This window comes from Comamonas sp. NyZ500, from assembly GCF_016772095.1.
GTDB classification, from domain to species: Bacteria; Pseudomonadota; Gammaproteobacteria; order Burkholderiales; family Burkholderiaceae_C; genus Comamonas; species Comamonas thiooxydans.
Genome location: NZ_JAEIJE010000001.1, coordinates 114,512 through 172,182, shown reverse-complemented (window position 1 = coordinate 172,182; position 57,671 = coordinate 114,512). Strand labels below are relative to the sequence as shown.

General features: G+C 62.6%; 49 protein-coding genes (1 of these 49 cut by a window edge). 14 read left to right on the top strand and 35 right to left on the bottom strand.

What is annotated here, in order from left to right; all coding sequences use genetic code 11:
- Positions 1 to 179 precede the first annotated feature (179 nt).
- Positions 180 to 2,303, top strand: coding sequence for an elongation factor G (gene fusA / locus JAO85_RS00795; RefSeq protein ID WP_202787236.1), 2,124 nt, complete (start codon positions 180 to 182; stop codon positions 2,301 to 2,303).
- Positions 2,304 to 2,367: 64 nt separating this feature from the next.
- Here the strand turns inward: fusA and JAO85_RS00790 are convergent, their stop codons facing one another.
- The 10 genes from JAO85_RS00790 to JAO85_RS00745 form a co-directional block, all read right to left on the bottom strand.
- On the bottom strand, positions 2,368 to 2,733 hold the full coding sequence (locus JAO85_RS00790; protein WP_034351737.1) for an STAS/SEC14 domain-containing protein: 366 nt from the start codon (positions 2,731 to 2,733) through the stop codon (positions 2,368 to 2,370).
- Positions 2,734 to 2,868: 135 nt separating this feature from the next.
- Positions 2,869 to 4,653, bottom strand: a complete 1,785-nt coding sequence (locus JAO85_RS00785) for a hypothetical protein (RefSeq protein ID WP_202787235.1) — start codon at positions 4,651 to 4,653, stop codon at positions 2,869 to 2,871.
- Complete coding sequence (locus JAO85_RS00780) at positions 4,650 to 5,108, bottom strand: hypothetical protein (RefSeq protein ID WP_202787234.1); 459 nt, start codon at positions 5,106 to 5,108, stop codon at positions 4,650 to 4,652. The genes JAO85_RS00785 and JAO85_RS00780 overlap by 4 nt, the downstream gene beginning before the upstream one ends.
- 151 nt (positions 5,109 to 5,259) lie before the next feature.
- Positions 5,260 to 6,309 (bottom strand): LD-carboxypeptidase, encoded by a 1,050-nt coding sequence (locus JAO85_RS00775; RefSeq protein WP_003063276.1) that lies wholly within the window; start codon positions 6,307 to 6,309, stop codon positions 5,260 to 5,262.
- A 290-nt stretch (positions 6,310 to 6,599) separates the two neighbouring features.
- Complete coding sequence (gene tadA / locus JAO85_RS00770; RefSeq protein ID WP_202787233.1) at positions 6,600 to 7,973, bottom strand: tRNA adenosine(34) deaminase TadA; 1,374 nt, start codon at positions 7,971 to 7,973, stop codon at positions 6,600 to 6,602.
- 62 nt (positions 7,974 to 8,035) lie between these two features.
- The gene (locus tag JAO85_RS00765; protein WP_179626010.1) at positions 8,036 to 9,223 is read right to left on the bottom strand and encodes a branched-chain amino acid ABC transporter substrate-binding protein; all 1,188 of its coding nucleotides are present in this window, start codon (positions 9,221 to 9,223) and stop codon (positions 8,036 to 8,038) included.
- 488 nt (positions 9,224 to 9,711) lie between these two features.
- Entirely contained in the window at positions 9,712 to 10,623 is a 912-nt protein-coding gene (locus JAO85_RS00760; protein WP_202787232.1) for an ADP-ribosylglycohydrolase family protein, read from the bottom strand.
- Entirely contained in the window at positions 10,620 to 11,189 is a 570-nt protein-coding gene (locus tag JAO85_RS00755; protein WP_034393045.1) for an NADAR family protein, read from the bottom strand. Before JAO85_RS00755 ends, JAO85_RS00760 begins: the two co-directional genes overlap by 4 nt.
- Positions 11,186 to 11,809, bottom strand: a complete 624-nt coding sequence (locus tag JAO85_RS00750) for an HAD family hydrolase (protein WP_034393041.1) — start codon at positions 11,807 to 11,809, stop codon at positions 11,186 to 11,188. The genes JAO85_RS00755 and JAO85_RS00750 overlap by 4 nt, the downstream gene beginning before the upstream one ends.
- Positions 11,806 to 12,357, bottom strand: a complete 552-nt coding sequence (locus JAO85_RS00745; RefSeq protein WP_202787231.1) for an RNA 2'-phosphotransferase — start codon at positions 12,355 to 12,357, stop codon at positions 11,806 to 11,808. Before JAO85_RS00745 ends, JAO85_RS00750 begins: the two co-directional genes overlap by 4 nt.
- A gap of 237 nt (positions 12,358 to 12,594) precedes the next feature.
- Here JAO85_RS00745 and JAO85_RS00740 point away from each other — a divergent pair, with 237 nt between their 5' ends.
- Together JAO85_RS00740 and JAO85_RS00735 are read left to right on the top strand one after the other, a co-directional pair.
- Positions 12,595 to 13,329, top strand: coding sequence for an NUDIX domain-containing protein (locus tag JAO85_RS00740; RefSeq protein WP_202787230.1), 735 nt, complete (start codon positions 12,595 to 12,597; stop codon positions 13,327 to 13,329).
- A 59-nt stretch (positions 13,330 to 13,388) separates the two neighbouring features.
- Positions 13,389 to 15,395: a U32 family peptidase gene (locus tag JAO85_RS00735; protein ID WP_012837865.1), complete on the top strand. Its 2,007-nt coding sequence runs from the start codon at positions 13,389 to 13,391 to the stop codon at positions 15,393 to 15,395.
- 255 nt (positions 15,396 to 15,650) lie between these two features.
- Here JAO85_RS00735 and JAO85_RS00730 read toward each other — a convergent pair whose 3' ends face one another.
- The 3 genes from JAO85_RS00730 to JAO85_RS00720 form a co-directional block, all read right to left on the bottom strand.
- Positions 15,651 to 16,592 (bottom strand): alpha/beta hydrolase, encoded by a 942-nt coding sequence (locus JAO85_RS00730; protein WP_202787229.1) that lies wholly within the window; start codon positions 16,590 to 16,592, stop codon positions 15,651 to 15,653.
- 66 nt (positions 16,593 to 16,658) lie between these two features.
- Positions 16,659 to 18,122 (bottom strand): NAD(P)/FAD-dependent oxidoreductase, encoded by a 1,464-nt coding sequence (locus JAO85_RS00725; RefSeq protein WP_012837863.1) that lies wholly within the window; start codon positions 18,120 to 18,122, stop codon positions 16,659 to 16,661.
- A gap of 9 nt (positions 18,123 to 18,131) precedes the next feature.
- Positions 18,132 to 18,881, bottom strand: coding sequence for an SDR family NAD(P)-dependent oxidoreductase (locus tag JAO85_RS00720; protein WP_202787228.1), 750 nt, complete (start codon positions 18,879 to 18,881; stop codon positions 18,132 to 18,134).
- A gap of 310 nt (positions 18,882 to 19,191) precedes the next feature.
- Between JAO85_RS00720 and JAO85_RS00715 the strand changes: the two genes are divergently transcribed.
- Positions 19,192 to 19,992, top strand: coding sequence for an SDR family oxidoreductase (locus JAO85_RS00715; protein WP_046460730.1), 801 nt, complete (start codon positions 19,192 to 19,194; stop codon positions 19,990 to 19,992).
- Positions 19,993 to 20,046: 54 nt separating this feature from the next.
- Here the strand turns inward: JAO85_RS00715 and JAO85_RS00710 are convergent, their stop codons facing one another.
- The 12 genes from JAO85_RS00710 to JAO85_RS00655 form a co-directional block, all read right to left on the bottom strand.
- On the bottom strand, positions 20,047 to 21,636 hold the full coding sequence (locus tag JAO85_RS00710; protein WP_012837860.1) for a class I adenylate-forming enzyme family protein: 1,590 nt from the start codon (positions 21,634 to 21,636) through the stop codon (positions 20,047 to 20,049).
- A 63-nt stretch (positions 21,637 to 21,699) separates the two neighbouring features.
- Positions 21,700 to 22,503: an SDR family oxidoreductase gene (locus JAO85_RS00705; protein WP_039048497.1), complete on the bottom strand. Its 804-nt coding sequence runs from the start codon at positions 22,501 to 22,503 to the stop codon at positions 21,700 to 21,702.
- The gene (locus tag JAO85_RS00700) at positions 22,500 to 24,041 is read right to left on the bottom strand and encodes a class I adenylate-forming enzyme family protein (RefSeq protein ID WP_202787227.1); all 1,542 of its coding nucleotides are present in this window, start codon (positions 24,039 to 24,041) and stop codon (positions 22,500 to 22,502) included. The genes JAO85_RS00705 and JAO85_RS00700 overlap by 4 nt, the downstream gene beginning before the upstream one ends.
- Before the next feature lie 18 nt (positions 24,042 to 24,059).
- Positions 24,060 to 24,926 (bottom strand): 3-keto-5-aminohexanoate cleavage protein, encoded by an 867-nt coding sequence (locus JAO85_RS00695; protein ID WP_012837857.1) that lies wholly within the window; start codon positions 24,924 to 24,926, stop codon positions 24,060 to 24,062.
- Between the two features lie 102 nt (positions 24,927 to 25,028).
- Positions 25,029 to 26,171: an acyl-CoA dehydrogenase family protein gene (locus JAO85_RS00690; RefSeq protein WP_039048450.1), complete on the bottom strand. Its 1,143-nt coding sequence runs from the start codon at positions 26,169 to 26,171 to the stop codon at positions 25,029 to 25,031.
- On the bottom strand, positions 26,168 to 28,141 hold the full coding sequence (locus tag JAO85_RS00685) for a biotin carboxylase N-terminal domain-containing protein (protein WP_039048449.1): 1,974 nt from the start codon (positions 28,139 to 28,141) through the stop codon (positions 26,168 to 26,170). Before JAO85_RS00685 ends, JAO85_RS00690 begins: the two co-directional genes overlap by 4 nt.
- Positions 28,138 to 28,971 carry an enoyl-CoA hydratase/isomerase family protein gene (locus JAO85_RS00680; RefSeq protein ID WP_039048448.1) on the bottom strand — a complete coding sequence of 278 codons (834 nt, stop codon included), beginning with the start codon at positions 28,969 to 28,971 and terminating at the stop codon, positions 28,138 to 28,140. The genes JAO85_RS00685 and JAO85_RS00680 overlap by 4 nt, the downstream gene beginning before the upstream one ends.
- Before the next feature lie 10 nt (positions 28,972 to 28,981).
- Positions 28,982 to 30,160, bottom strand: coding sequence for an acyl-CoA dehydrogenase family protein (locus tag JAO85_RS00675; protein WP_039048447.1), 1,179 nt, complete (start codon positions 30,158 to 30,160; stop codon positions 28,982 to 28,984).
- Positions 30,161 to 30,210: 50 nt separating this feature from the next.
- Positions 30,211 to 31,854, bottom strand: a complete 1,644-nt coding sequence (locus JAO85_RS00670; RefSeq protein WP_039048446.1) for an acyl-CoA carboxylase subunit beta — start codon at positions 31,852 to 31,854, stop codon at positions 30,211 to 30,213.
- Positions 31,851 to 32,741: an SDR family oxidoreductase gene (locus JAO85_RS00665; protein WP_003069767.1), complete on the bottom strand. Its 891-nt coding sequence runs from the start codon at positions 32,739 to 32,741 to the stop codon at positions 31,851 to 31,853. Before JAO85_RS00665 ends, JAO85_RS00670 begins: the two co-directional genes overlap by 4 nt.
- Positions 32,741 to 33,388 carry a TetR/AcrR family transcriptional regulator gene (locus JAO85_RS00660; RefSeq protein WP_237734645.1) on the bottom strand — a complete coding sequence of 216 codons (648 nt, stop codon included), beginning with the start codon at positions 33,386 to 33,388 and terminating at the stop codon, positions 32,741 to 32,743. The genes JAO85_RS00665 and JAO85_RS00660 overlap by 1 nt, the downstream gene beginning before the upstream one ends.
- A gap of 88 nt (positions 33,389 to 33,476) precedes the next feature.
- On the bottom strand, positions 33,477 to 34,496 hold the full coding sequence (locus JAO85_RS00655) for an AraC family transcriptional regulator (protein WP_012837849.1): 1,020 nt from the start codon (positions 34,494 to 34,496) through the stop codon (positions 33,477 to 33,479).
- 125 nt (positions 34,497 to 34,621) lie between these two features.
- On the opposite strand from JAO85_RS00655, the gene JAO85_RS00650 reads away from it, so the two are divergent.
- From JAO85_RS00650 to JAO85_RS00615, 8 genes are all read left to right on the top strand, one after another.
- On the top strand, positions 34,622 to 35,806 hold the full coding sequence (locus tag JAO85_RS00650; RefSeq protein WP_039048444.1) for a lipid-transfer protein: 1,185 nt from the start codon (positions 34,622 to 34,624) through the stop codon (positions 35,804 to 35,806).
- Between the two features lie 11 nt (positions 35,807 to 35,817).
- Positions 35,818 to 36,258 carry a MaoC family dehydratase N-terminal domain-containing protein gene (locus JAO85_RS00645; RefSeq protein WP_039048443.1) on the top strand — a complete coding sequence of 147 codons (441 nt, stop codon included), beginning with the start codon at positions 35,818 to 35,820 and terminating at the stop codon, positions 36,256 to 36,258.
- A gap of 12 nt (positions 36,259 to 36,270) precedes the next feature.
- Positions 36,271 to 36,684, top strand: coding sequence for a MaoC family dehydratase (locus JAO85_RS00640; RefSeq protein ID WP_039048442.1), 414 nt, complete (start codon positions 36,271 to 36,273; stop codon positions 36,682 to 36,684).
- Between the two features lie 30 nt (positions 36,685 to 36,714).
- A complete protein-coding gene (locus JAO85_RS00635) occupies positions 36,715 to 37,545 on the top strand; it encodes an SDR family NAD(P)-dependent oxidoreductase (RefSeq protein ID WP_012837845.1) in 831 nt (276 codons plus the stop codon).
- Positions 37,546 to 37,547: 2 nt separating this feature from the next.
- Positions 37,548 to 38,705, top strand: a complete 1,158-nt coding sequence (locus JAO85_RS00630; protein ID WP_202787226.1) for an acyl-CoA dehydrogenase family protein — start codon at positions 37,548 to 37,550, stop codon at positions 38,703 to 38,705.
- A gap of 41 nt (positions 38,706 to 38,746) precedes the next feature.
- Complete coding sequence (locus JAO85_RS00625; RefSeq protein WP_039048441.1) at positions 38,747 to 40,303, top strand: long-chain fatty acid--CoA ligase; 1,557 nt, start codon at positions 38,747 to 38,749, stop codon at positions 40,301 to 40,303.
- Positions 40,303 to 41,085, top strand: a complete 783-nt coding sequence (locus JAO85_RS00620; RefSeq protein WP_039048440.1) for an enoyl-CoA hydratase/isomerase family protein — start codon at positions 40,303 to 40,305, stop codon at positions 41,083 to 41,085. Before JAO85_RS00625 ends, JAO85_RS00620 begins: the two co-directional genes overlap by 1 nt.
- A gap of 134 nt (positions 41,086 to 41,219) precedes the next feature.
- On the top strand, positions 41,220 to 41,864 hold the full coding sequence (locus JAO85_RS00615) for a 3'-5' exonuclease (protein WP_012837841.1): 645 nt from the start codon (positions 41,220 to 41,222) through the stop codon (positions 41,862 to 41,864).
- 72 nt (positions 41,865 to 41,936) lie between these two features.
- On the opposite strand, the gene JAO85_RS00610 is transcribed toward JAO85_RS00615, so the two are convergent.
- Positions 41,937 to 43,133: a diguanylate cyclase gene (locus JAO85_RS00610; protein WP_039048439.1), complete on the bottom strand. Its 1,197-nt coding sequence runs from the start codon at positions 43,131 to 43,133 to the stop codon at positions 41,937 to 41,939.
- A 206-nt stretch (positions 43,134 to 43,339) separates the two neighbouring features.
- Between JAO85_RS00610 and JAO85_RS00605 the strand changes: the two genes are divergently transcribed.
- Complete coding sequence (locus JAO85_RS00605) at positions 43,340 to 44,617, top strand: O-acetylhomoserine aminocarboxypropyltransferase/cysteine synthase family protein (protein WP_039048438.1); 1,278 nt, start codon at positions 43,340 to 43,342, stop codon at positions 44,615 to 44,617.
- 27 nt (positions 44,618 to 44,644) lie between these two features.
- Here the strand turns inward: JAO85_RS00605 and egtB are convergent, their stop codons facing one another.
- The 4 genes from egtB to JAO85_RS00585 form a co-directional block, all read right to left on the bottom strand.
- Positions 44,645 to 45,973 (bottom strand): ergothioneine biosynthesis protein EgtB, encoded by a 1,329-nt coding sequence (egtB, locus tag JAO85_RS00600; protein ID WP_039048437.1) that lies wholly within the window; start codon positions 45,971 to 45,973, stop codon positions 44,645 to 44,647.
- On the bottom strand, positions 45,960 to 47,015 hold the full coding sequence (egtD, locus tag JAO85_RS00595) for an L-histidine N(alpha)-methyltransferase (protein WP_370552182.1): 1,056 nt from the start codon (positions 47,013 to 47,015) through the stop codon (positions 45,960 to 45,962). The genes egtB and egtD overlap by 14 nt, the downstream gene beginning before the upstream one ends.
- Before the next feature lie 358 nt (positions 47,016 to 47,373).
- The gene (locus JAO85_RS00590; protein WP_039048435.1) at positions 47,374 to 47,988 is read right to left on the bottom strand and encodes an OmpW family protein; all 615 of its coding nucleotides are present in this window, start codon (positions 47,986 to 47,988) and stop codon (positions 47,374 to 47,376) included.
- 213 nt (positions 47,989 to 48,201) lie between these two features.
- Entirely contained in the window at positions 48,202 to 49,221 is a 1,020-nt protein-coding gene (locus tag JAO85_RS00585; protein ID WP_003069734.1) for a DUF808 domain-containing protein, read from the bottom strand.
- A 142-nt stretch (positions 49,222 to 49,363) separates the two neighbouring features.
- On the opposite strand from JAO85_RS00585, the gene JAO85_RS00580 reads away from it, so the two are divergent.
- The gene (locus JAO85_RS00580) at positions 49,364 to 49,573 is read left to right on the top strand and encodes a hypothetical protein (protein ID WP_003056494.1); all 210 of its coding nucleotides are present in this window, start codon (positions 49,364 to 49,366) and stop codon (positions 49,571 to 49,573) included.
- Positions 49,574 to 49,606: 33 nt separating this feature from the next.
- Here JAO85_RS00580 and JAO85_RS00575 read toward each other — a convergent pair whose 3' ends face one another.
- From JAO85_RS00575 to JAO85_RS00555, 5 genes are all read right to left on the bottom strand, one after another.
- Entirely contained in the window at positions 49,607 to 50,812 is a 1,206-nt protein-coding gene (locus tag JAO85_RS00575) for a VWA domain-containing protein (protein WP_034351664.1), read from the bottom strand.
- Positions 50,813 to 50,814: 2 nt separating this feature from the next.
- A complete protein-coding gene (locus tag JAO85_RS00570) occupies positions 50,815 to 53,388 on the bottom strand; it encodes a DUF5682 family protein (RefSeq protein WP_039048495.1) in 2,574 nt (857 codons plus the stop codon).
- A gap of 172 nt (positions 53,389 to 53,560) precedes the next feature.
- A complete protein-coding gene (locus JAO85_RS00565; protein WP_012837834.1) occupies positions 53,561 to 54,643 on the bottom strand; it encodes an AAA family ATPase in 1,083 nt (360 codons plus the stop codon).
- Between the two features lie 37 nt (positions 54,644 to 54,680).
- Positions 54,681 to 56,438, bottom strand: a complete 1,758-nt coding sequence (locus tag JAO85_RS00560; protein ID WP_039048433.1) for a DUF5691 domain-containing protein — start codon at positions 56,436 to 56,438, stop codon at positions 54,681 to 54,683.
- Positions 56,435 to 57,671 carry the 3' portion of an SWIM zinc finger family protein gene (locus JAO85_RS00555; protein ID WP_202787494.1) on the bottom strand. Its footprint extends 143 nt past the window's final position, so 1,237 of the gene's 1,380 nt are visible here — the last part of the coding sequence; its start codon lies off the right edge, out of view — the gene reads right to left on this strand; its stop codon occupies positions 56,435 to 56,437. Before JAO85_RS00555 ends, JAO85_RS00560 begins: the two co-directional genes overlap by 4 nt.

Genomic DNA, 57,671 nt, shown 5'->3' with positions numbered 1-57,671 from the left:
CAGGCTCCAGGCCTTGCGCCCTGGCCTGCGGCTTGTGTTTTATGCCGCGGGCCATACCCACTCTGGCAGTGAGTTTGTAGCCATCTCTCTAGTATTTCCGATGCGTTTCCTCTGCTTGCCGGCTCCGCAACCATGGCGCCGGCACTTCAGTTTCAGAACTGTGTTTCAGGGAGGTCATCATGGCTCGCCACACGCCCATAGAACGCTATCGCAATATCGGCATCTCCGCGCATATCGATGCCGGCAAGACCACCACCACCGAGCGCATACTGTTCTATACCGGGGTCAACCACAAGCTGGGCGAAGTCCATGACGGCGCTGCCACCATGGACTGGATGGAGCAGGAGCAGGAACGCGGCATCACCATCACCTCGGCAGCCACCACAGCCTTCTGGTCGGGCATGGAACACAATTTCCCGGCCCATCGCATCAACATCATCGACACCCCTGGCCACGTGGACTTCACCATCGAGGTCGAGCGTTCCATGCGCGTTCTCGACGGCGCAGTCATGGTCTACGACTCCGTGGGCGGCGTGCAACCACAGTCGGAGACCGTCTGGCGCCAGGCCAACAAGTACAAGGTGCCGCGCCTGGCCTTCGTCAACAAGATGGACCGCGTGGGCGCCGATTTCTTTCGTGTGCGCCAGATGATGGTGGACCGCCTCAAGGCCCACCCGGTTCCCATCGTCATCCCCATCGGAGCCGAAGCCGATTTTCATGGTCTGGTCGACCTCATCAAGATGAAAGCCATCTTCTGGGACGACGAGTCGCAGGGGGTGAAGTTCGAGTACCAGGAGATCCCCGCTGCGCTTCTGGCCAGCGCACAGGAATGGCGCCAGAAAATGGTGGAGGCCGCTGCCGAGGCCAATGAAGCCCTGACCGAGAAGTACCTGGACAGCGGCGACCTCGATGCCGAGGACATCATCACCGGCCTGCGCCTGCGCACCATCGCCACCGAAATTCAGCCCATGCTCTGCGGCTCGGCCTTCAAGAACCGGGGCGTGCAGCGCCTGCTCGATGCGATTGTCGAGCTCATGCCCTCACCGCTCGATGTTCCTGCCATCGAAGGGCATAGCGAGGACGACAGCGCCAGCACCACGCTGATACGCCATGCCAGCGATGACGAAAGATTCGCCGCCCTGGCCTTCAAGCTCATGACCGACCCCTTCGTGGGCCAATTGACCTTTGTACGCGTTTACTCGGGCGTATTGACCAAGGGCGATCTGGTCTACAACCCGACCCGCGGTAAAAAGGAGCGCATAGGCCGTATCGTGCAGATGCATGCCAATGCACGCCAGGAGATCGACGAAATCCGCGCCGGCGACATTGCGGCCTGCGTGGGCCTCAAGGACGTGAGCACGGGCGAGACGCTGTGCGATCCGCAAGCGCCCATCGTGCTCGAAAAAATCTCCTTTCCCGAACCCGTGATCGCCCAGGCGGTGGAGCCCAGGAGCAAGGCCGACCAGGAAAAAATGGGCCTGGCACTGGCGCGCCTCGCGGCCGAAGACCCGTCCTTCAGAGTCAGCACCGACGAGGAATCGGGCCAGACCATCATTGCCGGCATGGGCGAGTTGCACCTGGAAATCATCGTCGACCGCATGAAACGGGAATTCAATGTGGCCGCCAATGTAGGCAAGCCCCAGGTGGCCTACCGCGAAACCATTCGCAAAACAGTCAACGATGTGGACGGCAAGTTCGTGCGCCAGTCCGGTGGCAAGGGCCAGTACGGCCATGTGGTGCTGAGCGTGGAGCCGCTGGAATCGGGCAAGGGCTTTGAATTTGTCGATGAAATCAAGGGCGGCGTGATTCCGCGCGAATTCATCCCTGCCGTGGAAAAAGGCCTGCGTGAAGCCATGAACTCGGGCGTTCTGGCCGGCTACCCCGTGGTCGATGTGCGGGTGCGGCTGACCTTCGGCTCCTACCACGATGTGGACTCCTCGGAGCAGGCCTTCCGCATGGCCGCCATCCTGGGCTTCAAGGAAGCCTGCAAGAAAGCCGACCCGGTGATTCTGGAGCCCATCATGGCCGTCGAGGTGGAGACGCCCGAGGAATACGCAGGCGCCGTGATGGGCAATCTGTCCTCGCGCCGCGGCGCCGTGCAGGGCATGGACGATATCGCAGGCGACGGCAAGACCATCAGGGCCGAGGTGCCGCTATCGGAAATGTTCGGCTATGCCACGCATCTGCGCTCCATGACTCAGGGTCGCGCCACCTACACCATGGAGTTCAAGCGCTACGCACAGGCCCCGCAGCAGGCAGCAGCCGCAGCGACCGCGACGACCGGCCACCGGAAACAGGGCTAGGCGGATCCAGGCAACTCTGCCGCGGCTAGGCGGCGGAGTTGCCGGACTGCTTCAGACAGGCGACTCAGGACGCATGCAGCCACTGCATGGCCATGGCATCTTCGGTAAACGGGAAATGCCTGACCTCGGCATGCGTGATATGCCTGCCGACGAACTCGGCCATGCCCGCCAGATGACTGTCGGTCACCAGAGCGATCTGCTCCACCTGATGGCGATGGTCTCTGACAAAGCCCATATGGGCGCTGAAGCCGGCCCAGTTTTCCCAGCCGGGAAAGTCCTTGGACTGAATCATCACCCCATGCAGTTTGGGATGCTCGGCCAGGAATTCGTCCACATCCTGGCTGACGCCGTCGAAATCCTGCTCGGTCAGGGGCCCATGGGGCTCCAGCAGCAAGATGCCTTCGGGTTTCATGAGGGAGTAATTGAGCATATGCAACTCCTGCAGCGAAACCTCACTGTACGCCTGCGCTCGCGGGAATGCAGCCCTAGACAGCACCCGCAGCACAGGTTTTCCTCGGCTCTTGCCGCCGCTCTGTACGGACTTGCTGAAACGCGACTGATTCGCCTACTGGCAGCCCATGGCCCGGCTCAGGCTCTGCATCTGCTCGCCCAGCGCGGCACGCAGATCGGCGCGCATGGCATCGCGTGTCAACAGTTCTTCGGCATAAAGTGCCGCCCAGTCAATCCCCACGCCCAGCACCACACCAGCGACCGCTCCCGCCACCGCCCCCACGGCCGTGCCGACACCGGGAACGACAGAGCCCACGGCCGCACCGGCTACCGCTGCCCCGGCCTTGCCCAGACCCTGCTTGGCAGCGGCCTTGGCCAGCACCTTGCTGGCGGCCTTCATCGAGGTCTTGGCCATGGCTTTGCCCGCGACGGCTGCGGCAAAAGCACCGCCCCCAGTGCCCACCAGGGCACTGGCCGTCAACCGCTGGCGTGCATCGCCCAGCAGCTCCAGCGCAGGCAGGCTGGCAACCTCGGCACGCACCAGACATTGCTCGGGACTCAGGGCCAGATGATGGCGTGCCAGGGTTTCCTCGATGCGCTGCTGGCCCTCGGCCAGAGCAGCGCCGCTGGTCAGTGCCTGCTTCTGCAGAGTCTGCACCCAGCCCTCCAGCCCTGGCGTGGCTCCCAGGGTTTCGCTCAGCTTGTTCTGCAGAAACTGACTCACATCGCCCGTGAGCAGACTGAGGATGCGACCCCACTCCGCCCCCAGACTGAAATACCAGTCCAGATAGCGCTCGACGGCGGCATCCAGCTGCCGGCTCATCTGCGGGATGCTCTGGCACAGGGCCTGCCCGGCCTGGGCCCGCCCCAGCAGCTGCAGGGCCTGCTGGCGTGTGGCGTCCAGCGTGCCGAGGCGATAGAGTTGCTGCCCGATGCGCTCGCACTCGGGCAGACGCTTGAGCGCCAGCGGACTCTCCTGCGCACGGGCCAGGCCGTCAAGGGCGGCCGTGGACTGCACCAGAATGCCCAGCACCAGCACGGCAACCAGGGTCAGCAAAGGCGCGGCATTGCGCACTGCCCCCGAAGGCCTGGCCTGCAGCAGCAGCGCCGAGGAAGCCGATGCCCCCTGCATGGCACGCCCCAGACACAGCAACACGCCTACCGGGCCGAACAGCGCCAGCAGCAACAGGCGCAGCACGGGCAACTGGGGCAGGTCGGCCATGGCGCCACTCGCCAGCTGCACGGCCAGCAGGGCATCCAGCCCCCAGCGCACCAGCCCAGAGGGCGCTGCGTGAATCTGGGCCAGCGCATGATTCAATGCCTCTGGCTCCATGCCTGGGGCCAGCCCCCGCCCCAGATCCTGCTGACTGGCCATGGCACAGAGCCAGCTGCCGCCCCAAAGCACCAGCAGCAGCCAGGTGGCAGCGCGCTGGGCCCAGGCCCAGGCAAAGGCCGGCGATGAAAACTCTCGCTTCAGGCCCGCCTGCATGCCACAGGCCAGCAAGACATAAAGCAAGGGTGCCAGCGCCAGCAGCGCCCATTCCCAGGGCGCCAGAAACCAGGCCTGCCAGAGTGAGCTGGTGCACAGCAGCAAGGCCAGTGCCAATGCCTTGCAGGCCGGCCACCAACCGCCGCCAAGCCAGCGACCGATATGCCCCTGCGGCGCGAACTGCAAGCGCAGCAGCTTTTTGCGCAGCATCAGGAGCAGCCAATGCCCCCAGGCTGGCAACAGCACCAGCAACAGGACTGCGAACAGCCAGCCCCAGGGCGGCAAGCGCGTCAGCAGATGGGAAAAGCCGGCCAGGGCCGCCAGCCACAGCCAGCCCAGCAGTACCGCGCGCAGCAGAGTCCGCGGCCGGGTCGGCCCAAGCTCGGTCGCTGGCGCGCCAGCACGGTTCATGGTTCGCGGCTCTTGCCCGCTGCCCCCCGGCCTGCAGCAGCAATCCCCCTGGCGATGCGCGCGTTGTAGACCGTGAGGCGGCTCAGGCCCAGTTGCCCGGCAATCTTGGCGTCGGATGCGGTGCCGAGCAAAGCCACGGCCTCGTTGCTCCAGTCGAAAGCGCTGCTGGCAGCAGCTCCTGTCACCGAGTCAATACCGAGCTCGGTGCGCTTGGCCACCACACTGGCCTTGCTGATGCCCAGCTGCTTCGCCACCTCGGCGTCCGCTTCCCGGCCCAGCAGAGCCAGCGCTGGCTGTGTCCACTGGAAATGCCCGAAGGCGGGAATGCCCAGCGCATTGCGCTTGAGGTTGACCGTCTTGGCCGATGTGCCCCAGCGCTGGGCCAGCACGGCGTCTTTTTCCTGGCCCAGCAGGGCCAGCATTTCCTCAGTCCACGGCAGTGCAGCCTTGCCCATGCGTGCGTCCTTCCAGATCTCAAAAATACAAGCCAGATTGGCATTCAACCCATATGCAGCCTACGTTAACAGCTATTAAAACTGAATCTCCTTAGGCACAGACACGAGGCGCAGGCCATGCTGACGGCTCAACCTCAGCGGCAGTCTGTCGTCAGACATGCCCCCAGTAGATCAGCGCATCCCGGCCTTCCACAGACAGCGATACCTGCGCCCCCACGGGCAGCAGTACCTTGGTGGGCACATGGCCGAAGGGCAAGCCTTGCAGCACGGGGCGCTTGAGCTGCATGCGCAGCCAGTCGACAACGGTCTGCAGCTTGAAGCCCTTGTCGTGAGTGGTGAGCTTGAAATCGGTGAACTGGCCAAAGATGATGGCTTTTTGCTTTTGCAGCACGCCCGCCAGCAGCAGCTGGGTCAGCATGCGCTCGATCTTGTAGGGGTGCTCGCCCACGTCTTCGATGAACAGAATGCCGCCGTCGACCTGCGGGAAGTAAGGCGTGCCCAGCAAGGACACCAGCACCGCCAGGTTGCCGCCCCACAAGGTGGCCCCGCCAGGAACATAGAAGTCCTTGAGTTGCGGCTTGCCATTGGGCAGCTCGCCAATCCTGGGCATCTGCCAGCCCGCGCCCTCGCCCTGACCACTGAGCAGGTCCTCGAAGCAGTCCAGCATGATGTCGTCCACGGGCTCGCCGGTCTTTTTGCTGTCCACACCGAAGTCGGCGTTGAGCGCGGGACCCGCCCAGGTGACCGAACCGGTCTGTGCCAGCATGGCCAGCTGAAAAGCCGTGAAGTCGCTGAGGCCGACAAACTTGGTGCCGCCCGCAATCGCCTTCGCCACGGTCTTGTACTTGATGCCCGGCAGGATGCGCGTGAGACCGTAGCCGCCGCGCGAAATCAGCGCCACATCGGCTCCGCTGGCCGCTGCACGGTGGATAGCAGCCAGACGGGTGGCGTCGTCACCCGCAAAGCGCTGGCTGCTGGCCAGCGCATCGGCATCGACCTCCACCTCGTGGCCCAGGGCCTCCAGCTGCTTGATGCCGCGTTTGAAGGCTGCCTTGTCGCGCACCGCCCCCGAGGGCGAATAGATATAGACATGCTTGCCGCCATGGCTGTGATCATGGCCGCAGCAGCTGCCATCGGCGCTGTGCACATGGTCGTGATGATCGTGATGACCGTGCTCATGGCTGCAGTGCTCGTCATGCACATGAGCCTGGTGGTCCGGCTCCTGCCCGTGCGAGTGGGCGTGGTGGGGATCTTGCTGCTGGGGCGCTGTAGTGGATCCAGGGGATTTGCGCGAGGTTGCCAAAGCCTTTTCATGCGGCCATCGGCCGCATGCTCCGTGAAAAGTGGGTGAATCCGCAGATTCAGAAGTTCATACGACTTCCGCAAAACAGGTTCAGGCCGGGCGACTGCCTCAGAAGGCGAGCCCTTGTTGCATTCTTGTTTGCGTAAGTCCTAGTTCAGATTCTTGCTCCGCCGGTCTGACCGATCGGGCTACGGCGCAAAGTATTCCACAGCCGCTGCACCACCGCCCTGCCGTGCTGCAGGAACCGGAGCGCCAGGCCGGGTTTGCCGCCAGACCCCGGCCTGCAACGCCAGTTGCGGAACGGCCTGCAGCCAGGCTGCCTGCCATTGCGCAGCAGACACGGGCTGCTGCGTGGCTGCGGGCTGCAGCCACAGCCTGCCGGCCTGCGCCCATTGCTGCAGCAGATCGGCGGGCGGCGCAGCCAGCTCGGTCTGCAGACGCGGCCAGGCCTTGAGCGCGGCCCGATGGCCGGGCTGCGCAAACGGTGCATTCCAGGCGCGGTCCTCTTCGGCATTGCTGCGCCCTTCCAATTCGGCCATGGCCCTGGCCACATCCCAGCCGGGCTTGCGCGCTGCCTGCTCAAACCATTGCCGACGCGGCTCTGGCTGCGCATTCAGCGGCCAGGTATCGATCAGCCATGCGCCGGCAAAGCGCTCTGGCAGGGCTTGCGCTGCAGCCAGACCCAGGCGGCCGCCATCGCCCTGCCCGACCAGGACCAGCCGCCGCAGGTTGAGCGCTTCGATCAGCTCGGCGATGACCTGCAAATGCCACTGCGCGCTGTGTCGTTTGTCTTTCTTGGGCTGGTCGCTGCGCCCGAACCCTGGCAGATCGGGCACCACCACACGATGACCGGCGGCCAGCAAATCGGGCAGCAGATGCCGAAAGCCATAGCCCCAGCCCGGGCTGCCATGCAGGCACAGCCAGGTCAGTGCTGCATCCTCAGGCCCTTCATCGACCACCGCCAGACGCAGGCCCTGCAGCGCCGGCAGGTCGCTGCGCCACTGCGGCCGCCAGGGCCAGGCGGGCAGGTCGGCAAACGCCTCATCGGCATTGCGCAGCGCCCAGTCCCTGAGCGGGTGCGGCTGCTGCGCCTTTTTTTCCTGGCGTCGCTGCTGGAAGAACTCTGCCATCAGCGCCGAGCATTGCGCGGCCAGCACGCCGCGCAGCACCCGCGTCTGGTGGTTGATGGCGGGGTAGCCGAAGACATCGAGCACCGAACCTGCCGCACCGGTCCTGGGTTCGGCCGCACCATAGACCACGGCATCCACACGCGCATGCAGCATGGCACCGCCGCACATGGTGCAGGGCTCCAGCGTCACATACAGCGTGCAGCCCTCAAGCCGGTAATTGCCCAGAGTCCGAGCCGCTTCGCGCAGGGCCAGCACCTCGGCATGGGCCGTGGGGTCCTGGGCAGAGAGCGGACTGTTATGACCGCGGCCTATGACCTGCCCGTCCTTGACGACCACGGCCCCCACCGGTACCTCGCCACAGGCGGCGGCGCAGCGCGCCTGCTCCAGCGCCTGGCGCATGAAGTGTTCGTGCACGGAAGCATCAGAATCCATAGCTATATGTGCCTGACAGACAAAGGCTTGACGGATATTCCTTCAAGAAACACCGATACCGCTCAATGACCGCTGATCACCAGTTCCTTGCGCTCGCCGGAGTCATAGCCGTAGAGCGTGACCCGCGGGCTTTGCAACTCGCCCTGCGAATCAAAGGCAATCGTGCCCGTCACCCCCTCGTAGCGCATCTGGCGCAAGCGGGGCAGATAGGCCTCGGCCTGGGCCGAATCGGCACTCAGCATGGCCTTGGCCAGCACCATGGTCGCGTCATAAGCGTAAGGGCTGTAAACCTGATACTGGCCAGGAAAATGCTGGTCGTATTTCTGCTTCCAGAGCAGACCGCCGGGCATATTGCCCAGGGAGCTGCCGCTCATCACGCAAACCACGTTCTTGAGCGCCGGCACCTTGTCGGCCATGGCAGGCAGGCGCTCCGAACATTGCGCATCACCGCCCAGGAATTTCACCTGATTCATGGCCAGCTGCGACATCTGGCGCAGCATGAGACCGGCCTGCGCATCGAGCCCGCCGAAGAAGATCGCATCGGGCTTGCGGCCTTTGATGGCCGTGAGAATGGACGAAAACTGCGTGGCCTTGTCGCTGGTGTACTGCTTGTCGACGATCTGCACATCGCGCTCGGCCGCAGCGGCTTCAAACAGCTTGACGATGCCCTGTCCATAGGCCGTGCGATCGTCCACGATCGCGATGCGTTTGACGCCCTGGTGCTTGACGGCATAGTCCAGCAGGGCATTGACCATGGCCCGGTCATTGGCGATGACGCGGAAGGTGTCGTCATAGCCTGCCTCGGTAATCGCGGGGTTGGTGGCTGCGGGGGTGATATTGGGAATGCCGCAGTCGTTGTAGATCTTGGCAGCCGGCAAGGTCGTGCCCGACTGAAGATGCCCCACCACGGCCGCCACCTTCTTGTCGCAGAAGCGGCGTGCCAGCGCCGTGGCCTGACCGGGGTCGCCCACATCGTCGCCGGCCTCCAGCTTCCAGTGCACGGGACGGCCGCCCAGTTGCAGCTTGCGGGCGTTGAGCTCGTCAATCGCCATGCGCACGCCGTTCTCCTCATCCTTGCCCAGGGCAGCGATGGGACCGGAGACCGGGCCGCCATGGGCAATGCGTACCACCAGAGGCTTTTCCGCATCCGCAGCGTAAGCGGACGACAGGGATGCGGCGACCAGGGCCAGGCTCAGGGCAGACGAGGTGCGAACACAGCGGCGCTGGGCCGAGCGATCAGTCATGGACATGCTTTCTCCTTGATGAAGCGGAAGGCTGTGGCACGCAAGCCTACGCCAGGCCAAAGCCTCAAGCGTAGCGGCAAAGCCTGCGATACCAGCTCGATGTGCAAGCGAAGGGGCAAACCCTGGAGTCTAAGGACCAGAACTCCATTGGAGCAATTGCTAGCAAGCCCGAGCAGGCCCGACTCTTCCTGCGTTGAGCACAGACTCCGGCTGCTGGGGATATTTCGGATTTCGGCTGAAGCTGCCGACCATGCTCTTGCACCATCGCCGACTCGACTCAGCGCCTTGATTGTGCCGCGTTGACAGGGATGGTGCACGCTGCGCCGGACTTTCCTGGCTGCAGGGAAAGCCTTTTTTTGAAGGCCGGCAAGTTCACCACGGCCACAGGCACCCGCAGACCGTGCAGGCCCGACCTCCGCGGCGACAACCAAGGATCTGTGACCTACCTGCACGGTGTGAGCAGGTCCCGTGGTGGGAGCATGGCCACGCGCAATCTATCGGGCCAGCGCCTGATTCAGCGCATACATCGATTGCGCCAGCGCGCGAATATCAGCCTGCTGATACAGTCTTTCCAGCCAGTGCGCAGGAATGCCTCTGCGCCCCCAGAACGCCCCCGCGATCTGGCCGGCAATGGCCGCTGTGGTGTCGGCATCGTCACCCAGATTGGCTGCCTCCAGAACGACGGCTTCAAAGCTCTCAAGCCTGTCAAAACACCACAAAGCTGCTTCCAGGCTGTGCACCACATAGCCCGAGCTCTGGATCTGCTCGCGGCTTTTGCCGCGCCAGCTGCCTTGCGCAATCTCGGCAATGCGTGGGCTGCCAAACGGCAGCGCGGCCAGATCCAGCACCTGCGCCTTGTTGGCGCCCAGCAGGGCGCGGCTCAATGCCACGGCAAACAGACGGCAGGCATCCAGGCACTCCGCAGCCGCGTGCGTGGTGCGAGAGCTCAGCGCCGCCCGCTCCTGCACCTCTTGCTCGTCATGGGCATACGCCATGGCCACCGGGGCCAGCCGCATCAGCGAGCCATTGCCGGCGCTGCGCGCATCTTCACTTCCCGCCAGCGCATTGCCGGTACGCAGGTATTGCTGTATCGCCTCGCGTGTTGCCATGCCGATATCAAAGCAGTGACCGGTGGAGCTCCAGTAACCCCACTGATACCAGTTGGCGTAGCGCGTCATCTGGTCCCCGGGGTCGCAACCTTCCTTGACGACCAGGCTCTCGGCCAGGCACAAAGCCATGGACGTGTCATCCGTCCATTGTCCGGCCCTCAGTGAAAACGGCCCGCCCCCCACCATATCGGTCAGCGGCGCAAAGCTGCCGCGCGTCCGAAACTCCAGCGTCGTGCCCACGGCATCGCCGCAGGCCAGGCCCAGCAGAGCGCCTTCAAAACGGTCCAGCGTGCTCATTGTCCGGCCCTCAGCTGTGCACGCGCGGCCATCAGCGCGAAACCCAGCAGGTTCTGTCCGCGCCATTTGCGCGGCTGCTCGGCGTCGGGATTGGCCGCGCCCATGCCGATGCCCCAGATGCGGTCGCGCGGACTGGCCTCGACCAGTACACGCTCACCAGTTCTCAGCAGAAACTCCCCCATGGCCGGGTTCTGCGAGAACTTGGCCACACTGGCGCGCACCACGATATCGAAGCACTCCGCCTTCCAGCGTGCCTCGTCAAAATTTCGCACGCTGCGCCCTATCTGCTTGGCACTGGCCGGAGACGGCGCAGCCAGCACCTGCGCGCGCGCCTCTTCATCCCCGAACAGCCGCGCCTTGGCTGCCATCATGAAATGCTCTGCCGTGGCAAAGCGGTCTCCTTCGACGGTGAATGGAGCAGGAAACCACTGGCTCAGGCAGCCTTTTCCCGCTGAGCCATTCTTTTCGGGTTGATGGCCCCAGAAGCAAAGGTATTTGGGGCGGTAGCCTTGGTCGAGCTGGGCCACCAGATCGGGGACGGATCGAATTTCGTAATCTCGGTTCATGTCTGTTCTTCTTGATAATGGTTCAGCCACCAACGGGAAAAGCCCGCCAGCGTGGCGTGAGTGGAGTCAATGGCCTGCAGACCCGGCCCGGTATTGGGCGACCCGCCTTGCTCGCGCAGCACCAGTGCCTTGTGAATCCGCTCGCCCACGCCTTCGAAATACGGCAGAAAGTCATCGACAAATGCCAAGGGCTGCAACTGGGCCAGGGCTTGAGCCTTGGGGCTGAGGCCCGGATCAGTACGGCTGCTGGTGGCGATCACACGCGATATGGGAAAGCCCAGCTTGCGCAGATTGGTCTGCCGAGCCTCGGCGAACTGCGGCTTGATCGCCGACACACAGACCAGCTCGTAACCGGCGGCGCACAGCTGCTCGCAAGCCTGTAGCGCTCCTGCAATCGCGGGAATACCGGACCAGAACTGCGCATCAAAACTGGCGCGAAAACGGTTCAGAGCCTCGCCCTGCAAGTTGGCGACACCCCATCGCTCCATGGCCCAGTAGGCGTCAGGCTGCTTCAACACCGGACGCTCGCCAAATACCCGCTCCCAGGCTGAGGCATAGGCGAGGTTGTAGTCCAGCAGCACGCCATCTGCGTCGATAGCTATGATTTTTGAAACTTTCATGACGGTAGCTTCAGCAGATACCGGGCCGGGACGACATCGGTCAGCCACACACCGTTGTCGGAGCGGTAGAACACATGGCCCTCGCCCTGCATACGCGCGGCGTCCACCTGCAGCAAGGCCAGCTTGCCGTGACGACTGCCGACCTGAGCAGCCACTGCCTGGCTTTCCGACAAGTGGACATGATGGCGTGACTGCCGGTTCAGGCCCTCATGAAAGATCGCATCCAGAAAACGCGTGGCCGTGCCGTGGTAGAGCACTGCCGGAGGGCGTCTTGCCTCAAGACCCAGTTCGACCTTGATGGAGTGGCCCTGATTGGCGCGTATGCGCTTGCCATCTGCGCTGAAGGAATAGCGTTGCTTGTTGTTATTGGCCACCATGATCTGCAAATCCTCCAGACTGGTGGATCGGCCGGAGCGCGCCAGACAGGCCAGCAGTTCATCGGTGTGGGCCCAACCCGCATCGTCGAGTTTGAGGCCTATGGTCTCGGGACTGTGTCTCAGCACCAGGCTGAGGAACTTGCTGCGTGCGGTGGTGTTTTGATTTTTCATTTTCTTGTTCTCTTTGTTTGAAGCTGTCGTCCTGGCTCATGACAGGTTCTAGCGCTGCCGAGGCCCGGCCTGGGCGTACTTTCCGCGGTGCCACAGCCTGGTCGCAAACCCGGACCCGGCTTTGTCGGCATTCGTCTGCATGCTTGGACTGTGCTCCAGCTACAGATATAAGTTGCATTGAACAACTTATACAAGTTGTACAATACAACCCAATATTCATCCAGTCAAGCCTGATTCATGACCGTTACACAGCGTCACTCCAAGCCAGCGCCGGACTTTCCCCGTCCCTACACCACGGTGGATGTGGTGATCTTCACGATTGCGCAAGCCCGCTTGAATGTATTGCTGGTGCAACGCCCAGGCCATGAAGACGATCCATTTCCCGGCCTCTGGGCCCTGCCCGGAGGGTTTGTGAATGTGGATCTCGATGCCGATCTGCAGGCCTGCGCCGCGCGCAAGCTCAAGGAGAAGACGGGTGTGGACAGCCCTTATCTGGAACAGCTTGGCAGTTGGGGGGGCGCGGCACGTGATCCGCGTGGCTGGTCGGCCACCCATGTGTACTTTGCGCTGATTCCCGCCCATGAACTGCAACTGACCAAAGGCGCCAATGCGGCCGATGTGGCCTGGTTCGAAGTGGATGAATTGCAGCGTCGGCCCGCACTGGCGTTTGACCATGGCAGCATCTTGCAGGCTGCGGTGGAGAGACTTCGCAGCAAGGTCGAATACACCTCGCTGCCCGCTTTTTTGCTGAACGAGCCCTTCACCCTGCCCCAGTTGCAGCAAGTCTATGAAACCGTGCTGGGTCGCAGCGTGGACAAAAGCGGCTTTCGCACCCGCATGCTGGCAGCGAACTTTCTGGTCGAAGCCGGCCATGTGGAAGGCGTGTCGAACCGCCCCGCCATGGGCTACCGGCTGGCGGACCGCAGCGGGCCCGTGGTATTTCCGCGCACATTCAGCCCACGCGGCCATTGATACAGGCGATTACCCGCCGCTGTGCCGAAACCGGGGCTTGCTGAGATAATCCTGCCCCTATGTCTCTCCTGCCCCACCAGCTCGAACTCCTGTCCCCGGCGCGCGACGCCGATATCGGCATCGAAGCCGTCAATCACGGCGCGGACGCCGTCTATATCGGCGGACCGGCCTTTGGCGCGCGAGCGACTGCAGGCAACGACATCCGCGATCTGGAGCGGCTCATCAAGCATGCCCACCGCTTTGGCAGCCGCATCTTCATCACGCTCAACACCATCTTGCGCGACGATGAGCTGCAAGGCGCACGCGATATGGCCTGGCAGATCTACAACGCCGGCGCCGATGCGCTGATCATTCAGGACATGGGCCTGCTGGAGCTCGATCTGCCCCCCATCCAGCTGCACGCGTCCACCCAGACCGATATCCGCACGCCCGAGAAGGCCCGCTTTCTGCAGGACGCCGGCCTGTCGCAGATCGTGCTGGCGCGCGAGCTGGATCTGAAACAGATTGCCGCCGTGCGCGCCGCGACAGACCCGAGCCGCACCACCATCGAATACTTTGTGCATGGCGCACTGTGCGTGGCCTACTCGGGCCAGTGCTTCATCAGCCATGCCCATACCGGACGCAGCGCCAACCGTGGCGACTGCAACCAGGCCTGCCGCCTGCCTTATGAGGTGACAGACGCCAGCGGCCGCATCATCGCGCACGAAAAGCACGTGCTGTCCATGAAGGACAACAACCAGAGCGATAACCTGCGCGCGCTGATCGACGCCGGCGTGCGCAGCTTCAAGATCGAGGGCCGCTACAAGGACATGGGCTATGTGAAGAACATCACGGCCCATTACCGCAAGCTGCTCGACGAAATCATCGAGGAGCGCGAGTTCTCCGATCAGCCGCTGGCGCGCTCGTCGTCAGGCCGCACCACTTTCTCGTTCGAACCCGATCCGGACCAGAATTTCAACCGCGAGTTCACAGACTACTTCGTCAACGGCCGCAAGGATGACATCGGCGCCTTCGACACGCCCAAGACACCGGGTCGTGCCATAGGCTGGGTGACACAGGTCGGCGACAAATGGTTCGAGATCGAAACCAGCGACAAGGCCACCGAGCTGCACAACGGCGACGGTCTGTGCTACTACGATCTGCAAAAGGAACTGGTGGGCGTGCACATCAACCGTGCCGAATGCGTGAGCGCCAAAAAAGGCATCTGGCGCGTCTTCCCCAAAAACGAGATTGCCGAATTCAAGGATCTGCGCAAGGGCCTGGAAATCAACCGCAACCGCGATATGGACTGGGTGCGCACGCTGGAGAAAAAGTCCAGCGAGCGCCGCATCGGTCTATGGGCCGAGTTCAAGGAAGCGGCTGCCGGCTTTGCGCTGACGCTGACCGACGAGGACGGATTTGTCGGGGCTGCCGCCATCGCGCATGAGCACCAGAGCGCCACCGACCCAGCCAAGGCAGAAGCCACGCTGCGCGAGCAACTGGGACGCTTTGGTGCGACGGTTTTCGAGGTGAACGATATTTCACTGAGCCTGAGCCAGCCCTGGTTTGTACCCGCCTCGGTGCTCAACCAGCTGCGTCGCGATGCCGTTGCCGCATTGGAGCAGGCCCGCGCCGACGGCTTTGTGCGCCTGCCCCGTGCCAAGCCCGTGGAGCCGCCCGTGCCTTTTCCTGAGGACACGCTGACCTATCTGGCCAATGTCTACAACCAGAAGGCCCATGACTTCTATGTGAAACATGGCGTGAAGATCATCGACGCCGCCTACGAGAGCAAGGAAGAAGAAGGCGAAGTCTCGCTGATGATCACCAAGCACTGCGTGCGCTTCTCGATGAGCCTGTGTCCCAAGCAGGCCAAGGGCGTGATCGGCGTCAAAGGCACCATCAAGGCAGAGCCGCTGCAGCTGATCAACGGCAAGGAAAAGCTCACGCTGCGCTTTGACTGCAAGCCCTGCGAGATGCATGTGGTGGGCAAGATGAAGAAGTCGGTGCTCAACCAGCATGCCAAGGAAATGAAAGAGTCTCCCATGCAGTTCTACCGCACACGCCCCACGCCTCAGCAACTTTCCTGAGCACGTTTGAGCCCACAAAAAAGCCCGCTACCGGCAACGGTTGGCGGGCTTTTTTACAACCTCAGAACCACTGGTAAAAACCCTCGATTCAGTCCCTTTACTCAAATCGTCTATTTTTTAGGCAATCCGTGCAAATCACCATCTGGCGCGGGTTTCAAGGATTGAAAGCATAGTTTTCCACAAGAGCGTCCACATGATGCGGGGATAAAACTGAGGCATCCATCACACAACTGTATACATGAACAGTTGCATGTATCAGGCTTGTCCAACAGCCGATATCTTGCCGAAAGACAGCTTTGCACAAGCCTCTTGCAGCAACTTTGCCACTGCCGGCACCAGGGTGCTGAAGTTGGCAAACCCATGCAACATGCCTTGCGCACGAAGGCTGGAAACGGGTACGCCGGCCTGCTGCAGGCGCAGGCCAAAGGCCTCTCCTTCATCGCGCAATATGTCCAGCTCCGCCGTCACCAGCACTGCTGCCGGCAAACCAGCGAGATCGGGGTACTGCATGATGGAGGCCAGTGGATGTGCAGGCATGGCAGGGTGATAGTGACGCCACATCGCGGCCATGGCTTCGGTGGTGAGAAACGGCATCTGCCCATAAAGCGCATGCGATGGCGCATCCATATGCGCATCGCAGACCGGATAGAACAGCAGTTGCCGGGATATGCCTCTCCAGCCGTCTTCTTTTGCACGCAGGCAGGTGGCGACGGCCAGATTGCCCCCCGCGCTGTCGCCCGCCACCATCAGCTGCCGCGCATCGCAATGCAGCTCTGCCGCATGCAGTGCCACCCAGCGCGTGGCAGCATAGGCGTCGTCCAGCGCGGCAGGAAAGACATGCTCGGGAGCCAGCCGGTAATCGACCGACACAATATTCATGCCGGTAATACGCGCCAGGTGGCGGCACAGATTGTCATGCGTTTCCAGCGTGCCTATGCACCAGCCGCCGCCGTGAAAATAGACCATGACCGGCGCTGCCTGCGCGGTGCCGGGACGGTACAGGCGCAGCTTGAGCGGCTGGCCATCGCCACCGGGAATGTCGATTTCGCGCACCTCATGCATGGGCAGGTCGGCAGGCGGGAAGGCCATGTGGTCCATGAGCTTGCGGATTTCGGGCACCGGAGTGGCCACAAAATCCATGGTCGGAGCATCCTTGAACTGCTCCAGCACGGCAGCCATTTCTGGGTGTATCTGCATTGGGACTCCTTGAAGTTGATGGAGCGCGCCCGACCAGGACAGGCCAGGACGGGCGCAAGACGGCACTCAGGCCACAAGCTCTTCGGTCTGGTGGTGGATATAGTCCTGCCATACCGGCGCACTCATCTCCTGCCTGAAGCGCGACTGCGACCACGGCCAGGTGTTGGGCACACCGTTTCTATCCAGGTACCAGCTGTTGCAGCCCGAGCCGAAGACCGAGCCTTTGGCGGCCTGCAAGCGCTCCTGGTCGTACTGAGCCAGGGCTTCGGGCCTGGCCGAAAGCCCTGCTACACCGGCTTGTTGACCCCGCTCTATCAGTTGCGAGATGTAGCCCCACTGCATTTCCGAGGTATCGATCAGCGAGAAGTTGCCCACGGGAGAAGTCGGCCCGTTCATGAAGTAAAAGTTGGGAAAGCCCGGCACCGAGATGGACTTGTATGCCGTGGGCACATCGCTCCAGGCCTGCTCCAGCGTGGCTCCGTTCAGGCCCGTCACATTCATGGGGCGCACATAGCGGTCGGTCTTGAATCCCGTGGCCAGGACGATGATGTCCACCTCATGCAGCACACCGTCGCTGGTACGCACTCCCTTTTTCTCGACCTTGGCAATAGCTTCGGTGATCAACTCGGAATCGGGGTGCTGGATCGCCTTGTAATAGTCGGGTGAATAAATCAGGCGCTTGCAACCAGCCCGGTAATGAGGCTGCAGTTTTTCACGCAAGGCTGCGTCTGCAACAGAGCCATCCAGGTTGTCCTGGCAGATTTTCTGAATTTCCTGAATCTGCTCAGAATTCGGGTCCAGCACACCCTCGGTAAAGCGCTCCACATTGGCTACATAAGTGGGTTCGCGCTGCAGATAAACCAGCAGATCGCGGTTGCTGCGGAATTCGGCACGCTGCTCTTCGCTGAAAGCCGGATTCTCGACCGGGAAAATCCATTGGGCCGTGCGCTGAAAATGCCGCACCCTGGCACGCGACGCCAGTGCGGAGACAATTTGCACGCCCGTTGATCCCGTGCCGATGACGGCGATCCTCTTGCCGTCCAGCGGTACAGAATGATCCCAGCGTGCACTGTGAATCGTGTCCCCCTCGAACTCCTCCAGGCCCTTGATCTGCGGATAGTTGGGGTGGTGCAGCACACCTGTGGCGGCAACCACCACCTTGCCCTGGTATTGCTTGCCATGCTGATCCTGCAGCGTCCATGCATCGCACGCCCATTCGGCACGCGTGATTTCGGTACCGAACTGCGAAAAATCGGCAATACCGTATTTTTTGAACACGCCTTCGAAATACTGCTGAATCTCGGCTCCGGGCGGAAGTACCCGAGACCATTCGGGGTTGGGCTCGAAAGAATAGGTATAGGCGTGCGATGGCACATCGCAAGTCAGGCCTGGATAAGTATTATCCCGCCAGGTCCCCCCCAATGTCCCGGCCTTTTCCAGAATAATGAATTTCTTCCCGCTATTCTTCAGATGAATACCAGCCAGAATTCCGGACATTCCGCAACCAATCACTATGACGTCATATTTCATTGGAATTCCTTAAATATTAATTACTTTTGCTGCAGAGAATCCACCATCTACCGGAAGATTGACCCCGGTAATAAATGAAGAAATATCGGAAAGCAAAAATGCCACGGCATTACCCACCTCTTGCGGCCTGCCCGCACGCTTGAGCAAATGCATGGCCTCGAAAGCCCGGCCTACAGGCAGTTCATCAAGCATGGTGGTCATGGGTGTATGGATATAGCCGGGGCTGATGCTGTTGACCCGCACGCCGTAAGGACCGAGATCCGATGCCAGACTGCGCACCATCTGGATCACAGCCCCCTTGGAGGTGCAATAGGCCAGATTGGTCGGGTTGCCCAGCATTCCGTTGATGCTGGCGATGGTGACGATGGAGCCCTGACCACGCTGTTTCATGTGGCTGGCCACAGCACGAGCACTGAGCATGGTCCCCGTCAAATTGACCTGCAGTACCTGCTCCCACTCCTGCAAGGGCATGCTCTCCAGATCACCCACGCGGGAAATGCCAGCAGAAGTCACCAGCCCATCAATCTGCCCATAGCGGTCCAGCATGTAAGCAACCAACTCATTGGTCAGCTTCTCGCTGCTCACGTCAAGCTTGCGAAATTCGCAGCCATGCGGCAAATCCTGGCTTTGCTGAAGATCGGCACACACCACCTTGGCTCCGCTGGCTGCCAGGGCCTGGGCGCTGGCCAGGCCTATGCCCGAGGCACCACCTGTAACCAGAACCACTTTTCCGTCCAAACCACTGATGAATGGATTCATTTTCAAACCTCAATACTGGCTGACCGCCACCAATTGGCGATGAGGATTGAGATTCTTTGTTCTTTTCAAATTCAAATCACTCTGATTTTTCCTCTTTACAAAATAAGTTTGTGTTTACAGTCCCTAGTGGAAACCATTAATTCATTCGGACGTACTGTGCCCTGATTTTTTATATGTCAAGCAGGTCTTCCCATTTAATCAATCAATAAAGACTGTAAACACCTTCAATAACTGTCAAGCGGGAATTCGTGAGAAATATAGATAAGCCGAAAATGCTTTAATCCATTCGTATTTAGCCAATGAGGAAATCATGAAAGTTGCAGTCATCACCGGTGCAGCCAGTGGAATTGGTGCAGGCCTTGCCAAAAAGGCAGTCACTCTTGGAATGAAGGTCGTGGTTGCAGACCGCGACCAGGCGGGTCTTGAGAAAGTCGCGCTGGAACTGGGAGATCAGGCATTGGCCGTGGCCACCGATGTCACCAGCCAGGCGTCGCTGGATACACTGGCCGACAAGGCCTATGCAGCTTTTGGTCAGGTCGATCTGCTGTTCAACAACGCAGGCGTTCTCAGCACCGGCAATAGCTGGGAGATCAGCGATGCCAAGTGGCAGCAGGCCTGGCAAGTCAACGTCAACGGCATTGTCAATGGCCTGCGCGCTTTTGTGCCGCGTCTGCTCAAGGCCAACCGGCCTGCCCGCATCATCAACACAGCATCGGTAGGCGGTTTTCTGCCCAGCGCCATGATGGCCCCCTACTCCGCCACCAAGTTCGCAGTGGTCGCGCTGACCGAAGGTCTGGCTGGCGAACTCGCGGCCATTGATCCGCAAATCAAGGTCTCGCTGCTGGCACCAGGCCCCGTCAGGACAGCCATCTTCCGGGAAGCACCTGACGCGGCGTCGGCAAAATTTCACGGCATGATGACCCATTTGCTCGACGAAAACGGCATGGACACCGAGGAGTTCGCCAACCGCGTCTTTGCTGCCATTGACCGTGGTGAATACTGGATCGTGCCTCAGCCGGAAATGTTGGACCCGCTGCTCAAGGCCCGCAACAAGCTCATCGAGACCCGAGCCGACCCAGTACTGTCCTGGACGCAGGAGACCGCAGAGTGAAACCAGAGCCTGCTTTTGCAGGCCCTGGCAGCATTTGCGGGGCACACCCGGATATCAGGTGCCCCAAAGCTCTCTGGCCACCTGCTCGAACTGGCGTCGCATCACGTTTTTCTGCACCTTGCCCGTCGCCGTGGACGGGAAGGCCTCCACAAAATGGACCAGTTTTGGCACTTCAAAGCCGCTGAGATGATTGCGGCAATGGGCCAGTATCGACTCCGAATCCACCTGAGCCCCCGGCTTGCGCATGACAAAGGCACAGACCGCCTCGCTCCAGTGGGGGTGCGGCAGACCGAACACGGCGGCGGCCGCCACCTCCGGATGCGCCAGCACCACGGCTTCAACCTTCACGCTGGCCACGTTCTCGCCGCCGGTCTTGATCATGTCCTTCTTGCGATCTATGAACTCCATGCGTCCCTGTGCGTCCCACATGCCCAGGTCGCCGGTATGGTGCCAGCCGAACTTCTGTGCCTCTGCCGTCGCCTTGGGGTCCTTGAAATAACCCAGCATGACATTGGGGCCGCGATGCACGATCTCGCCGACCTGACCCGCTCCCAGCAGATTGCCATCGTCATCCATAACGGCGGTCTCACAAGTGCTCAGAGAGCGTCCCCAGAAATTGGCATCGCATTCGGCGTTGAGCAAGGGGTGGAAAGTCATGGTGGCCGGATATATCTCGGTCTGCCCCGTGGCTAGAGAGATATTGCGGCACATGCGCTGCGCAATCTGGGCGATCAAGGGTTTGGGAATGGGCGCCATGGCATAGATGCACTGCCGGATGGTGCTGGGCGCGAAACCCGGATCGGCCAGCACCGCGGCATACATCAGGGGCAGTCCGACAAAGATCGTCACACCTTCCTTCATCACTAGTTGCCCTACCTCCGCCGGCACAAACTGCCGCGTGAGCACGGTGCAAGCGCCTGCCGCCAGCGCAGTCTGCACCAGCGCATGCTGGGCGCAATGAAACAGAGGCAACCAGCCGCTGAGCACATCGGCCTCGCCATATTTCATCTCCTCGATATTGCCCTTGACCGCCGCATATACCGACAGATGAGAATGCACCACGCCCTTGGGATTGCCGGTGGTGCCGCTGGTGTACATGAGCAAGGCCGCCTGGTTGTCGTCAATATCAACCTCGGGCAAAGCATCGGACTGGCCTGCCTCGGACTGTGCCAACGACATGCCCGGCAGTCCTGGCTGTATTTGCTGCGTTTGCAGGCGCGTGATGATGAGCGGCACCTGCAATTGCTGCAGAATTTCGGCCAGCCCGGGCAGGGCCAGCAACTCCTGATCGACCACCACTGCCGACACCTCTGCATGCCGCAGGATGTAGTCGATGCTCGATACCTCCAGCTTGATATTGACGGGCACCCACACCTGCCCCGCCTTGTGAATGGCATTGCAGGCCACCACCATGTCTATGGAATTGGCGCACAGCATGCCGATCTGCTTGCCCGTCCCCAGCGTCGAGAGCAAATAATGCGCGAAGCGCGAACTTCGCGCATCCAGCTCGGCATAGCTGATGCGCTCAGCACCATCGACCAGCGCCGTGCGGCTGCCAGACTTGCGCGCACTGCGGTAGAGCAGATCACCCAGCGCAATGCGCCGAATGCGCCGTGCCTCCTTCGTCAGACTCATCTCGATCATGGTTTGTCTCCTTGATAGTGTGCAACCCGGAACCCATAACCCACGCTTTTTCTTGTTGTGTCTCTAATCCTGCTGCGGCATGGCCATCGCGGCGGCAGCAACCATGGGCGAAAGCTGGCCCTGCGCCCCGCCGTCACAGGCAATGACCGTGCCGGAGATATAGCTGGCCGCATCGCTGCCCAGAAACAGGGCCAACTGGGCAATGTCCGCGGTCGTTCCCATGCGCCCCAGCGGCACCATGCTGCGTACCAGAGCGTCTCCTTCAGCCCCCTGCGGGGCCAGCCGGCGCATGCCTTCCGTGCCCTCGATGGGGCCGGGGGAAATGGCGTTCACACGAATGCCCTTGGCGCCCCACTCCAGCGCCAGTACCCGCGCCAGGTGGTCCACTCCCGCCTTGGCGGCGCAGACATGGGCCTGGTACATCATGGGCACGGTGGACTGCGGCGCGGTGATGAAGATCAGGCTCGCCCCGGGCTGACGCAGATGCACCAGAGCCTGACGCGCGACATGAAAGCTGCCCAGCAGATCGATGTCCACCACCACCCTGAAAGCGTTGGACGACATCTGCTCCGCAGGTGCGAGGAAGTTGCCTGCCGCACCAGACACCAGCACGTCGAGCGGCCCGTGGCAAGCCACGGCCTGCGCCAGCGCCGCTGCCACCGCCTGTTCATCGCGCACATCGGCTACCACGCCAAAGGCCTGCGCCCCCAGCGTCGCCAGGGCCGCGTCCACATTGGCCTGCTTGCGGCTGACGACCGAGACCCGGGCTCCTGCCATCGCGTAGTGCTGGGCAATGCCCAGGTTGATGCCTGTGGTGCCGCCAAACACCATCACATGGCGGCCCGAAAAATCGAATTGCACATTCATGAACAGCACTCCTCTGCTCGCAACAAGGCTTTCTGGATCTTTCCTGCCGGGGTCAACGGCAACTCGGTGCGAAACACCAGCTGGCGCGGCAGCTTGTAGTCAGCGAGCTGCTGGCGGCAATGCGTGAGCAGTTCCTCCTCGCTCACGCTGGCACCGGGTTTGATCACGATGTAGTAGCGCCCCACCTCGCCCAGCACGGGGTCCGGCACGCCTATGCCGGCGACCATCAGCACGCCTACATGACTGGCAATCACGCCCTCCACCTCGCTGGGATAGACGTTGAAGCCGCCCTGTATGAACATGTCTTTTTGCCGCCCCTTGAGGTGGATCAGGCCCTGCTCATCCACAAACCCCAGATCACCCGAATGAAGCCAGCCGCCGGCAAACACCTCTTCGTCCTGCTGCTGCCCAACATAGGCCGGAATCACCCCAGCACCACGAAACCACAGTTCCCCCACCTCGCCGCTGCGCAGCTCTTCGCCATCGGCCCCGGCCACGCGCAGCTGCGCCCCTTGCAGCGGCTTGCCTATGCTGTGCAGCAGGGCTTGCTGATCCGCCTGCCAAGGTGTCATCGCGATGGCCCCGGAAGTCTCGGACAGACCGTAGAGATTCATGATGTTCACGCCCGGAAACTGCTGCTGCAGCCGCTGCAGCAACACCGGCTCCACATTCGATCCGCCCACCACAATCAGGCGCAGCCGGCTCATATCCACCTCGGCCAGAAGCGGATGCATGAGCAGCAGCGTCAGTATGGTGGGCACGCCCACCAGCCAGGTCGGCGGATGCTTTTGCGCCATCCTCAACACGGATTCGGGGCTGAACATGGGCACCAGCTCGCAGCAACCGCCCGCCAGCAACATGGTCAGCACCCCGCAGGTAATGCCGCCCACATGGTTGAGCGGCATGGCCAGTTGCACCATATCCTCCGCCGCAGCCTTCACATGCGCATGCTGCGCCAGCGCTGAGCCCAATTGAGAGCGATGCGTCAGCCCCGCTGCCTTGGGCCTGCCCGTGGTGCCGGATGTGTAGATGATCATCAGCAGGTCATCCGGTGCAGGACCGTCGCCTTCATGCAAGGCTTTCGCGCCGGACCGCAGCGCTTGCTCGAATCCTTCATCCACCCACAGCAGATGCTCCAGCGCCGCAAAACGCCGACGGGCCTGCGCCAGAGTGTTCTGGTAGTCGAAGCCGGCAAACTCGCACGGCGCAAGCACGGCCTTGACCTGGCTGTCCTGCAGCATGAAGTCCAGCTCGGCATCGCGGTATCGGACGCTGAGGCCCACCACGACCAACCCGGTCTTCGCCGCAGCCAGATAGCTCAGCACCCAGGGCAGACCATTGGGCAGGATGATGCCGATGCGATCACCGGGCCGCAGACCCAGCGAGGACAGATGGGCGGCCCAGGCGCCGGCCATCACATCCACCTGCTGCCAGCTGTAGCTGCGCCCCTGGTCGATATAGGCATTCCTGTGGGGATGGTCGGCTACGGTCTGCGCCAGTGCCTGCGCCACGGTCCGAGGAGGAGTACAAGCGTTCATCTGTGACTTCTCCCCGATTCAGGCCGCCAGGTGCAGCATCTGCCTGGCTTCCCTGGGAGTGGCGACTTCACGCCCCACATCACGCGCATAGCGCGCCAGCTGCTCGATCAGCGGAGCGTTGGATGCGACCTTGCTGCCGTCCGGCAGATAGAAGGTGTCCTCCAGCCCGCTGCGCAAATGTCCGCCGAGCTCGGCCGTGCGCAGATGGGTGGGCCAAATCTCGCTGCGCCCGATCAGCGTGGTCTGCCAGGGCGCATCCTTGATCTTGAGCCTGAGCAGTATGGGCAGCAGATCGGGGTCGGCCGGCATGCCGGACTCCACACCCATCACGAAGTTGTATTCGGGCAGGCCTCGGTACATGCCGGTTTCCACATACATGCCCACGCAGCGCACGATGCCCACGTCAAAGCACTCGAACTCGGGCAATGTGCCGGTCTCTGCCATCACATCGAGAAAGTCCTGCACCTTGGCGGGCTGATTGTCGAACAGCATGGGCGGCCAGGCCCAGCTTCCGTTGCTGCGGGTCTTGAGATAGTTGAGCGAGCCCGCATTGCAGGCCGCCATCTCGGGGCGCGTGGCACGCAGACAGTCCAGCGGCCCCTGGTAATCGGGGCCGACCACGCCGGTGGTCTGATTGATGATCAACTCAGGACAGGCTGCACGCATGGCATCCACGCAAGCCCTGGCCACTGCCGGGTCCCAGCTGGGCAGATGCCCCTTGCCCTCTTCCTGGCGCCTGAAGTGGACATGAACCACCGATGCGCCAGCGTCATAAGCTCGGCGTGCTTCCTGCGCCAGTTGCTCTGGCGTCACAGGCACATGATGCTGGTTCGGGTCGGTCAGCACCCCGGTAATGGAACAGGTAATAATGGCTTTATCGGACATATCGCTCCTTAAATAGAAGCTGACAACGCTTTACAAATAAGCGTTTCAGGCTGATTTCGCTCAAATTTCCCGACAACGACGGCCGCCGCTGCGACAGCCGCGCTAGATACGCCACTGGCGTGCGGCAAGCTCTTTCATGATTTCTTCGGTGCCGCCGCCAATCGTCAGCACCTTGACTTCGCGGTAGATGCGCTCGCTCAGCGTGCCGCGCATAAAGCCCATGCCGCCCAGAATCTGCACCGCCGTGTCGGCGCAGAACTGCATGGTCTGGGTGGCGTGGTTCTTGAGCACACAGACCTCGCCCACCCAGTCCGCCCCGCTATCGCCGCCGTCGGCACGTGCGCAGACGGCATTGATCCAGGCTTCGGTGCTGCGCAGGCGCTGCTGCATGTCCACCAGCTTGTGCCGTATGACCTGATGCTGATTGAGCGTCACGCCAAAGGTCTGGCGCTGCTGCGCCCAGGCCAGCGCCTCGTCATAGCAGGCCTGGGCAAAGCCCAGCGCTGCGCAGGCAATGCCCAGGCGCTCGCCGTTGAAGTTGTGCATGATGGCGCGAAAGCCCTCGCCCTCGGCCCCGAGCAAATTGCTGGCCGGCACGCGCACGCCGTCAAAGAACAGATGGGCCGTGTCCGAGCATTGCCAGCCCATCTTGTGCAGTTGGCTGCGGCGCAGTCCCGCGCTGTCGCCGGGCACCAGGATCAGGGAAATGCCGGAAGCACCTCTCTCCTCGCCCGTGCGCACCGCCACCGTGATCCAGTCGGCACGCATGCCCGAGGTGATGAAGGTCTTCTCGCCCTCGATCACATACTCGTCGCCCTCGCGCCTGGCCCTGGTGCGCAGCGCCGCCACGTCCGATCCGCCGCCGGGTTCGGTAATCGCCAGCGCCGCGATCTTGCGGCCCAAGAGCACATCGGGCACCACCTGCTGCTTGAGCGCATCACTACCCAGAGCCACCACGGGCGGCAGGCCGATGTTGTGCGACAGCAGACTGGCCAGCACGCCGCCACTGCCGCCGTAGCGGCACAGCGCCAGCCACAGAGCTGCGCGCAGGCTGTGTGTAGCCGCAGTACCACCGAGCTCCTCGGGGTAGCCAATGCCGAGCAGCCCCAGCTCGGCGGCCTGGCGATAGAGCTGGCGCGGGAACTCGCCGGCCTCATCCCAGGCCGTGACATGGGGAGCGATATGCTCGCGCGCGAAGCGGCGCACCAGGTCATAGAGCATTTCGCGTTCGGCGGCATCCGTCATGTGGGTCCTCCAGGCAGGGGCACCAGTTTCAGCAGCACCTGGCCCGGCGCCACCTGCTGGCCGGCATGAACCAGCACGGCCTCCACCCGGCAGTCGGCCCTCACGCTCAGGCTGTGCTCCAGCTTCATGGACTCGATGACCACGACCACATCGCCGGCCTTGAGCGCCTGCCCGGCCACCGCCCCCAGTTGCACCACACGGCCGTTGAACGGCGCGCGCAGTTCTGCAGTCTGGCCCGCTGCTGCCGCATTCTCGGGCGGGGCATAGCTCACATCTTCGAGCCACCAGTCCACGCCGCCGGCCTGCAGATGCCAGCGCGAGCCGCCCTGCCCGGCGGGCAGTTGCACGGCCTGCACGGTTTGGGTCAGGCCCTCACATCTCGCTCGCCAGCCATCGCCCAACAACTCGTCCACCTGCAGCAGCGCAGGCTCGGCGCCATGCCACTGCAGCAGCCAGCTTTGTGCGGTCTCGGGCCTCAGGGTCAGCTCCTGTGTCCGGCCCCGGTGCTGCAGCTTGCGCAACTGGGCATAACTGCAAGCCAGCGGCCCCGGCCTTTGGCCCACGGCGCACAGCGCTCCCCAGTGCTGGTGCGCCAGAGCTTCCTTTTCTCGCAGCTGCTGCTGCAAGCGTGGCGCATCGCCCGCCAGATAGGAGATCAGAGCCTGGCCGCGCCTGAACACCTCGTCGTTCAGGCATTCAATCAGAAAGGCGCGGTTGGTCGGCAAGCCCAGCACCCTGAGCCGGCCCAGCGCATGAATCAGCCGGTCGATGGCTTGCTCCCGCGTTGGCGCATGGACGATCAGCTTGCCCAGCATGGCGTCGTAATAGGGCGTGACTTCGCTGCCGATGTGCAATGCGTGGTCAAAGCGCAGCGGCGCGCGGCTGAAGATGGCAGCCTCGGGGGGCGAGAAATGCCGCACCACGCCGGCATGTGGCTGAAAGTTCTCATCTTCGGCGCACAGCCGCACCTCGATGGCGTGGCCGTCGAGCCGAACCTGCTGCTGCGTCAACGGCAAGGCTTCGCCACGCGCCACGCGAATCTGCCACTCGACCAGATCCAGGCCCGTCAAGGCCTCGGTCACAGGATGCTCGACCTGCAGTCGGGTGTTCATCTCCATCAGATAGAACTGCCGGCCTTCGACCAGAAATTCCACCGTCCCAGCACCCACATAGCCTGCGGCCTTGGCCAGGGCCACGGCACAGCTGCCCATCTGCTCACGCAGCTCGGCGTTGACGGCCGGACTGGGGGCTTCCTCAATGATCTTCTGGTGGCGACGCTGAACCGAGCAATCGCGCTCCCCCAAATGAATCACATGGCCATGCCCGTCCGCAAACACCTGCACCTCCACATGACGCGGATGCATGACGGCACGCTCCACCAGCAAGTCACCGTTGCCGAAGCCAGCCAGAGCCTCCGAACGTGCGCTGTTCAGAGCGGCATGCAGTTGCTTGGCACTCTCCACCAGCCGCATGCCGCGCCCACCCCCTCCAGCCACGGCCTTGACCATGACGGGGTAGCCAATCATGGCGGCTTCGTCGGCAAAGCGCGCGTCACACTGGTCATCGCCTTCGTAGCCCGGCAGACAGGGCACGCCATGGGCCTTGGCCAGTTGCTTGGCGGCGGCCTTGCTGCCGAGCTGGCGAATCGCCGCCGGCGGCGGGCCAATCCATATCAGGCCCGCTTCCTGGACGGCCTGGGCAAAGCCGGCATCCTCGCTGAGAAAGCCGTAGCCGGGGTGCACGGCATCGGCCCCTGTTGCCTTGGCGGCCGCCAGCAGCTTGTGCATGTCCAGATAGCTCTGTGCCGATGTCAGCCCGCCCAGTGCATAGGCCTGTGTGGACTGTTGCACATGGAGGCTTCCCGCATCCGCATCCGAGTACACCGCCACGGTATCTATGCCCATGCGCCTGGCCGTAGCCATGATGCGCAGCGCAATCTCGCCACGATTGGCAATCAGAATGCGCTTCATGATGTGCCTCCTGCAATGCAGGTCCAGGGAGCGGGCTGCTTGCTGGAAAAGGCCTTGAGCCCCGCCCCTGCCTCAGCGCTGCGCAGTGCACTGGCAAAGGCCTGCGCGCCCTGGTTCAGCGATGCATCCAGACTTTGCCCCCCAATGGCTGCCAGCAGCCTCTTGGTGGCGGCCACCGCCTGCGGTGCGGCCTGGGCGCAGATCTCGAGCTGCTGCTGCAGCTGGCTCTGCCAGTGGACAGCGTCTGTGGCCTGGATCACAGCCTGAACCAGGCCTGCCTGCTGTGCCTGACTTGCGGTCCAACGCTGGCCGCCCAGCAGCCATTGACGCGCCAAGCCGTCGCCCAGCCTGCGCAGCACAAAAGGCGCGATCTGCGCGGGAACAATGCCCAGCGTCACCTCGGGTGTGGCAAAGACGGCCTGCTGATCCGCCACCACCCAGTCGGCCACGCAGACCAGCCCCACACCGCCGCCCATGGCTGCGCCCTGCACGGCAGCGATCAGCAACTGGGGCAGCTCTGCCAGCTGCTGCAGCAGATGACCAAACTCGCGGTTGACCTGAACCAGCGGGTCCTGCGCGCCCGCAGGCAGCGGCGAGCCTATGCTGCTGGCAAAGCCTCCCAGGCTCCCACCCGCACAGAAATGCCCGCCGTTGCCGAACAGCACTACCACGCGCAGCAGTGAATCCTTCTGCGCTCTGGCGGCGTGATCGCGCAAGGCTTGCACCACCTCATCAGTCAGTGCATTGCGGGTTTGCGGCGAGTTCAGTCGCCACCATTCCACAAAGCCGCTGCCCAAGGGAAGGCGTTCGATTTCAAGCACCTGAGTCATGCGCCGCTCCTCAGTGCGCCTGGCGCTTGATCAGCCCCATGGTCTTGCCGATGATGCCCAGCATGACCTCGTCGGCACCGCCGCCTATCGAGCCCAGACGCCCGTCGCGGTACAGGCGCGAGACGCGGTTGTCCCAGGTAAAGCCCATGCCACCCCAGAACTGCAGACAGGTATCGGCCACTTCACGCGTCAGCCGCCCCGACTTGAGCTTGGCCATGCTGGCCAGTTGCAGCGCATCCTGGCCCGCCATATATATCTGAGCGGCACGATAGGTCAGTGCTCGCAGCGCCTCGACTTCGGTCTGCAGCTCGGCCAGCTTGAACTGCACCCATTGCTGATCGATCAGGGTGCTGCCGAACATCTGCCGCTGCTGTGCCCACTCGATGGTCTGCTGAATGCAGTCCTCCATGGCGAGCAGGCCGCTGGCCGAGGCCCAGAGCCGCTCCTCCTGAAACTGCTGCATCTGATAGATGAAGCCCTGCCCCTCCTGCCCAACCAGATAGCGCTGCGGCACGCGCACCTCGTCAAAGAACAGCAGGCCCGTGTCCGAGGAGTTCATGCCGATCTTGCGCAGCTTCTGCGCCACTTCCACGCCTCTGGTCAGCTTGCCGCGCGGGCCCTCCCGCAGCGGCACCATGATGAGACTTTTGTTCTTGTGCACCGGTCCATCGCCGGTGTTGACCAGCATGCACATCCAGTCCGCCTGAATGCTGTTGGTGATCCACATCTTCTGGCCGCTGATGATGTAGTCATCGCCATCCTTGCGGGCATGGCTTTTGATACCCGACACATCGCTGCCCGCACCGGGCTCGCTCACGCCTATGCAGCCCACCATATCGCCCGCGATGGCAGGCGCCAGAAACTGATCGCGCAAGGCATCGCTGCCAAAGCGTGCCAGTGCGGGCGTGCACATATCGGTCTGCACGCCAATGGCCATGGGCACGCCGCCGCAGCGGATATGGCCCAGAGTCTCGGCCATCATCAGGCTGTAAGAGTAATCCAGCCCCGAGCCGCCATAGGCTTCTGGCTTGGTCAGGCCCAGCAGGCCCAGATCGCCCAGCCCCTTGAACACCTGGTGCGCCGGGAAGATCTCCTCCTGCTCCCATTCATCGACATGAGGATTGATCTTCTCGTCGATATAGCGCTTGAGGGTCTTGCGCACTTCCAGATGTTCATGGGTCCATTGCATGGCTTGTCTCCGTCGAGTCCTGTTTGGAAGAAAAGGGAAAAGGTGCGGCACTACATGCGAGCGACCCCGAACTGCACGGGGCGCACCGTGCGCTGCTGCGCTTCGTGCAAGGTCTGCAGGCAGAACGAGAGCACTTCTCGGGTGTCGCGCGGGTCGATCACGCCGTCATCCAGCAGCAGTCCACTGGTCACCAGCGCATCGGCCTGGGCCTCGAACATGGCCACGATCTGGTCGTACTGCTTTTGCATCAGCTCGGCATCGACGGGCAAGCCCTTGCGTGCCATGGCGGCCTCGGTGACCTGGCGCATGGTGCTGGCGGCCTGCTCGCCGCCCATCACTGCCGTCTTGGCGCCGGGCCAGCTGAAAAGAAAGCGCGGCGCATAGCCGCGGCCGCACATTCCGTAGTTGCCCGCACCGAAGCTGGCCCCGCACTGAATGGTGATCTGCGGCACGGTGGCATTGGTCACGGCCTGGATCATCTTGCTGCCGTGCTTGATCATGCCGGCCTGCTCGCTGTCCTTGCCCACCATATAGCCCGTGGTGTTCTGCAGATAGATGATGGGATGATCGAGCTGGCACATCCATTGGATGAAATGCGCAGCCTTGTTGGCACCCGCCACATCGATGGGACCGTTGTTGGAGATCAGGCCCACTGCATGCCCCCCGACATGCGCCTGCGCACACAGCGTGGCCGCACCGTAGCCGGACTTGAACAGCAGCAGCTCGGAACCATCGACCAGCCGCGCCATGACTTCATGCATATCCACTGGCTCGCGATGGTGTGCCGGCATCAGCCCCAAGAGCTCATCGGCCTGGTAAAGCGGCTCGACGATTCCTGAACCAATAGCCTCCCGTTTGGATATATCAAGCGCTTCAGGCCTTTTCCACTGAGACAGCTGAGACACCACGGCGCGTGCCATGCCCAGGGCTTGGCGGTCGTCCTCCGCGAGATACTCGCCCAGCCCCGAGACACTGGTGTGCATCTCGGCACCACCCAGCTCTTCCTCGGTCGCAATTTCACCGGTCGCCGCCTTGAGCAAGGGCGGTCCAGCCAGAAAGGCACGCGAGCGACCGCGCACCATGATGACCACATCCGACAACCCCGGCATATAGGCACCGCCAGCCGTGCCCGAGCCATGCTGCACGGTGATGACAGGCAAACCTGCGGCCGACAACCGCGCCAGGTTGCGAAACAAGGCACCGCCCATCACAAAGCCCTCGACGCGGTAGCGCATGAGATTGGCGCCTGCACTCTCCACCAAATGAATAAAGGGCAGCTTGTTCTGCAGCGCGATCTCCTGCACGCGCAGCATCTTGTCCAGGCCTTTTTCCTGGATGGCTCCCGCCTCGATGCCCGAGTCGCTGGCCACGACCATGCAGCGCACGCCGCTGACAAAGCCGATGCCCGCCAACATGCCGCCGCCGGGCACGGATTTTTCAGGGTCTGCCCTGTCCTGCAGATAGCCTGCCAGTGAGCACAGCGGCAACCAGGGGGCACCCGGGTCCAGCAGCAAGGCCACTCTTTCGCGCGGCAGCAACTGGCCGCGCTTTTCAAACTGCGGCTTGGAGCGCTGCGATGCCTGGGCCGCCCGCTGCTCCAGCTCACGCAGCGCGGCGATGCGCGCCAGCGTGGCGGCCCGGCGCTGCTGCGCCTGCTCGCCGGCTGCATTCCATTGCGATGCAAAGACGCTCATGACTGAAACACCTTGGGAGTCTGGTAGAGAGAAAAGCCGTCAAATGCACGCACTGCGCCGCGTTGCTGCACCTCGGCACTGGCGGCCACCGGCCCCATGCCCATGCGCACCTGGGGACGGGCGCCATCGACGCGCAGCACCGTGCCGCTGATGAAACTGGCTGCGGGACTGAGCAAAAACACGATGGAGGCGGAAACCTCGGCCTCGTTGCCAAAGCGCCCCGCCGGCACGGTAGCGGGCATCTTGCGCAGCATGGCTGCCGCTTCGGGTGGGTAATGATCCATGCCGCTGGAGGCGATGTAGCCGGGTGCGATGGCATTCACACGCACGCCATGGGGCGCCCATTCCGCAGCAGCCGTCTCGGTCAAGCTGACCATGCCTGCTCGCGCCGCGCCGCTGTGCCCCATGCCCGGCATGGAGCCCCACATATCGGCCACCATGTTGACGATGGAGCCGCCATGCTCTGCCATGTGTTGCACAAAGCATTCGCGCGCCATGAGGAAGCCGCCTGTGAGATTGGTGTCCAGCACGGCCTGCCAGCCCTTGGCTCCGATGCTGGCCAGGGGTGCGATGTATTGCCCACCCGCGTTATTGACCAGGGCGTCGATGCGCCCGTGGCGGGCCAGAACCTCGGTCACCAGCGCTTTGACGGCAGCCTCATCCCGTATATCCGCTCCGTGCCGGCTGACTCTATCTTCCGATACTCCGGCCTGCTGCAACTCGGCTTGAACAGCAGCCAGCTTGTCCTGATTGCGTCCCACCAAGGCAACTGTGGCGCCCAGGGATGCCAGCTCGTGCGCAACACAGCGGCCGATGCCCGAGCCGCTACCGGTCACCACAACCACCTGCCCCGCAAACAATGCGGCACGGAATACGGATCGGTACATCAGTGCTCTCCAATGAATAAGGCCAGGGCTTGCTCGGTCAACTCATCCAGCGTCAGCCCGCGGCCCTCGGTAAACCATTGAGCCGTCCAGTTCAATGCACCGAAGATCAACAGGCGCGCAATCTCGGGACTGGCCTTGAGCTTTCCCGTGTGATGCAGCGCCTGCAGTGCAGGCATCCACTGCGCCTCGTATTCGTCTTTTTGCGCCCCCACATCCACACGCTGTTCATCACTGAGCAGCCGCCATTCGTAAAGCATGACGGGGATGAAGTCGCTCTCCGGACCGACCATGATCTGCAGATGATTGCGCACCAGGGCCCGCAGGCGCTGCACACCGCTGGCACGCGCCGTCAACCCATCGAGCGCAGCGGCCTGGCTCGCGGCAGCCTGTGCCATTCCATCGCGCATGACCGCATGCAGGATGGCCTCCTTGCTCTCGAAAAAATAGAACAGGGAGCCTGGCTGCATGCCTGCGGCTGCGGCGATATCGCGTGTGCTGGTGCCGTGAAATCCGCGCTGTCTGAACAGCTGCGCCGCGACCTTCACCAGCTCGCCACGACGCATGCTTTCATTGCGCTCATCGGCCGATTTGGGTGGCCTGCCGCGACCGCGCTTTTTTGCTATGACTGCTTCATGACTTGTTTGCATGAGACGCAGCATATCGGCCTTTGCTATTTTTACCAATCATTTGCTTTGTAAAAATAACTAGGGCTTGTACGCAAGGGTTTTCAAGCAATCAGCTCTCAACCGGCCTGGCACGGTAAAGGCCTGGCGAGCTGCCCGTCCAGCCCTTGAAGGCACGCTGAAACGCCGCTGCGTCGGCAAACCCCAGGTCTGCCGCCAGCTCCGTAAAACTGACTTTGCTGGTTCCCAGTCGGGAGACCGCGATATCCCGGCGTAGCTCATCCTTGATGGCCTGAAAGGAGGTGCCCGCAGCCGCCAGCTTGCGCTGCAGCGTAGGGGCCGACATGTTCAGCTCGGCGGCCGTGGCTTCCAGCCCCGCCCACTGCGGACGCGACTGCAGCAAATGGGCATGCACACGGGCATCCACACCTTCTCCCGTACGCGGCGGCATGATGGCTGCCGCCGGCCAGCTGGCCACAAAGGTCTGCAGTGCCTGCTCGTCGCGACTGCAGACACGGGCGAGCTTGCGCGCATCAAACCAGAATGCCGAAAACGGCAGACCGAAATGCAAGGGCGCCGGAAAGGTATCGCCGTAGTCGTTGGCGTAATCAGGCTGGCCGAAGGCAAAGTCAAAGTGCTGCACCTTGAGCGTTCCGCCCATCAGCCAAGCAGTAAGCCGCCACAGCACGCGCAGGGAAAACTCATAGAGGAAATTGGGCAAGGGCTCATCGCCCACAGGGCGCAGCACAATGCCCGCCAGCGCTCCATCACGCACCAGTTGCACATCCACCTGATCCTGCAGCAGCACATGGGCCTGGCACATGCGCTGCAACGCGGTCTCCATTCCATGCCCTGACAGGGCCTGACGCGCAATCAGCTCCAGGCTGCCGCGCTTGAGCGGTCTGGAGAACTGGCACATGGCCTCATCCCCCAGCATCTCCACCACTCGCCACATCAGCGCCACATACTGGTCTGCCGTGACTCTGGCGCCGTCCTGCGCCAGCAGCAAAGGGGCTATGCCGGCACGCAGCAGCAGCTCCTCGCAGTCATGGCCGCGTCTTCTCACCCCGGCAGCAATACCCCGCACCAGCGCCATGGAGATCGTGAAAGGAATGATGGAAGCAGCAGCCATGAACAGATCACATTGAGGTCTTTTGACATACGAAAGATGCGCTCGGCAATGGGTTTGCGCATCGGTAATTCCTACGATGACTCTCATTGCCCAACACCTGTTTGCCACTTTCCCAAGGAGCCCCCATGAGTCGCAATGTGTTTGTTGCCGGCGTAGGCATGATTCCATTTGCCAAGCCCGGAAAGAGTGATCCCTACTTCCAGATGGGCTCCAGCGCCACGTCCCTGGCGCTGGCAGATGCAGGCCTCGCGTATGACGCAGTGCAGCAAGCCTATGTGGGCTATGTCTACGGTGACTCCACCGCCGGGCAGAGAGCGCTTTATGAGGTGGGCATGTCCGGCATTCCCATCATCAATGTCAACAACAACTGCTCCACCGGCTCCACCGCACTGTTCCTGGCACGTCAAGCCGTGGCCAGCGGCGCTGCCGACTGTGTGCTGGCCCTGGGGTTCGAGCAGATGACCCCTGGCGCACTGGGCTCGGTCTTTAGCGACCGGCCCAGCCCCTTTGACCGATTCGAAGCGGAAACCGATGCCCTGGTCGGCGATAACGGCGTGCCACTGGCACTGCGCTACTTCGGCGGAGCAGGCAAGGCGCATATGGATCAGTACGGCACGCAGCTTTCCACCTTTGCCAAGATCCGCGCCAAGGCCAGCCGCCATGCAGCGCGCAATCCCCTGGCCCTGTTCCGCACCGAGGTTTCAGAGGAGGAGGTCATGGCCTCTCCCGTGATGTGGCCGGGCGTCATGACCCGGCTCATGGCCTGCCCACCGACCTGCGGCGCGGCGGCGGCCCTGCTGGTGTCGGAAGCCTATGCGCTCAAGCATGGCCTGGACCACAGCGTGCGCATCCTCGCCCAGTCCATGACCACGGACAGCCCCAGAACCTTCGAGGCCCACGACATGCGCGAAGTGGTGGGCTTCAGCATGGCACAGGACGCTGCGCGCCAGGTCTATGAACAGGCCGGTATCAGCCCCCAGGACGTGGACGTAGTGGAGCTGCATGACTGCTTTGCACAGAACGAATTGCTGACCTACGAGGCCCTGGGCCTGTGCCCTGTGGGCGGCGCGGAAAAGTTTGTCTGTGACGGCGACAACACCTATGGCGGCAAGTTTGTGACCAATCCCTCGGGCGGCCTGCTGTCCAAGGGCCACCCGCTGGGCGCCACCGGCCTTGCCCAGTGCACGGAGCTGGTGCAGCAACTGCGCGGCCGCGCCGATCAGCGCCAGGTTGCCAATGCCCGCCTGGCGATGCAGCACAACCTCGGCCTCGGTGGCGCCTGCGTGGTCACCCTCTACGAGCGCGTCTGAAGGAGTGGCCAATGATTGACACCCAATGGATAGGGCATGCCCTTCCCTCTTCCGAGCTCAGCCTGGACCGCAGCCGCCTGCGCTTCTTTGCCAAGGCCATCGGTGAAAACAACGCCATCTATACCGACCTGGAAGCCGCCCGCGCAGCGGGCTACCCGGACCTGCCCGCGCCCCCCACCTTTTTGTTTGCGGCGGAGATGGACAGCGGCGCGTCCGACCTGCTCCTGCAAACCCTGAACATCCCGATCGCCAAGATCCTGCATGGCGAGCAGAGCTTCTGCTATCACCGGAGCGTCTGCGCCGGAGACCGCATCACGGTGCAGTCCAGGATCGATGACATCTACAGCAAGAAGAACGGCGCGCTGGAATTTGTCGTGAAGTCATCGCGCGCTGTCAATCAGAACAACGAGTTGGTGGCCGAGATGCGCTCCGTCATCGTGGTTCGCAACTAGAAAGGGCCGGCAATGAACACCCCTCGCTACGACAAGGTCCAGGTTGGAGATGCACTGCCGCCCCTCGAACTGTCCCCGCTCAGCCGCACCACGCTGGCCTTGTTTGCCGGAGCCTCGGGCGACCACAACCCGATTCATATCGACACCGACTTTGCGCGCAAGGCCGGCATGCCCGATGTGTTTGCCCACGGCATGCTGGGCATGGCCTGGCTGGGGCGGCTGCTGACCAACTGGGCGCCGCAATCCAGGCTGCGCCGCTTCGACGTGCGCTTTCAGGGCATTACCCATCTGGCCAATGCGATCTCGTGCACGGGCCGCGTTATGGAAAAACGAGATGCGGACCGCAGCGTCCGCGTCGAGGTGCAAAGCACCAACCAGCATGGCCAGACCAAGATCGCGGGCGATGCCTGGATCAGCCTGCCCTGAGAACGTATTGATTCGCCCAAGGAGACAGCAATGACAGGAAAACTCGACGGCAAGGTAGCCCTGGTTTCAGGATCGGGCCGCGGCATAGGCCGCAGCATCGCCCTCAAGCTGGCCAGCGAAGGCGCACGCCTGGTCATCAACGACCTCGATGCCGAACCCGCCAATGAGACCCTGGCCCTGATACGCGAGATGGGCGGCGAGGCCGTTGCCTGCGTGGGCAATGTCACCCACACCGACTTTGCCGAGCGCTTTGTTGGCGCCGCCGTCCAGCAATACCAGGGACTGGACATCATCGTCAACAACGCCGGCTACACCTGGGACAACGTCATCCAGAAGATGAGCGACGAGCAGTGGTACGCCATTCTCGACTGCCATCTGACGGCACCGTTTCGCATACTGCGTGCGGCCCAGCCTGTTATCAGGACCTTATCCAAGACCGAGCTGGAAGCTGGCCAGCGCGTCATGCGCAAGGTGGTCAATATCTCATCGGTAGCGGGCCTGTTCGGCAATGCGGGCCAGACCAACTACTCCGTGGCCAAGGCCGGAATCACGGGCATGACCATGACGCTGGCCAAAGAGTGGGGACGCATGAACGTCAATGTGAACTGCGTGGCATTCGGACTCATCAAGACCAGGCTGACCAACTCCGCCGCCAATGGCGAGACGGCCCACATCGAAGGCCGCGACATCAAGGTAGGCGTGAACCCCGGCCTGATGGCAGCCATGGAGCAGACGATTCCCCTGGGTCGCGCCGGCACGCCCGACGAAGCGGCGGGTGCGGTCTACCTCTTTTGCCAACCCGAGTCGGACTACATCAGCGGCCAGACCTTGATGTGTACCGGCGGCCTGACAGGGGTCTGAACATGCTGCTGCCCAAACCCTTTCAACATGCCTGGATGAATGCAGATATCGATGCTTTCAGAGAGCAGGTAAGCCGCTACATAGAGCGCGAACTGGCACCCCATGTACCCGCCTGGCGCGCTCAGGGTTACGTGCCGCGCGGGATCTGGCGCGGCTTTGGCACATATGGCTTTCTGCTGCCCGAGATGGACGAGCAATGGGGTGGCGGTGGCGGCAATCTGGCCTATCAGTTGGTGGTGCAGGAAGAGCTGACCAAGGCCGAGGTACATGCCATCACCAGCGTGCACACCATCGCCTCGCACTACCTGCTGGCCTATGGAACCGAGGAACAAAAGCAGCGCTGGTTGCCCAGGCTTTGCAGCGGCGAATTGCTGGCCGGCATCGCCATGACCGAACCCAGCGTGGGCTCCGACCTCAAGGCCATGCGTACACGGGCCCAGCGCGATGGCGAGCACTACGTCATCAATGGCTCCAAGACCTTCATCACCAATGGCTACACGGCCAATTTGCTGGTGGTGGCCGTGCGCACCGGAGATGCCGGAAGCGGCGGCGTATCGCTGGTGGTGCTGGAGACGGAAAACCTGCCCGGCTTTCGCGTGGGCCGCAGACTAGGCAAGATCGGTCAGCATATTTCGGACACTGCCGAGCTGTTCTTTGAAGACCTGCGCATACCCGTCAGCCACCTGCTGGGAGGCACCGAGGGGCAAGGCTTCAAGCAGCTGATGAGCCAATTGCCCTATGAACGCATGCTACTGGGAGTCAGCGCCGCTGCAGCCATCGAGATGGCTGTTGCACTGACCGTGGACTACACCCAGCAACGCAAGGCATTCGGCCAGACGATTGCAGATTTCCAGAACACGCGCTTCAAGCTGGCCGAATGCGCCACCACGGCCCATGTGGTGCGCAGCTTTGTCAACGACTGCATACAGCGCCTGCTCGACGGCACTCTGGATAACGAGGCCGCCTATATGGCCAAGTGGTGGTGCAGCGAGCAGCAGTGCAAGGTGATGGATGAATGCCTGCAGCTGTTCGGCGGCTACGGCTATATGGAGGAATACCTCATCGCGCGCCTGTACACCGATGCCCGGATCCAGAAGATCTACGGCGGCGCTAACGAAATCATGAAGGACCTGATCGCCAGACGCCTTTTCGCCCAATAGCCTCGCATTGATCGCTTTCTCTGTTTCAAGAAAGGCCAGCCATGTATCTCACGCAAAGCTTGCGTCGCGCCGTGCAGCAGACGCCCCATGCCACAGCCAGCATCTACAACGGTCGCAAACGCAGTTTTGCGCAGCTGGAAGACCGCGTCGCCCGCTTCGCCGGTGCGCTGCAAGCGCTGGGCTCCCAGGCTGGCGACCGGGTCGGGATTCTGAGCCTCAACTCAGACTGGTATCTGGAGTACTACATGGCCTGCTACTGGGCAGGCGTGGCCGTCAACCCCATCAATATCCGCTGGAGCGCCAACGAGATCGCCTACTCTCTCGATGATTGCGACACCCGCATTCTGCTGGTGGATGACAGTTTTTCGCCTTTGACACCGGAGCTCCTCAAGCTGTCCCGCTCCCTGCAAACGCTGATCCATCTGGGCGATGGCCCTGCCCCGCAGAACATGCTCTCCTATGAAGCGCTGGTGGCAGACAGCAGCCCGGTTGAAGACTCCATGCGCAGCGGCGACGATCTGGCCGGCGTCTTCTATACCGGTGGCACCACTGGCTCTCCCAAGGGGGTCATGCTCTGCCATCGCAATCTCTATACCAATGCCATTTCGAGCGTGTCGTCACAGATCGTGCGCGCAGGCAGCATTGGCCTGCACGCAGCCCCCATGTTCCATCTGGCTGACGGTGCGTTCATGAATGCCCTGTTCGCCGCAGGCGGCTGCCATGTCATGGTGCCGCGCTTCGATCCTCTCGCGGTACTGCAGGCCATCGCCAGCACCGGCGTGACCGATACGCTGCTGGTGCCCACCATGATTCAAATGCTGGTGGACCACCCCGATCTGCACAAATATGATCTGAAGTCGCTGCGTCAGATGGCTTATGGAGCCTCACCCATCTCCGAGGGCCTGCTGGACCGGGCCATGCGGACCATCCCCGACGTGGATTTTGTGCAGGCCTATGGCATGACGGAGGTATCCCCCATCGCCACCATTCTTTCCCCCGAGATGCACCGCGAGCCAGGCCGGGCCAAGGGCCGCCACCGCAGCGCCGGACGCGCCACGGCCTGCACCGAGGTGCGCATCGTCGATCCCGAAGGGCGGGAGGTGCCACGTGGCGAGGTCGGTGAAATTGTGGTTCGGGGCCCCGGAGTGATGCTGGGCTACTGGAACAAGCCCGCCGAAACCGAAGCCGCCATCCGTGATGGCTGGATGCATACGGGGGATGGCGGCCGCATGGATGACGAAGGCTACGTCTTTGTCGTGGACCGCATCAAGGACATGATCGTTACCGGTGGCGAGAACGTCTACAGCATCGAGGTGGAGAGCGTTATTGCCACCCATCCTGCCGTGGCCTCGTGCGCCGTCATAGGCATTCCCCATGAGCATTGGGGCGAGCAGGTTCATGTCTTCATCGTGCTTAAGCCCGGACAGAGCCTGGAAGCCCAGGAGCTGATCCATTTCTGCAAGGAGCGCATCGCCGGCTACAAATGTCCCCGTGATGTTTCCTTTGTCGAGGCCATGCCGCTATCCGGTGCAGGCAAGATCCTCAAGACCAGCTTGCGGGCCCCGTTCTGGGCCCATCATGAAAGAAAGGTCACCTGATGTCTGATCTGGTTCTCTGGGAAGTTCGCAACGGCGTAGGTCATATGGTCCTGAACCAGCCCGAGCGGGGCAACGTGATCAGCACGGCCATGGCTCACAACCTGAAGGCAGTGGTAGAGCGGGCCTGCAACGCGGATATCGGTGCCCTGCTCATTTCCGCAAGCGGTAAGCAATTCTGCGTCGGGGGCGATATCAGCGAGTTTGGCGAACATCGCGAGCGACTGGCACCGCTGATCGGCGCCATGCTTGATCTGCTCAACCCTGTCATGCATCAGTTGGCCAGCTTGCCGCTGCCAGTCATCAGTGCCGTGCAAGGCCCTGTCGGAGGTGGCGGCATCGGGCTCGCACTGTGTGCGGACCTGGTACTGGCCAGCCGTCACATGTTTTTGCGCGGAGGGTACTCCGCCATCGGCCTGAGCCCGGATCTTGGTGTATCGGGCTATCTCACCCGCCGTGCCGGTGCTGCCAGGGCCAAATGCATTCTGATGAGCAACCGCGCCGTCGCGGCCGAGGACTGTCTGCGCATGGGCCTGGTCGACGAGCTGCACGAGCCCGAACAGTTGCTGGCAGCGGCAACCGCGCTGGCCGAAGAGCTTGCCGGTGGCCCCACCAACTCCCTGGCGGGCATCAAAAGCCTCTGTGACTCGGCACATCGGCAAGATCTTCAGCAGCAACTGAGTGCCGAGCGCGAAGCCATGCTGGCCTGCGCTCGCTCCGGAAACAGCCTCGAAGGCGTGACGGCCTTTTTGCAAAAGCGCAAGCCCGTGTTTCAGCGTCGCTAAATCGTTTGCCTGTTTTTTAGGCGCAACAGGCAAAGCCTTGCCAGTCAAGGCTTTGCGCATTTATTCCGATATTTACCCACAGGCCAGACCACATGTTCTGGGGATAAGCACGAAGCTGGTGTGTAATCACCGACATGCCCCGATTGATTGCACCCAGCAAGGACGAAAGTGCCCTGCTCCCTCCGTTTCTGGAATTGCCCGAACATGCAATCCACATACCGCAGTCCGAAACCGAATTTGAAGCCGCCTTCAAGGCCATGAATGCCGAGCCCGTGCTCGGCTTTGACACGGAAAGCAAACCCATCTTCAATATTGGTCAGCAAGACAGCGGCCCTCATCTGGTGCAGCTTGCCACGGCCAGTCAGGTCTGGCTGCTGCAACTGCATAGGCCCATGGCTCTGGAGGTGTCGCGCATGGTGCTGGCTGCAGAACATATCTGCAAGGTCGGCTTCGGGCTCGATAACGATAAACACTCCCTGCCCCGCAGGCTGGGGGCGCCGCTGATCAATATTCAGGATCTGGACAGCCGCTTCAAGCGGCTAGGCTATGGCCCATCAGTGGGTGTGCGCGCCGCCGCAGCGCTGGTACTCCAGCAGAGCTTTCGCAAGTCCAAGCGCACCACCACCTCCAACTGGGCTGCCACAGAACTCAGCCCGGCCCAGCGGCGTTATGCCGCCAATGACGCCCATGCTCCGGTCGTGATCTATGCCCGCCTGCCCGCCTGGGAAAGCACACAACCCGTCCTTGCCCGACGCGGCCCCAGGAGTCCGAGGTCGTGAGCGTTCAGCCCTCAGATCGCGAAAAGAAGCCAATCGTCAAAGCACCATAGACTCTGCGCCCGACAACGGGATTCAGGCAATCATTCTCCATTGCAGCTCGCTCTCGTCCTGCGCAGAACTCATGACACAATCCCGCCCTGCCTTCTTGGCCTGGTATAGCAGCGCATCGGCCCGAGCCAGTGCCTGCTCGAAATCCTGTGCGGAACTGAGTGCAGCGATGCCAAAACTGGCTGTTACCCTGAGTTGCGCAGCCAATCCTCCGAGCACCTGGCTTTGCAAGCGCTCACGCACACGCTCCACAATGGCTTGCGCTTCGAACAGCTGTACTCGCGAGAGCAGCAAGACAAACTCTTCTCCGCCGAAGCGGGCAACCAGATCGCAGTCTCTGACCTGCTGAGTCAGCAACTGTGCCAGTTGCTGTAGCACCTGATCGCCGGCCGCATGGCCCCAGTTGTCGTTGATGTATTTGAAATGATCGATGTCCACGGCAACCACGGCCCAGGGCACCAGCCGCTGATCGGCCAAGCGCGACTCTGCGGCCTCCATGAAGGCGCGGCGATTGAGCAGGCGCGTCAAAGAGTCACGGTTGCGCTCTTCGCGCAATGTCGTCATCACATCCCTGACCGAGCAGGCCAGCAGTCCTACCGCAAACCACATCGCAAACAGAAGCGCTATGGCCTGGGTGAGCAACCAGTATCCAGATCGGGTCAGCTCCTGCACTTCGTGAACGGGCAACAGACTTACGGCCGCCGGCCTGAACAAGGCATAACAGACGTTGAGCCCATAGGCCCAGCGCACGCCACGCTCCAGCCAGTCCTTTGACGAATCGGCCTTGAGAAACGCCGGCATGGCCAGGGCCAGCTGCAAGGCCATGGCCAGAGCCAGGCACTGCACGCGGACCCACAAATCATTCTCGATCCGGGAAAAATAGAACAGCGCGGACAGGGCGACGACAGCGATCAACAGGCCGCAGGGCACACTCGCCCCTGCAGCCCCCTGCCTCAGGGACACCCCTTGCGCCAGCGACCAGGTCCCCAGCAGATACAGACATGCCGTGGCTATTGCAAACTGGCTCAGTTGCGCATTGCTCATCAGGCTTTGCGCAGCCAGAGCCGTCGCAAGCAGCACATAACCGCCCACCAGCCAGAGCAGGAACAACGCACGCGGCTGTCGGCGCTGCACATACCAGCAAGCCAACAAGGCAAACCCGAACAACACCACGCAAGCCGGCGCAATCAAGGCAAAGTACAAATCTGCAGGCTGGCCCAATTTAGGTTCTCCGCGCAGGAAACTGTGAATTCAACGTCGTCCATTCTCCGGCGAGAAGTATCTCCAATATTCCGATACAGCGCTCGCTTTCACTCTGGCATAAGCACATAGCCATTAGGTCGTTCTCCTGAGTCAGCGTCCTGCCCATAATCAATGACGCCAAAGCCCGGGCTGTGGCGTTCGAATAACTTTCCAAAGAGACACACATGCGCATAGAGACACTCGCCGTACATGCCGGCTATTCCCCCGACCCCACCACCAAGGCTGTGGCCGTGCCCATCTACCAGACGGTGGCCTACGCGTTTGACAGCGCCCAGCATGGCGCCGATCTGTTTGATCTGAAGGTCCCTGGCAATATCTACACGCGCATCATGAATCCCACCACCGACGTGCTGGAAAAGCGCGTCGCGGCGCTCGAAGGCGGCATTGCCGCACTGGCCGTGGCATCGGGCATGGCTGCCATCACCGCCGCCATCCAGACCCTGGCCGAAACGGGTGACAACATCGTGTCGGCCAGCACGCTCTACGGCGGCACCTACAACCTGTTTGCCCACACCTTCCCGCAGCAAGGCATCGAGGTGCGCTTTGCCGATCCGCGCGATCCGGCCAGCTTCGGCAAGCTGATCGATGCCAGGACCAAGGCGGTATTCATCGAGTCCATCGGCAACCCGCTGGGCAATGTGACCGATATCCGCGCTCTGGCCGATGTGGCCCACCGGCACGGCGTGCCGCTGATCGTCGACAACACCGTGCCCTCTCCCTACCTGCTGCGCCCGTTCGAGCATGGCGCTGACATCGTCGTGCATTCGCTGACCAAATACCTGGGCGGCCACGGCACCAGCGTTGGCGGGGCGATCGTGGACAGCGGCAAGTTCCCCTGGGCGGAGCACAAGGCCCGCTTCAAGCGCCTGAACGAACCCGACGTCAGCTATCACGGCGTGGTCTACACCGAAGCACTGGGCCCCGCCGCCTTCATCGGCCGCGCCCGCGTCGTTCCGCTGCGCAATATGGGCGCCGCCATCTCGCCGCAGAACGCCTTCCAGATTCTGCAAGGCATCGAAACCCTGGCCCTGCGCATGGACCGCATCTGCGAAAACACGCAGAAGATTGCAGGAACGCTGCAAAAACACCCCAAGGTGGAATGGGTGCGCTATGCAGGCCTGAAAGACCACCCCGACCATGCCATCGTGCAAAAACAGTCTGGCGGCCGCGCATCGGGCATTCTGTCGTTCAGCCTCAAGGGCAGCGAAGGCCGTGCGGCCGGAGCACGCTTCCTGGACGCCTTGCAGCTGTTCACGCGCCTGGTCAATATCGGCGATGCCAAGTCGCTGGCCACCCACCCCGCTTCAACCACGCACCGTCAGCTGGATGCGGACGAACTGGCCAAGGCCGGCGTGACCGAAGGCATGGTGCGCCTGTCCGTGGGCATCGAGCATATTGACGATCTGCTGGCCGACCTGAACCAGGCCTTGGAACAGGTCTGAAGCGGGCTGAGACTCCGGCGCGCGACCTCAGGCATCGCGCGCCAGTCGCAGCCCCGTCATCTGCCAGCGAGCCGTTGCAGGAAAGAAGTTGCGATAGGTCAGCCGCGCATGACCGGCAGGCGTGAGGCAGGAGCCGCCGCGCAGCACATACTGGTTGACCATGAACTTGCCGTTGTACTCCCCCACAGCCCCCTCGGCCACGCGAAAGCCCGGGTAGGCGGCATAGGACGAATGCGTCCACTCCCAGACCTGGCCGATTGCGGCTCCCGCACGGGTGCCTGCTACCTCGGGGTGCAGACGGCCAGGCTCGCCGAAGCGGGACGCAGGCCAGGCCAGCCTGCCCATTGCCACCTCCCACTCCATCTCCGTCGGCAGGCGCGCACCGGCCCAGCGCGCATAGGCATCAGCCTCGAAATAGGAGATATGGCAGGCAGGTCTCAGTGCATGCAGAGCCGTCACGCCATACAGGCTGAACTCCTGCCAGCCCGCATCACCCGCAGCATCTTCAGCTTGCCTCCAGTACCAGGGGTGGCTCAGTTGCTGGGCCTGGCACCAGTCCCAGCCTTCGGCCAACCACCATTGAGGCTGGCTGTAGCCGCCATCCAGCACAAAGCGCAGAAACTCGCCATTGTTCACGGGCCTCGATGCAATCTGCGCAGCTTGCACATAGACACTGTGCCTGGGCATTTCATTGTCAAACGCAAAGCTGCCCCCGCCATGACCCATGCTGTAGATGCCCGCCTCAAGTGGCAGCCATGTGAGATCAGCATAGGCCTGCACGCAATTCTCCTCTGCCACCCCATCTGACGCATAAGCAGGCCAGAGCGGGTGACAAGAAAGCAAATGCTTGATATCGGTGAGCATCAACTCCTGATGCTGCTGCTCGTGCTGCAAGCCCAATGCGACGAGCTGAGCAACGGCCTGCTGAGTCGCCGGACTTTTCTCTTTCATGGCGGCCATCAGCGCCAGCATCTGCTCATCCACCACAGCGCGATAGGCCATGACCTGCGCCAGAGCCGGTCTGGTCAACAAGCCCCTCTGGGCTCTGGGATGGCGTGCACCCACCTGCTGGTAATAGGAGTTGAACAGCATGCGAAAACTGCCGTCAAAAGCCTGATGCCCTGGCTGGTGCACGGCCAGTACAAAGGTTTCGAAGAACCAGCTGGTATGGGCCAGATGCCATTTGGCAGGACTGGCATCCGGCATGGATTGCACGCAGGCATCTTCTGCAGACAAGGGCGCAGCCAGCTTTTGCGTGCAGGCCCTCACCAGCTCGAACTGCTGCGCCAGCACTATCCAGTCCCCGGCAGCAGGTGTCATGCAAAATGGCCGCGCCATGGTTTCAGGCATGGGCATGAATGACGGCAAACCATTGCTGCTCATCGGTCCAGACCCTGGGCTCGGCAAATCCCGTGCAAGCCAGCATGGAGAGGAAATCGGACAGCGGGTATTTGTAGCTGTTCTCCGTATGGATGGTCTCGCCCTGAGCAAAATAGCGCAGGCCCTGAGGCCAGCACACCATAACGGGGCGACGGGCGCGCAAATGCATCTCTATCCGCGATGTCCGGCTGTCGAAGCGCGCCTCATGCGCCCAGTCCTGAAGATTGAAATCGCTGCCCAGCAGACGGTTCACATGATTGAGCACATTGAGATTGAATTCGGCTGTGACGCCCTGCTCATCGTCGTAAGCGGCTATCAGAACCGGTACCGGCTTGGGCAGATCAATGCCAATCAGCAGCCCGCCGTCGCCCCCCAGAAGTGAATGCATATGTCCGAGCATATGCAAAGCCTGCTGCGTATCGAAGTTGCCGATCGAGGAGCCAGGATAGAACAGCTCACGCCGCGTCTGTGGCACGCCTGACGGCAAATGCCAGTCCCCCGTGAAATCCGCCGCAACTGCACGAGCCGTAAGTCGCGGGAAGTCGTGCTCCAGCCTGGCCACAGCGGCCTGCAGAAACTCGACCGCAATATCCACTCCCAGAAACTGCTGCGGCCCCACGCTGCGGCACAGGCGCCGCACTTTTTCGCAATTGCCCGCGCCCAGCTCTATCAACACCTGGCAACCCGCCATGGCTTGGGCGATCTCCAGGTCATAGCGGGCCATGATGGCAGCCTCGGTTCTTGTGGGGTAGTACTCGGGCAGCTCGGTTATCTGCTCAAACAGGGCGCAGCCATGCGCGTCATATAGGAACTTGGGAGAAATCTGCGCCTGCCGCTGCATCAGCCCCTGCGCCAGCTCATAGCGCAGATGCGTCGGGGGGGTATACGCGTCCAAGAAGCTGCAACCATCGTCCTGAAGCGGTGGCGGTCTCAACGAGGACGCCAGAGGCAATGGAATGCGCCCTGCGCGTGATGCAAACTCTATCGATGCTGCCTGCCTGTCCGGTGTCGCGCGCATGCTGATCCTCCTAATGAGCTGATCGCGCGATGCAGCCATTGCCCGCGCCATCACTGCCAAGCCTGCTTTAGACCCTCAGCCTAGCGCGGCCGGCAATCGGCAGAAGTAGGACTGAAGCCAGCGATCCTTTTACTGCATGCGCATGCAGCAATGCTGACAAAGTCAATACTGGCCAAAGAATTCAGCAAAAAAAATCGGTACCCCGCGCTGGCGGAATACCGATCTAAACATACACCCTAGCCTCCGAAGTCATCAGGCCATGCCGACCTGCTGACTCCGATGCACCGCAGAGCCTGCGGTGCGTGCCTCGCCTGCGGGAAGAAGGCCGCAGACAAGAACACTCTTTGCCGTGAAGCTATCAGAAGCGATAGCCCACACCCACACCCACCAGCCATGGGTCAACCTTGAACTTGGTGTTTTCAAACACGCCTGCACCTGTGACCTTGGTACCCAGATACACCTTCTTGATGTCGAAGTTCAGCGACCAGTTCTTGTCCAGCGCATAGTCGAAGCCGATCTGCAGCGCGCCGCCAAAGCTGTTCTTCTTCACGGTCACGGCACCATCCAGGATGTCCACGTTCGAGAAGCGTGTGTAGTTCACGCCTGCCCCCACATAAGGCTTGAAGGCCCCGAAGTTGGTGAAGTGGTACTGCGCCAGCAAGGTGGGGGGCAGATGCTTGAGCGAACCGATCTTGCCGCCATTCAGGCGCACATCATGCTTTTGAGGATAGGTCAGCACCAGCTCAGCCGCAATGTTGGGCGTGAAGAAGTAGGACACGTCCAGCTCAGGCATCCACTTGTTGTTGATGCTCACGCCTGCGTCTCCGGCAGCGCCACCGTTGTCGCTGTCCAGATGCAGAGCACGCACGCGAACCTGCCAAGGGCTGGAGCCGTCAAACGAAGATTGGGCAAAAGCGGTACCGGCCGTCAGGGCGCTGGCAACAGCAGCAATCGCGATCAGAGTCTTTTTCATGGGTTCTTTCCTTGAAGAATTGGGTGAGAGCAATGCTTTGCATCCCTTGGCATCCCTTGGCATCCATTGAAACAAAGCCACTGCCACACGGGTTTGTCCCAGGTCAACCCGCACACCAACACCGCAAAGAAAAAAGCGGACGTTGCCCATCGGCCACGTCCGCCCAGGATACTGATGAAGCGCAAAAATTTGCGTCAGCAGTGATGGTAGTCGTCAATTCGGATGAGCCACCCTGGCTGGTCGCAGCTTGTGCCACAACTCCACGCACACCACAACCGCACCGCCAATGACGGCCCCAACCAGCACATGCACCAACACCGGTCCCAGCGCTGCAACAATACCGCCCGTGGGCACAATCACCTGCTCTATCCAATGTTCGACCGGCTCTATGCCGTGCACCAGCAAGCTACCGCCCACCATGAACATGGCAGCCGTACCCACGATGGACAGCCCGCGCATCAGCCACGGGGTAAAAGCAATCAGACCACGGCCCATGGCCTTGGCAGCGCTGCTGCTCTTGGCCATCAGCCAGCCGCCCACGTCATCCATGCGCACGATCCCGGCCACCAGTCCATAGACGAACACGGTGATGGCCAGAGCTACAGCGATCAGCACCGAGGCCTGCTCCCAGATGGGTTTGGCGGACACCGTACCCAGCGCAATCGCCATGATTTCGGCCGACAAGATAAAGTCCGTGCGCACGGCCCCCTTGACCTTCTGCTTCTCGTACTCCATCGGGTCCATCTGCTTTTCACGCGCGGCACGCACCGATGAAGGCGCAACACCTTTATGGGCCGCCTCCTCGGCATCCACCACGGCGTCATGCGCATCATGCTTTTGATGCTTGTGAAACAGCTCCAGGATCTTCTCCACGCCCTCAAAGCAGAGAAACGCGCCCCCCACCATCAGCAAGGGCGTGATCAACCAGGGCACAAAAGCGCTGATCAACAGCGCCGCCGGCACCAGGATGGCCTTGTTCATCAACGAACCTTTGGCCACTGCCCAGACCACGGGCAGCTCCCGGTTGGCCTTCACTCCCGTAACCTGCTCGGCATTGAGCGCCAGGTCATCGCCCAACACGCCGGCCGTCTTCTGCACCGCAACCTTGGTCTGGGTAGCCACATCGTCCAGAATTGCCGTGCTCTTGCCTGCCGCGGTCTTGGTCATCAAGGCCACGTCGTCGAGCAAGCTAGCAATATCGTCTAGCAACATCAAAAGGCCGGCACCTGCCATCGCTTCTCCCGCTGGTTTGCAAAATCGCCATCATGCCTGCAAACCGTGCCACGATTGCGACAGGAAATTGCCAATCAGCTGCGCGCTCGGCACGGCACTGGCTTTGCAGCGACAATGAGCGCCCTCATCGAACGGAAACCCTGTGACTCAAGCCATCGCCCATGCCGAACTGATTGCCAGCTACCGCAAACTTGCCGCAGAGGCCGCCAAGAAGGCGGAACTGGTCAAGGCCGCAGCGGGCAAAGGCCCCAAGACCATTGCAACGGTCAGCGAAACCGCTGCCAAGGCCGCGCGCCGCCGTGATGTGATGGCCGCCAGGCTGGCCAAGCTCGGCGTCGTTCTGCCCGACTGAGCCTCAACAAGCAGTCTTCTTCGGGCAGTCTTCCTATTTGCTGGTCTTGAAGCCCTGTGTCGCCGCCCAGGCAGCCACATCGTCGCGACGGATGGCCGCTGCCATGAGCTGCGGAAAGGCATCGGGGGTGCAGGCAAACGAGGGCACGCCCAGTGCCGCCAGCTTGGCCGCCAGTTCCGCGTCATAGGCCGGAGCTCCCTCGTCGCTGAGCGCCAGCAGCGTGATGAACTGCACGCCTGCTTCCACCAGCTCGTTGGCGCGGCGCAGCAGGCCCGACTCCACACCGCCTTCGTAGAGGTCGGAGATCAGCACCAGAATGCTGTTGCGCGGCTCGCTGATCAGCCCCTGGCAATAGCCGACCGCACCGTTGATATCGGTGCCGCCACCCAGTTGCACACCAAACAGCACATCGACGGGGTCGTCGAGCTTTTCCGTCAGATCAACCACGGCCGTATCAAACACCACCAGCTTGGTGGCCACGGCCGGCAGACTGGCCATCACCGCACCAAAGATGCTGGAATAGACCACCGAGTTGGCCATGGAGCCGCTCTGGTCAATGCACAGAATCACCTCGCGCTGCGGGCGGCGCGCCTTGCGTCCATAGCCGATCAGCGTCTCCGGAACAATGGTCTTGTACTCGGGCTGCCAATGGCGCAGGTTGGCGCGTATGGTGCGATTCCAGTCGATTTCTGCATGGCGCGGGCGTCGGTTGCGCTGGCTGCGGTCCAGCGCCCCGGCCACGGCACTGCGCATGGGCTCTTCGAGCTTTTTCATCAGCTCGTCCACCACCTTGCGCACCACCAGCCGCGCCGTGGCCTTGGTGTTCTGCGGAATCACCGAGCCCAGCGAAATCAGGTCCGCCACCAGATGCACATCGGGCTGCACATTCTCCAGCATCTCGGGCTGCAGCAGCAGCTCGCGCAGATTCAGACGCTCCATGGCATCGCGCTGCATGACCTGCACGACCTGGCTCGGAAAGTATTTGCGGATATCGCCCAGCCAGCGCGATACCGAGGGCGAGGAGTTGCCGCGTCCGCCCTTGCGCGATGCCAGCTTGCTGTCTTCCTCATACAAGGCGGCCAGCGCCTGGTCCATCTCCTGCAAGCGACCCGTCACACCACCGCAACTGGCGTCAGCGGGGCTGCCCAGCACCATGCGCCAGCGCTGCAGCCGCGTGGTGGGCTGCAGCTCTTCGGACTCCTGTTGCGGCTCGGTCGCCAAATTTGCTGTTTGATTCATCGTCACACCTTGGCCGCAGCCGCATCAAAATCGGTAGCTGCCTGGGCTTGTCCCATCAGCGCCTGGGGCAGATTCAATCCCAGCAACTCATTGAGCACGGGCAAGGCCCGCAAGGCACGCGACTCATCCCAGGGCGCGGCGTCGTCCGCAGCACCCACGGCAGGACCAGGTGCCGCAGCGCCCCCCACAGGAGTTCGCTTGACCTTGTCGCCCAGGCTTTGGCGCTCGTGATTGCTGAAGGTCGAGAAGCTGCGCCGCACCAGCGGCAGAATCTGGGCAAACTGCAGCTCGCCCAGACCGCTGAGCCAGGCATCGACAGCACCCCAGATGGACTCGTCATGCAGCAACACCAGCGCCTGCTGGTTCAGGAAACCGTCCAGCCAGGCCGCCACATCCATGGGCGCCGCGCCCAGCGAAAGATTGCGGTTGAACTGACGCACGATTTCAGCGCTTTCCAGCAACTGCTCGTCCAGCAGCAAACGACAGGCCATGCCGCGCAGCAGCGCCGCTGCGGCATCCCCCATGGCCAGGCTGCGCAGTGCCAAGCGCCAGGCATCCACCGCCTGCTGCGCCTCGCCGTTGCTGGTGCGCAGCCGCAGTGCCTCGTGCGCCGCCAGCACCTTGGTCTTCATGGCGGCCGCAGCCTCCTCATCCATGGCCATGCAGGCCACAGGCAGGCCGATGGCGGCGCGCAGCACCAGCGAATCGATCACGCCTGCCAAAAGGACGGTATCCGTCTGGCGCACGCTGCCATAGCGATAGACATTGGCCAGCGGCGGCAAGGCCTGCAGCAACTGGGCCACATCACCCGTGGTGGCTGCACGCTGGGCCAGTGTGGCAATCAGGGCCTCGACCAGCTGCGGCAAATCGGCCAGCAGCGCATCGTCGATGGCCTGCGCGATTTCGGGCAGCGAGGTCTCGGGCGTCAGGCTGGAGCGCAGCCTGGCCGTGGCGGCCTGGGCCACGGTCGCGCCGTGCACGCTGGCCTCGATGATGCGCACCGCCAGCTCGGGCTCCCACTGCAGTTGCCAGCTTTCGCGGAAGGTACCCCGGTTGCGCTGGGCATCGGTGGCGCGCACGCCCCAGTCAATGCCGAGCAGGCGCAGACGGTGCAGAAAATGGCTGCGTGCCAGATCCATGTCCTTGCGCAAATCCAGCGCCAGCAGCTTGCTTGCCGCCTCGGGCTTGAGACGCAGCGACTTCTGCTGCTGCTCGATATCGCGCTGCAGCGGCACCTGGGGTACATCGGCGGGCACCTGGCCCAGCACATGACCGACGGTCAGCTCCTCATCGATCAACCTGAGCGGCGCGTCCTCGCCCATGCAGATCACGGTGACTATGGCCTCGTTGATCTCCTCCAGGCTGGGCATGGGCTGGCCGCGCAGCGCCGCCAGGCCCTCGGCCAGACGCGTGGCCTCGATGATGTGGGCGCTGGAGCAGTCCAGATCCTTGTCGCGCAGCAGATGGGCCACGCGCGTCAGCCAGCCAGCTGTACGCAGTGTGGCCGGAGAAACCTCTTTTTTGATAGCTGATTGCGCTTTACCATCAATCGTTTGAGGCTGATTGGACTCCAAATTCGAGGACGACTGATAACACTGCCACAGATGCTGGTACCAGCCCGGAGAAGTCACACCCGCGCCATAGCCGCTGCTGCTGGCCAGGTTGCGATAAGTCCAGGGGGCCCAGGTCGCCATCACCTTGGCCTTGGGCAGGCCCTTGAGCAGGGCGCTGTCGGCCTTGGCCGTCACGCTGGCCTTGAGCGCCGGCACATGCCAGGCACCGCAGACCACGGCAATGCGCTGGTGACCGGCCTTGATCGCCTCGCGAATGCACTGGCGCATATGGGCCTCGCGCAGTGCTTCGCGCTTCATGTATTCCTCGCCGCGCCAATGTTCGCCGTCCTTGGACAGTTCTTCGCGAGCTGCCGTCATCACCTCGCCAATGCTTTCAAACAGTGCTTCGCTGTCGCCGCGCTCCTCGACCAGACGGTTCCACCAGCTCTCGCCATCGTCAAAGCCTGCGGCATGGGCCAGCCAGTCCAGCGGATCGCGGTGCAGGTGTTGAGGGGCCGGCGCCGGAAGGTCCAACTGCAACTCATGCTCGTCGCCATCCTGCATATCGGCCAGCGTCGCGGCCTTCGCGTCATCTGGCGCTTGTGCGCCATCCTGCTCCGAGTCCGAGACAGCCGCCGCCTGCACAGCATCCTCTGCCGCCTTCTTCAGCGCTTCGCGTCGTGCAAACTCGATGGCCATGCCATGGGTCTGCGGCAGGTCGATAAAACGCGTGGCAACACCCTGGCGACTGGCCCACTGCAATGCCTGCCATTCGGGTGAGAACTCGGCAAACGGATAAAACGCGGCCTGGCTGGGCTCGTCCTGCATATAGACCAGCATGGCCACGGGCGGGCGCAGCTCGGCATTTTGCAGCATGGGCAGCAGCGCCTCCCCCTCGGGCGGGCCTTCCACCAGCAGGCAATCGGGCTGCAAGGCCTCAAGCGCCTGCAGCAGACTGCGAGCGCAGCCCGGGCCGTGATGGCGTATGCCAAAGAAATGAACAGAATCAGCGGAAGTGGCCATGGGCTGGGTCAATCAGAAATTCTTGAGGAGCGACTGCATTTCAATGCGGTTGGCACAGCCCAGCGAATCGAAGATTCGCGCTTGAGACGAGGCGTCTTTGTCGAAGACAGTAGCAGCGCTACGGCGAGACAAAGCAACGAAGTATCAAGGGCTGTGGCAGCCGCTTGCCGAATTACAGTTGCTCGCGGCAGGCGCGGTACAGATCCTTCCAGTCGCTACGTTCCTTGACCACGGTTTCCAGATATTCCTTCCACACCACCGTGTCCTGCACCGGGTCCTTGATCACCGCACCCAGCAGGCCCGAGGCCACATCGGCCGCGCGCAGCACGCCATCGCCGAAATGGCCGGCCAGCGCCATGCCGCTGTTGATGACCGAGATGGCCTCCGCCGTGGACAGCGTGGAGCTGGGCGACTTCAGGCGCACGGTCTTGCCGTCCTCGGTCTGGCCGTGGCGCAGCTCGCGGAAGATCTGCACCACGCGGCGCACTTCCTGCAACGCAGGCGGCTCGGTTGGCAGCTGCAGCGCCCGCCCCTGCTCGGCCACGCGCTTGGTGACGATTTGCACCTCCTCGTCCTGCGAGGCGGGTACAGGCAGCACCACGGTGTTGAAGCGGCGCTTCAATGCGCTCGACAACTCGTTGACGCCCTTGTCGCGGTTATTGGCCGTGGCGATGACAGAGAATCCCTGAACGGCCTGGAACTCCATGGACAGTTCCGGCACGGGCAGCGTCTTTTCGGACAGCACGGTGATCAGCGTGTCCTGCACATCGGCGGGAATACGTGTGAGCTCCTCGATGCGCGCGATCTTGCCCAGCTTCATGGCGTTGACCAGCGGGCTGGGAATCAACGCTTTCTCGGACGGGCCGTGGGCCAGCAACTGTGCATAGTTCCAGCCATAGCGCAGTTGCTCCTCGCTGGTGCCGGCCGTGCCCTGGATCAGCATGGTCGAATCGCCGCTCACGGCCGCAGACAGATGCTCGGACACCCAGGACTTGGCCGTGCCGGGCACGCCGTACAGCAGCAAGGCACGGTCGGTGGCCAGCGTGGACACGGCAATCTCCATCAGGCGCGGATTGCCGATGTACTTGGGGCTGAGCTCAAACCCGTTGCTGAGCTTGCCACCCATCAGATACTGGAGCACGGCCCAGGGCGAGAGCTTCCAGTTGGGCGGGCGCGGACGGTCGTCCACCTTCTGCAGGGCATCGAGTTCTTCGGCAAATTGCGCCTCGGCGTGCTGACGTAGTACTTGGCTCATGATGACTTTCGGGTTGAATGCAGAAAAATTCGAAGGCTTAGGCGCGCAGCGCGGCATGCAGGGCCAGGCGCAGATCGGCGATACGGTTGAGTTGCTCGAGCACGCGCTCGTCATCCCAGGGGCGCAGGCGGGCGCGCTCCAGCCGCGCCTGTTGTTCGGGAGTCAGGCTGCTTTGCGCAGCAACGGTAGTGGCCTCTTCGGCCGCATCAGCCACCTTGGATACCAATTTTTGCCAGAGCCCGGCCAGCCCTGACGGGGCTGCTGCCTCGGGCTGCTGCTCTGGCACGGCAGGTTTCTCAGCCTGTGAAGGCTGACGCCAGAGCCGCACAAAGCGCGGCAGAACGGCCGGATGCAGCCGGCGCGCGCAGGCCAGCACGGCCTGATCGGCCTGCCAGCTATGCCAGCTGCCCGTGGCCTGCTTGCCGCCCAGCGCCTTGTCCAGAGCGTCCATCAGTTGCTCCGACATGGACTGAGAGAACACGCCAACCACGGGCATACTGCTCTCGATGGTGTTGATGCGGTCCACCAGGTTGCCCTTGGCCTGCTGCAACTGCGCCTGCCAGAGCGCCTCGCGCTCCTGCTGGCTCAGCCGGTCCAGCAGGGCCGGCAGCAGCGCTTCGGCCCGTGAATCGCGCTCCATGGTCTGCAGCAGCGCAATCCAGCGTACATCGGGCTGATCGCGCAGTGCCGCCAGCCAGCCCTGGCGCAGGGCGGTCTTCCAGTCGCTGCGGCGGCTCCAGTCCCAGAGCTGCTCGGGCGTCATCTCCAGGGTCTGCAGCCAGAAGTCAATCGGCGCGAGCTCCACCATCTGCTGCAGCCACCAGGCTTTCACACCCTTGATATAGGCCGGCGGCTGCAGCGCAATGCCGTCGCGCTCCCAGTCCTTGCTGCCCTCCTCGGGCGGCTCGATCTGCCATTCCCCCTTGGCATTGCGGCTCAGCATGGACTGCAGCCAGCCCAGGATGCGCAGGCTGTGCGCGCTTTGCGGCAGACGCGACAGCAGACGAGCCGCGTTCTCGCGCACCTCCTTGCTGCGATCGGTCAGCAGCTTTTCCAGCAGCGGCTCATCCGCCATCGACAGCCCTACACCCAGGGCCAGCACCATGGGCGCCCGCTCCTTGGCATTAAGTTCCTTCAAGCTGGCTTCCAGTCTGGCGCGGGCCTGGTCGGCATCGGTCTCACGTTCGCTGTGCAGCAGCGCCACGCGCTGCTCGATGGAGCCCTCCTGCCAGATCAGCTCGGCATTGGCCGTCTCCTGCACGCCGCTGGCATAGCTCCACTGCGGGTTGAGCCCGGCCAGCCAGCGTCCTCGCTCGCCCAGCACCGGCGTCAGCCAGGTACGCAGTTCCACCGAACGGCGGCCTTCGTTCAAAGCATCGACCAGGAGCGCATGAGGCAAGCGCTGTCCGGCCTGATCGAGTGCATCAAACATGGGAGCCAGCAAGCTCTCTGGCCCATGCTGCAGCACATCACGCATCAGGCCATGCAAGCGCTCATCCTCGGGCGCGCGGCGAGACTCGTCGGCAGGCAGTGCCGGGGGGCTCAAAGGTGCGCCGAGCCTGACCTGCGCACCGGGTTGCCAGCCCGCCCGCTCCAATACGGCGGCGACGGCGCTGGCTCTGAGCAGCTGTGCAGCCGTTGACGCAGCCGGCTGCAGCCAGGCGGCTTGCATGGCTTGCAAACCGGGGCTGGCTGCGGCATCGACCTGCGCGGTCAACACCGCAGGTACGGCCAGCCTGTCCGCGCCGACCAGACTTGACTGCTGCAGCGCAGCCCATAAATTGGCGCTGCTCATCGCATCTCTCCTTGGTTCTGCCAGATGGAGGACAAGTCCTGGCTGTGGGCACCCTGCTGCCAGGCGCTGAGCAAGCGCCAGCGCCCCAGTTGCGGCCCGGACTCCCACTCGCCGAACAGTGCCAGAGGCGTGCCGCCGCTCAGCGCCAGCAGCCGCCAGGCTTCGTCGTCGGCAATCACCGCAGGCACGGGCGCCGGCTGGCTCTGCCCTGTGGGCCAGCCCACCAGCCATTGCCCCTCGGCATACAACAGCTGGGCATTCGCACACCACAGCGGCTGCACCGGCTGCAGCGCATTGGCGGCAATGCGCTCGCCCAGTTGCTGCAACGGTTCGCCCAGAGCCTTGAGCGTCAGGGCTGCGGCATCGGAGCTGTCGAGTGCTTCAACCCCATTGACGGCAACCGCCCGCAGGCTCGCCCTGCCCGGATAAAAGCTCAAGGCTGTGCGGTAAGCGCCGCCGCTCACCCAGGCCGTCTCGAACCCGCGACCGCCCTGGGCATAGTCCAGCATCAGGGCCGAGCGGCCGGTATTGAGGCCCTGCAGCCAGACGCGACGCTCCAGCAGACGACCCTCGCGCTCAATCAGGCGCTGGCCCAGTACGCGCCAATCGTCGCTGATGGTCTCGCCACGGGCCTGTACTTCGGCCTTGTCCATGGGCCAGCCCAGGGCAGCCATGACGTCGGCCTTCACCTCGGGGCTCAGCGAGTCACGCCGCTGCACCGCGTCCACCAGCAGTTGCCAATGGCCAAGCTGCACCAGCAGGTCACGCGGCCAGGTTGGGTGGCTGTCCACCAACTCCCAGGCTTCCCTGATACGTGCGGCCATGCCCGTGGCCTGGGCATCCACCATGCGTGCCGCCATGGTGTTCCAGTGCTGGCGCGTCTGGCTGTCGCCGGCCTGATTGGCCAGGCCGGTGCGCACCATGTCCTGCATCCATAGCGACAGCTCCTGCATGCCGCCAGCAACCTTGTCCCAGCGCTTGTCCTCGCGCTTGGCCTGCTGTCTGGCCAGAGCCTCCTGATCCGCCACTGGCGCAGCGGCAATGGCGGCCGCCTTGGCCTCTTTCTGCTCGGCTTTTTGCTGACGCCCACCCAACCAGTTGCTGACCCATTCCGGGGGCTCGCCGCCCTCCGGCACCTGGCCGCCTGCGCGCAACAGCATCAGCGCCAGCCCGTGCTTGCAGGGGAACTTGCGGCTGGGGCAGGAGCACTTGAAGGCCGGCCCGCTCAGATCG

Bases quoted from the DNA above. Each gene is read 5' to 3' on its own strand.
- JAO85_RS00560 (WP_039048433.1), bottom strand. From the start codon at position 56,438: ATGAGCAGCGCCAATTTATGGGCTGCGCTGCAGCAGTCAAGTCTGGTC.
- JAO85_RS00750 (WP_034393041.1), bottom strand. From the start codon at position 11,809: ATGAAAGTTTCAAAAATCATAGCTATCGACGCAGATGGCGTGCTGCTG.
- JAO85_RS00665 (WP_003069767.1), bottom strand. From the start codon at position 32,741: ATGTACCGATCCGTATTCCGTGCCGCATTGTTTGCGGGGCAGGTGGTT.
- JAO85_RS00700 (WP_202787227.1), bottom strand. From the start codon at position 24,041: ATGAACGCTTGTACTCCTCCTCGGACCGTGGCGCAGGCACTGGCGCAG.
- JAO85_RS00690 (WP_039048450.1), bottom strand. From the start codon at position 26,171: ATGACGGATGCCGCCGAACGCGAAATGCTCTATGACCTGGTGCGCCGC.
- JAO85_RS00565 (WP_012837834.1), bottom strand. From the start codon at position 54,643: ATGAGCCAAGTACTACGTCAGCACGCCGAGGCGCAATTTGCCGAAGAA.
- JAO85_RS00620 (WP_039048440.1), top strand. From the start codon at position 40,303: ATGTCTGATCTGGTTCTCTGGGAAGTTCGCAACGGCGTAGGTCATATG.
- egtD (WP_370552182.1), bottom strand. From the start codon at position 47,015: ATGCGCGCGACACCGGACAGGCAGGCAGCATCGATAGAGTTTGCATCA.
- JAO85_RS00640 (WP_039048442.1), top strand. From the start codon at position 36,271: ATGAACACCCCTCGCTACGACAAGGTCCAGGTTGGAGATGCACTGCCG.
- JAO85_RS00630 (WP_202787226.1), top strand. From the start codon at position 37,548: ATGCTGCTGCCCAAACCCTTTCAACATGCCTGGATGAATGCAGATATC.
- JAO85_RS00715 (WP_046460730.1), top strand. From the start codon at position 19,192: ATGAAAGTTGCAGTCATCACCGGTGCAGCCAGTGGAATTGGTGCAGGC.
- JAO85_RS00785 (WP_202787235.1), bottom strand. From the start codon at position 4,653: ATGAACCGTGCTGGCGCGCCAGCGACCGAGCTTGGGCCGACCCGGCCG.
- egtB (WP_039048437.1), bottom strand. From the start codon at position 45,973: ATGCCCATGCCTGAAACCATGGCGCGGCCATTTTGCATGACACCTGCT.
- JAO85_RS00745 (WP_202787231.1), bottom strand. From the start codon at position 12,357: ATGAAAAATCAAAACACCACCGCACGCAGCAAGTTCCTCAGCCTGGTG.
- JAO85_RS00695 (WP_012837857.1), bottom strand. From the start codon at position 24,926: ATGTCCGATAAAGCCATTATTACCTGTTCCATTACCGGGGTGCTGACC.
- JAO85_RS00575 (WP_034351664.1), bottom strand. From the start codon at position 50,812: ATGAATCAAACAGCAAATTTGGCGACCGAGCCGCAACAGGAGTCCGAA.
- JAO85_RS00730 (WP_202787229.1), bottom strand. From the start codon at position 16,592: ATGCAGATACACCCAGAAATGGCTGCCGTGCTGGAGCAGTTCAAGGAT.
- JAO85_RS00735 (WP_012837865.1), top strand. From the start codon at position 13,389: ATGTCTCTCCTGCCCCACCAGCTCGAACTCCTGTCCCCGGCGCGCGAC.
- JAO85_RS00760 (WP_202787232.1), bottom strand. From the start codon at position 10,623: ATGAGCACGCTGGACCGTTTTGAAGGCGCTCTGCTGGGCCTGGCCTGC.
- JAO85_RS00660 (WP_237734645.1), bottom strand. From the start codon at position 33,388: ATGCAAACAAGTCATGAAGCAGTCATAGCAAAAAAGCGCGGTCGCGGC.
- JAO85_RS00590 (WP_039048435.1), bottom strand. From the start codon at position 47,988: ATGAAAAAGACTCTGATCGCGATTGCTGCTGTTGCCAGCGCCCTGACG.
- JAO85_RS00720 (WP_202787228.1), bottom strand. From the start codon at position 18,881: ATGAATCCATTCATCAGTGGTTTGGACGGAAAAGTGGTTCTGGTTACA.
- JAO85_RS00625 (WP_039048441.1), top strand. From the start codon at position 38,747: ATGTATCTCACGCAAAGCTTGCGTCGCGCCGTGCAGCAGACGCCCCAT.
- JAO85_RS00585 (WP_003069734.1), bottom strand. From the start codon at position 49,221: ATGGCAGGTGCCGGCCTTTTGATGTTGCTAGACGATATTGCTAGCTTG.
- JAO85_RS00725 (WP_012837863.1), bottom strand. From the start codon at position 18,122: ATGAAATATGACGTCATAGTGATTGGTTGCGGAATGTCCGGAATTCTG.
- fusA (WP_202787236.1), top strand. From the start codon at position 180: ATGGCTCGCCACACGCCCATAGAACGCTATCGCAATATCGGCATCTCC.
- JAO85_RS00680 (WP_039048448.1), bottom strand. From the start codon at position 28,971: ATGACTCAGGTGCTTGAAATCGAACGCCTTCCCTTGGGCAGCGGCTTT.
- JAO85_RS00605 (WP_039048438.1), top strand. From the start codon at position 43,340: ATGCGCATAGAGACACTCGCCGTACATGCCGGCTATTCCCCCGACCCC.
- JAO85_RS00650 (WP_039048444.1), top strand. From the start codon at position 34,622: ATGAGTCGCAATGTGTTTGTTGCCGGCGTAGGCATGATTCCATTTGCC.
- JAO85_RS00670 (WP_039048446.1), bottom strand. From the start codon at position 31,854: ATGAGCGTCTTTGCATCGCAATGGAATGCAGCCGGCGAGCAGGCGCAG.
- JAO85_RS00615 (WP_012837841.1), top strand. From the start codon at position 41,220: ATGCCCCGATTGATTGCACCCAGCAAGGACGAAAGTGCCCTGCTCCCT.
- JAO85_RS00790 (WP_034351737.1), bottom strand. From the start codon at position 2,733: ATGCTCAATTACTCCCTCATGAAACCCGAAGGCATCTTGCTGCTGGAG.
- tadA (WP_202787233.1), bottom strand. From the start codon at position 7,973: ATGGATTCTGATGCTTCCGTGCACGAACACTTCATGCGCCAGGCGCTG.
- JAO85_RS00675 (WP_039048447.1), bottom strand. From the start codon at position 30,160: ATGCAATGGACCCATGAACATCTGGAAGTGCGCAAGACCCTCAAGCGC.
- JAO85_RS00705 (WP_039048497.1), bottom strand. From the start codon at position 22,503: ATGAATGTGCAATTCGATTTTTCGGGCCGCCATGTGATGGTGTTTGGC.
- JAO85_RS00635 (WP_012837845.1), top strand. From the start codon at position 36,715: ATGACAGGAAAACTCGACGGCAAGGTAGCCCTGGTTTCAGGATCGGGC.
- JAO85_RS00645 (WP_039048443.1), top strand. From the start codon at position 35,818: ATGATTGACACCCAATGGATAGGGCATGCCCTTCCCTCTTCCGAGCTC.
- JAO85_RS00780 (WP_202787234.1), bottom strand. From the start codon at position 5,108: ATGGGCAAGGCTGCACTGCCGTGGACTGAGGAAATGCTGGCCCTGCTG.
- JAO85_RS00740 (WP_202787230.1), top strand. From the start codon at position 12,595: ATGACCGTTACACAGCGTCACTCCAAGCCAGCGCCGGACTTTCCCCGT.
- JAO85_RS00765 (WP_179626010.1), bottom strand. From the start codon at position 9,223: ATGTCCATGACTGATCGCTCGGCCCAGCGCCGCTGTGTTCGCACCTCG.
- JAO85_RS00570 (WP_039048495.1), bottom strand. From the start codon at position 53,388: ATGGCCACTTCCGCTGATTCTGTTCATTTCTTTGGCATACGCCATCAC.
- JAO85_RS00755 (WP_034393045.1), bottom strand. From the start codon at position 11,189: ATGAACCGAGATTACGAAATTCGATCCGTCCCCGATCTGGTGGCCCAG.
- JAO85_RS00710 (WP_012837860.1), bottom strand. From the start codon at position 21,636: ATGATCGAGATGAGTCTGACGAAGGAGGCACGGCGCATTCGGCGCATT.
- JAO85_RS00655 (WP_012837849.1), bottom strand. From the start codon at position 34,496: ATGGCTGCTGCTTCCATCATTCCTTTCACGATCTCCATGGCGCTGGTG.
- JAO85_RS00685 (WP_039048449.1), bottom strand. From the start codon at position 28,141: ATGAAGCGCATTCTGATTGCCAATCGTGGCGAGATTGCGCTGCGCATC.